The 56,800-nt window shown below is 63.1% G+C and carries 52 protein-coding genes, 1 pseudogene and 1 riboswitch (2 of these 54 running past the window's edge); of the genes and pseudogenes, 39 read left to right on the forward strand and 14 right to left on the reverse strand.

The window, feature by feature from the left end; all coding sequences use genetic code 11:
- Positions 1-756: the 3' portion of a LysR family transcriptional regulator gene (locus FJ954_RS00535; protein ID WP_140615052.1), read on the forward strand. Its footprint begins 165 nt before the window's first position; 756 of the gene's 921 nt are visible here — the last part of the coding sequence; its start codon lies beyond the left edge, outside the window; the stop codon is at positions 754-756.
- A 450-nt stretch (positions 757-1,206) separates the two neighbouring features.
- On the opposite strand, the gene xdhC is transcribed toward FJ954_RS00535, so the two are convergent.
- The 4 genes from xdhC to uraH all read right to left on the reverse strand — a co-directional run bounded on the left by xdhC (position 1,207) and on the right by uraH (position 6,497).
- A complete protein-coding gene (gene xdhC / locus FJ954_RS00545) occupies positions 1,207-2,211 on the reverse strand; it encodes a xanthine dehydrogenase accessory protein XdhC (RefSeq protein ID WP_140660077.1) in 1,005 nt (334 codons plus the stop codon).
- 63 nt (positions 2,212-2,274) lie between these two features.
- Entirely contained in the window at positions 2,275-4,638 is a 2,364-nt protein-coding gene (xdhB, locus tag FJ954_RS00550) for a xanthine dehydrogenase molybdopterin binding subunit (RefSeq protein ID WP_140660078.1), read from the reverse strand.
- Positions 4,638-6,119, reverse strand: a complete 1,482-nt coding sequence (gene xdhA, locus FJ954_RS00555; protein ID WP_140660079.1) for a xanthine dehydrogenase small subunit — start codon at positions 6,117-6,119, stop codon at positions 4,638-4,640. The genes xdhB and xdhA overlap by 1 nt, the downstream gene beginning before the upstream one ends.
- Positions 6,120-6,122: 3 nt before the next feature.
- On the reverse strand, positions 6,123-6,497 hold the full coding sequence (gene uraH / locus FJ954_RS00560; protein ID WP_140615060.1) for a hydroxyisourate hydrolase: 375 nt from the start codon (positions 6,495-6,497) through the stop codon (positions 6,123-6,125).
- 204 nt (positions 6,498-6,701) lie between these two features.
- On the opposite strand from uraH, the gene puuE reads away from it, so the two are divergent.
- The 16 genes and pseudogenes from puuE to FJ954_RS00640 all read left to right on the forward strand — a co-directional run bounded on the left by puuE (position 6,702) and on the right by FJ954_RS00640 (position 23,716).
- Positions 6,702-8,120 (forward strand): allantoinase PuuE, encoded by a 1,419-nt coding sequence (puuE, locus tag FJ954_RS00565; protein ID WP_140660080.1) that lies wholly within the window; start codon positions 6,702-6,704, stop codon positions 8,118-8,120.
- Between the two features lie 10 nt (positions 8,121-8,130).
- Positions 8,131-8,994 carry a bifunctional allantoicase/(S)-ureidoglycine aminohydrolase gene (locus tag FJ954_RS00570; protein WP_140615064.1) on the forward strand — a complete coding sequence of 288 codons (864 nt, stop codon included), beginning with the start codon at positions 8,131-8,133 and terminating at the stop codon, positions 8,992-8,994.
- On the forward strand, positions 8,991-9,494 hold the full coding sequence (locus FJ954_RS00575) for an ureidoglycolate lyase (RefSeq protein WP_015314321.1): 504 nt from the start codon (positions 8,991-8,993) through the stop codon (positions 9,492-9,494). Before FJ954_RS00570 ends, FJ954_RS00575 begins: the two co-directional genes overlap by 4 nt.
- Positions 9,494-10,087, forward strand: a complete 594-nt coding sequence (locus FJ954_RS00580) for a nucleoside deaminase (RefSeq protein WP_140660081.1) — start codon at positions 9,494-9,496, stop codon at positions 10,085-10,087. Before FJ954_RS00575 ends, FJ954_RS00580 begins: the two co-directional genes overlap by 1 nt.
- Positions 10,088-10,171: 84 nt before the next feature.
- Positions 10,172-10,450: pseudogene (locus FJ954_RS00585) on the forward strand (type II toxin-antitoxin system MqsR family toxin); the annotation flags it as partial.
- A gap of 65 nt (positions 10,451-10,515) precedes the next feature.
- A complete protein-coding gene (locus FJ954_RS00590; RefSeq protein WP_246677675.1) occupies positions 10,516-10,872 on the forward strand; it encodes a type II toxin-antitoxin system MqsA family antitoxin in 357 nt (118 codons plus the stop codon).
- 79 nt (positions 10,873-10,951) lie between these two features.
- The gene (locus FJ954_RS00595; protein ID WP_140660083.1) at positions 10,952-12,937 is read left to right on the forward strand and encodes a CocE/NonD family hydrolase; all 1,986 of its coding nucleotides are present in this window, start codon (positions 10,952-10,954) and stop codon (positions 12,935-12,937) included.
- A 154-nt stretch (positions 12,938-13,091) separates the two neighbouring features.
- Positions 13,092-14,678, forward strand: a complete 1,587-nt coding sequence (locus tag FJ954_RS00600; protein WP_015314325.1) for an ABC transporter substrate-binding protein — start codon at positions 13,092-13,094, stop codon at positions 14,676-14,678.
- Positions 14,679-14,694: 16 nt separating this feature from the next.
- Positions 14,695-15,654, forward strand: a complete 960-nt coding sequence (locus FJ954_RS00605) for an ABC transporter permease (RefSeq protein ID WP_015314326.1) — start codon at positions 14,695-14,697, stop codon at positions 15,652-15,654.
- 10 nt (positions 15,655-15,664) lie between these two features.
- Entirely contained in the window at positions 15,665-16,489 is an 825-nt protein-coding gene (locus FJ954_RS00610) for an ABC transporter permease (RefSeq protein WP_015314327.1), read from the forward strand.
- The gene (locus tag FJ954_RS00615; RefSeq protein WP_140615074.1) at positions 16,486-18,144 is read left to right on the forward strand and encodes an ABC transporter ATP-binding protein; all 1,659 of its coding nucleotides are present in this window, start codon (positions 16,486-16,488) and stop codon (positions 18,142-18,144) included. Before FJ954_RS00610 ends, FJ954_RS00615 begins: the two co-directional genes overlap by 4 nt.
- Positions 18,145-18,365: 221 nt before the next feature.
- Positions 18,366-19,952, forward strand: coding sequence for an ABC transporter substrate-binding protein (locus tag FJ954_RS00620; protein ID WP_140660084.1), 1,587 nt, complete (start codon positions 18,366-18,368; stop codon positions 19,950-19,952).
- A gap of 83 nt (positions 19,953-20,035) precedes the next feature.
- Positions 20,036-20,875, forward strand: coding sequence for an alkaline phosphatase family protein (locus FJ954_RS00625; RefSeq protein WP_140660085.1), 840 nt, complete (start codon positions 20,036-20,038; stop codon positions 20,873-20,875).
- A gap of 180 nt (positions 20,876-21,055) precedes the next feature.
- Entirely contained in the window at positions 21,056-21,622 is a 567-nt protein-coding gene (locus FJ954_RS00630; RefSeq protein WP_140660086.1) for a sigma-70 family RNA polymerase sigma factor, read from the forward strand.
- Entirely contained in the window at positions 21,619-22,287 is a 669-nt protein-coding gene (locus FJ954_RS00635; RefSeq protein ID WP_140660087.1) for an anti-sigma factor, read from the forward strand. Before FJ954_RS00630 ends, FJ954_RS00635 begins: the two co-directional genes overlap by 4 nt.
- A complete protein-coding gene (locus FJ954_RS00640; protein ID WP_140660088.1) occupies positions 22,277-23,716 on the forward strand; it encodes a S8 family serine peptidase in 1,440 nt (479 codons plus the stop codon). Before FJ954_RS00635 ends, FJ954_RS00640 begins: the two co-directional genes overlap by 11 nt.
- On the opposite strand, the gene FJ954_RS00645 is transcribed toward FJ954_RS00640, so the two are convergent.
- Positions 23,688-24,221, reverse strand: a complete 534-nt coding sequence (locus FJ954_RS00645; RefSeq protein ID WP_140660089.1) for a hypothetical protein — start codon at positions 24,219-24,221, stop codon at positions 23,688-23,690. The two genes, FJ954_RS00640 and FJ954_RS00645, sit on opposite strands and share 29 nt — an antisense overlap.
- A 98-nt stretch (positions 24,222-24,319) precedes the next feature.
- Between FJ954_RS00645 and FJ954_RS00650 the strand changes: the two genes are divergently transcribed.
- Positions 24,320-25,228, forward strand: coding sequence for a LysR family transcriptional regulator (locus FJ954_RS00650; RefSeq protein WP_140660090.1), 909 nt, complete (start codon positions 24,320-24,322; stop codon positions 25,226-25,228).
- Between the two features lie 58 nt (positions 25,229-25,286).
- On the opposite strand, the gene FJ954_RS00655 is transcribed toward FJ954_RS00650, so the two are convergent.
- Positions 25,287-26,309, reverse strand: a complete 1,023-nt coding sequence (locus FJ954_RS00655) for a substrate-binding domain-containing protein (protein ID WP_140660091.1) — start codon at positions 26,307-26,309, stop codon at positions 25,287-25,289.
- A 364-nt stretch (positions 26,310-26,673) separates the two neighbouring features.
- Here FJ954_RS00655 and FJ954_RS00660 point away from each other — a divergent pair, with 364 nt between their 5' ends.
- The 5 genes from FJ954_RS00660 to ugpC all read left to right on the forward strand — a co-directional run bounded on the left by FJ954_RS00660 (position 26,674) and on the right by ugpC (position 33,183).
- Positions 26,674-28,029, forward strand: coding sequence for an ABC transporter substrate-binding protein (locus FJ954_RS00660; RefSeq protein ID WP_140615090.1), 1,356 nt, complete (start codon positions 26,674-26,676; stop codon positions 28,027-28,029).
- A gap of 173 nt (positions 28,030-28,202) precedes the next feature.
- Positions 28,203-29,216 (forward strand): sugar ABC transporter permease, encoded by a 1,014-nt coding sequence (locus FJ954_RS00665; RefSeq protein ID WP_140660092.1) that lies wholly within the window; start codon positions 28,203-28,205, stop codon positions 29,214-29,216.
- Between the two features lies 1 nt (position 29,217).
- Complete coding sequence (locus FJ954_RS00670; protein WP_140660093.1) at positions 29,218-30,372, forward strand: carbohydrate ABC transporter permease; 1,155 nt, start codon at positions 29,218-29,220, stop codon at positions 30,370-30,372.
- 4 nt (positions 30,373-30,376) lie between these two features.
- Complete coding sequence (locus FJ954_RS00675; RefSeq protein ID WP_140660094.1) at positions 30,377-32,041, forward strand: alpha-glucosidase; 1,665 nt, start codon at positions 30,377-30,379, stop codon at positions 32,039-32,041.
- Positions 32,042-32,070: 29 nt separating this feature from the next.
- Positions 32,071-33,183: a sn-glycerol-3-phosphate ABC transporter ATP-binding protein UgpC gene (gene ugpC / locus FJ954_RS00680; protein WP_140660095.1), complete on the forward strand. Its 1,113-nt coding sequence runs from the start codon at positions 32,071-32,073 to the stop codon at positions 33,181-33,183.
- A gap of 74 nt (positions 33,184-33,257) precedes the next feature.
- Here the strand turns inward: ugpC and FJ954_RS00685 are convergent, their stop codons facing one another.
- From FJ954_RS00685 to FJ954_RS00695, 3 genes are all read right to left on the reverse strand, one after another.
- Positions 33,258-33,506 (reverse strand): DUF680 domain-containing protein, encoded by a 249-nt coding sequence (locus FJ954_RS00685; protein WP_015314341.1) that lies wholly within the window; start codon positions 33,504-33,506, stop codon positions 33,258-33,260.
- Positions 33,507-33,576: 70 nt separating this feature from the next.
- Positions 33,577-33,783, reverse strand: a complete 207-nt coding sequence (locus tag FJ954_RS00690) for a DUF680 domain-containing protein (RefSeq protein WP_015314342.1) — start codon at positions 33,781-33,783, stop codon at positions 33,577-33,579.
- A gap of 69 nt (positions 33,784-33,852) precedes the next feature.
- Positions 33,853-34,053, reverse strand: coding sequence for a DUF680 domain-containing protein (locus FJ954_RS00695; RefSeq protein WP_015314343.1), 201 nt, complete (start codon positions 34,051-34,053; stop codon positions 33,853-33,855).
- A 492-nt stretch (positions 34,054-34,545) separates the two neighbouring features.
- Positions 34,546-34,748, forward strand: a riboswitch (cobalamin riboswitch).
- A gap of 112 nt (positions 34,749-34,860) precedes the next feature.
- Between FJ954_RS00695 and FJ954_RS00700 the strand changes: the two genes are divergently transcribed.
- The 7 genes from FJ954_RS00700 (at position 34,861) to FJ954_RS00730 (ending at position 41,853) form a co-directional block, all read left to right on the forward strand.
- Positions 34,861-36,108, forward strand: a complete 1,248-nt coding sequence (locus FJ954_RS00700) for an aromatic ring-hydroxylating dioxygenase subunit alpha (protein ID WP_140660096.1) — start codon at positions 34,861-34,863, stop codon at positions 36,106-36,108.
- Between the two features lie 77 nt (positions 36,109-36,185).
- Positions 36,186-37,286, forward strand: a complete 1,101-nt coding sequence (locus FJ954_RS00705; RefSeq protein WP_140660097.1) for a hybrid-cluster NAD(P)-dependent oxidoreductase — start codon at positions 36,186-36,188, stop codon at positions 37,284-37,286.
- A gap of 141 nt (positions 37,287-37,427) precedes the next feature.
- Positions 37,428-37,859 (forward strand): PqqD family peptide modification chaperone, encoded by a 432-nt coding sequence (locus tag FJ954_RS00710; protein ID WP_140615104.1) that lies wholly within the window; start codon positions 37,428-37,430, stop codon positions 37,857-37,859.
- A 32-nt stretch (positions 37,860-37,891) separates the two neighbouring features.
- A complete protein-coding gene (locus FJ954_RS00715) occupies positions 37,892-38,941 on the forward strand; it encodes a serine kinase (RefSeq protein WP_140660098.1) in 1,050 nt (349 codons plus the stop codon).
- Positions 38,938-39,690, forward strand: coding sequence for a glycosyltransferase family A protein (locus tag FJ954_RS00720; RefSeq protein ID WP_015314347.1), 753 nt, complete (start codon positions 38,938-38,940; stop codon positions 39,688-39,690). The genes FJ954_RS00715 and FJ954_RS00720 overlap by 4 nt, the downstream gene beginning before the upstream one ends.
- A 1-nt stretch (position 39,691) precedes the next feature.
- Positions 39,692-40,369: a glycosyltransferase family A protein gene (locus tag FJ954_RS00725; protein ID WP_140660099.1), complete on the forward strand. Its 678-nt coding sequence runs from the start codon at positions 39,692-39,694 to the stop codon at positions 40,367-40,369.
- Positions 40,369-41,853 carry a nucleotidyltransferase family protein gene (locus tag FJ954_RS00730; protein WP_140660100.1) on the forward strand — a complete coding sequence of 495 codons (1,485 nt, stop codon included), beginning with the start codon at positions 40,369-40,371 and terminating at the stop codon, positions 41,851-41,853. Before FJ954_RS00725 ends, FJ954_RS00730 begins: the two co-directional genes overlap by 1 nt.
- 54 nt (positions 41,854-41,907) lie before the next feature.
- Here FJ954_RS00730 and FJ954_RS00735 read toward each other — a convergent pair whose 3' ends face one another.
- Complete coding sequence (locus tag FJ954_RS00735) at positions 41,908-42,537, reverse strand: alpha-ketoglutarate-dependent dioxygenase AlkB (protein WP_015314350.1); 630 nt, start codon at positions 42,535-42,537, stop codon at positions 41,908-41,910.
- Positions 42,538-42,774: 237 nt separating this feature from the next.
- On the opposite strand from FJ954_RS00735, the gene FJ954_RS00740 reads away from it, so the two are divergent.
- Entirely contained in the window at positions 42,775-44,973 is a 2,199-nt protein-coding gene (locus tag FJ954_RS00740; protein ID WP_140660101.1) for a TonB-dependent siderophore receptor, read from the forward strand.
- A gap of 70 nt (positions 44,974-45,043) precedes the next feature.
- Here FJ954_RS00740 and lysM read toward each other — a convergent pair whose 3' ends face one another.
- From lysM to FJ954_RS00755, 3 genes are all read right to left on the reverse strand, one after another.
- Positions 45,044-45,514 (reverse strand): peptidoglycan-binding protein LysM, encoded by a 471-nt coding sequence (gene lysM / locus FJ954_RS00745; protein WP_140660102.1) that lies wholly within the window; start codon positions 45,512-45,514, stop codon positions 45,044-45,046.
- A gap of 91 nt (positions 45,515-45,605) precedes the next feature.
- Entirely contained in the window at positions 45,606-46,043 is a 438-nt protein-coding gene (gene arfB / locus FJ954_RS00750) for an alternative ribosome rescue aminoacyl-tRNA hydrolase ArfB (RefSeq protein ID WP_015314353.1), read from the reverse strand.
- A gap of 80 nt (positions 46,044-46,123) precedes the next feature.
- Positions 46,124-47,050, reverse strand: a complete 927-nt coding sequence (locus tag FJ954_RS00755) for an AraC family transcriptional regulator (RefSeq protein WP_140660103.1) — start codon at positions 47,048-47,050, stop codon at positions 46,124-46,126.
- Positions 47,051-47,130: 80 nt separating this feature from the next.
- Between FJ954_RS00755 and FJ954_RS00760 the strand changes: the two genes are divergently transcribed.
- Positions 47,131-47,958 carry an oxidoreductase gene (locus FJ954_RS00760; RefSeq protein WP_140660104.1) on the forward strand — a complete coding sequence of 276 codons (828 nt, stop codon included), beginning with the start codon at positions 47,131-47,133 and terminating at the stop codon, positions 47,956-47,958.
- 23 nt (positions 47,959-47,981) lie between these two features.
- Here FJ954_RS00760 and FJ954_RS00765 read toward each other — a convergent pair whose 3' ends face one another.
- Entirely contained in the window at positions 47,982-49,592 is a 1,611-nt protein-coding gene (locus FJ954_RS00765) for a phosphoenolpyruvate carboxykinase (RefSeq protein WP_140660105.1), read from the reverse strand.
- A 344-nt stretch (positions 49,593-49,936) separates the two neighbouring features.
- Here FJ954_RS00765 and FJ954_RS00770 point away from each other — a divergent pair, with 344 nt between their 5' ends.
- The 7 genes from FJ954_RS00770 to FJ954_RS00805 form a co-directional block, all read left to right on the forward strand.
- Positions 49,937-50,638 carry a response regulator transcription factor gene (locus tag FJ954_RS00770; protein WP_010912942.1) on the forward strand — a complete coding sequence of 234 codons (702 nt, stop codon included), beginning with the start codon at positions 49,937-49,939 and terminating at the stop codon, positions 50,636-50,638.
- Between the two features lie 83 nt (positions 50,639-50,721).
- A complete protein-coding gene (locus FJ954_RS00775) occupies positions 50,722-52,506 on the forward strand; it encodes a sensor histidine kinase (RefSeq protein ID WP_015314357.1) in 1,785 nt (594 codons plus the stop codon).
- Between the two features lie 24 nt (positions 52,507-52,530).
- The gene (locus tag FJ954_RS00780) at positions 52,531-52,977 is read left to right on the forward strand and encodes an HPr kinase/phosphorylase (protein ID WP_140660106.1); all 447 of its coding nucleotides are present in this window, start codon (positions 52,531-52,533) and stop codon (positions 52,975-52,977) included.
- A gap of 164 nt (positions 52,978-53,141) precedes the next feature.
- On the forward strand, positions 53,142-53,543 hold the full coding sequence (locus FJ954_RS00790; RefSeq protein ID WP_010912939.1) for a PTS sugar transporter subunit IIA: 402 nt from the start codon (positions 53,142-53,144) through the stop codon (positions 53,541-53,543).
- Positions 53,540-53,836 (forward strand): HPr family phosphocarrier protein, encoded by a 297-nt coding sequence (locus tag FJ954_RS00795; RefSeq protein ID WP_015314359.1) that lies wholly within the window; start codon positions 53,540-53,542, stop codon positions 53,834-53,836. Before FJ954_RS00790 ends, FJ954_RS00795 begins: the two co-directional genes overlap by 4 nt.
- Before the next feature lie 192 nt (positions 53,837-54,028).
- Complete coding sequence (ahcY, locus tag FJ954_RS00800; RefSeq protein ID WP_140660107.1) at positions 54,029-55,429, forward strand: adenosylhomocysteinase; 1,401 nt, start codon at positions 54,029-54,031, stop codon at positions 55,427-55,429.
- Positions 55,430-55,617: 188 nt separating this feature from the next.
- Positions 55,618-56,800, forward strand: partial view of a PAS domain-containing sensor histidine kinase gene (locus tag FJ954_RS00805; RefSeq protein WP_140660108.1) — the start only. Its footprint extends 1,358 nt past the window's final position; the window shows 1,183 of its 2,541 coding nt (coding positions 1-1,183); its start codon is at positions 55,618-55,620; its stop codon lies off the right edge, out of view.

Consider the following 56,800-nt stretch of genomic DNA (forward strand, 5'->3'; position numbering starts at 1 on the left):
TTGATGCCGACCGAGCACGGCACCGTGTTCTACTCGGGCGCGAAGCAGGTTCTGGAGGCGATCACTGAAGCGGAGGCGGCCGTCTCGGCACTGTCCGGCCAGCCGCGCGGCACCATCAAGGTGACGGCGCCGCTTGGGCTCGGCCGGCGGCTGGTGGCCTCGGGCATTCCCGATTTTCACGACAAATACCCTGATATCGAGGTGCGGCTCAGGCTCTCGGACCACAATGTCGACATCATGAAAGAGGGCATCGATGTCGCCTTCCGGCTCGGCATCATCGAGGACTCCAGCCTTCGGATGCGCGGCATCATGGAATGCGAACGTGTGTTGGTCGCCGCACCCAAATATCTTGAGGCACGCGGCGAGCCCATGGATCCGCAGGAATTGATCGGCAGGAGACATGACTGCCTGATGCTGCGCTATTCCGGCGCACGCGAATATGTCTGGACCTTGCAAACGCCGGCCGGCCAGCAAAAATTCGAAGTGCACGGGCCCTACGACACCGATGACGGCGACGTGCTGACCGGTTGGGCTCTGTCGGGACGCGGTATCATCAACAAGCCGCGCTTCGAGGTCGAGCCGTTCATCCGCGACCGGCGGCTGAAGGTCATTCTCGCCAGCACCCCGCCTACGCCGGTGCAGTTCGCTGCCGTATATCCGCACAAGAAGCTGCAGGATCCCAAGGTGCGCCTGCTGCTCGACTTCATGGCGGAGCGCTGCCAGCGGCTGATCAAGGACATCCTGGCTGGGCGGTAGAACAGGCCGGCAAGTGACCGCCGGCTGGTCCATTCGCCGGGCTTGTCTTGCTGCAGGACGAGCTTAGTTTCGTCCTGCGCGGTTTTGACCGGGCAATCCGCACCCTGGTCGAGGTACGAGCAAAGCCGATGGGTCATCGTTGCCGATTCCGGGGCGCCTCGACCCTCGCGCATCAGCCTATAATCTGGCGCGTCGCTTCGCGTCCCCTCGACGTCATCAGCCACGGCCGTGCCGGCTGGAACGCATCGCTGACCCAACCCGCGCGAGGCCACCAACGTCAGCAGGCCCGAAGGATTTTCGGACACGGTTTTTTCGACGCTGCGCGGAGGAATTCACAGGCATCGTGCAGGGCCTGTGGCAGGACGCGGATGCTCTACTGTTCGACGAGAGCGGCGGTCACGCTGCCTGAACATCTCGGCTTGAAACGGCCGGCTTAGCGGCAGCGCAAGTCTAACTCGCCATCACCCTGTCATGGGGACGGTCGGAACTTGAGGCCGCCCCGTGCACGACTAGAGCCGTCATGATCTCGGCGGCCGCCAGTGCGGCGATCACCTGCGGGCGCTTGTCCTTGACGGCGTCGCCACCGATCGGCGAGACGAGCCGGCCAAATTCAGCCTCCGTGCCGTCCGCCGATTTCAGGAACCAGTTTCTGAATGTCGCCTTCTTGGTCTTCGAACCGATCATGCCGACATAGGCAGCGTCGCCGCGTCTCAGCGCCTCTGCGACGATCAGGAAATCGAGCGCGTGGTCATGGGTGAGGATGGCGAAGGCGGTGCCGGCCGGGGCGGCGCGAACCTCGGCTTCCGGCATCGGCGTCAGCCGCGTCTCGACGGTTTCCGGCATGCCTTCCAGCGCCTCGGCCCGCGTCTCGATGACGACACCGTGCACGGGAAGAAGCGCTACCGTAGACGCGAGCGCCTGGCCGACATGGCCGCCGCCGAAGATGTAGACGTGCGGCAGATGGGCTTCCTCGGCTTCCGCCGCCGCAACCAGTTCGGCGGCCAGCGCTGCATCGACCAGCCGGATCAGCACCTCGACGCGCCCGCCACAGCACTGGCCGATCTCCGGCCCAAGCGGCACATCGAGCGTGGCGCAGATTTCGTCGACTTCGATGCGGGTTCCCCTCCCCCTCGAGGGGAGGGTGGCGGCGAAGCCGCCGGGTGGGGTCGTTGCGGCAGTGCTCGACCCCCTTGCGGTGCCTCCTGCGAGGACCCCCTCTGGCCGCTTCGCGGCCATCTCCCCCTCGAGGGGGGAGATGAGCATCTGCCTGGCTCTGTCGATCGCCATGTATTCGAGCTGACCACCGCCGATCGTGCCAAAGATCGCCGCAGGCGAAACAAGCATGAAAGCGCCCTTCTCACGCGGCGTCGAGCCCTTGGTACCGGCCACTTCGACCAGGGCAAGTCGCGCGGCGCTGCCGAGAAAGGTTTTCAGGCTTTGCACGTTCGAGTTCATGGTTCACGGTTCCCGAATGCAAAATATAGGCTTTTTCGCCTGGGATTGCACGTTTGCCGGCCTTCAGGCGCCAGCCTTGACCTCTTTCTTCAACCGCTCGATCGCCATCAGCACGCGTTCGGGGGTCGCCGGCGCGTCGAGGCGCGGGCAGATCTTGTGGTCGGCGACGCTGGCCACGGCATCCGACAGCGCATGCAGCACTGCCATGCCATGCGGCAGCGGTGGCTCGCCGACCGCCTTGGAGCGATGGATGGTCGGCTCATAGGCCTGCGACCAGTCGGTCAGCGCGACGTTGAAGATCTTCGGCCGGTCCGAGGCCAACGGGATCTTGTAAGTCGAGGGCGCATGGGTGCGCAGCCGGCCCTTGTCGTCCCACCACAGTTCCTCGGTGGTCAGCCAACCCATGCCCTGGATGAAGCCGCCCTCGACCTGGCCGAGGTCGATGGCCCGATTCAGCGAACGGCCACAGTCGTGCAGGATATCGGCGCGCTCGACGACATACTCGCCGGTCAGCGTGTCGACCGACACTTCGGCGCAGGCCGCGCCATAGGCATAGTAGTAGAAGGCGTGGCCCTGGCCCTTGCCGCGGTCCCAGTGAATCTTCGGCGTTTTGTAGAAGCCGGCGGCCGAGAGCTGCACACGCGCGATGTAGGCCTGCTTGACCAAATCGTTGAAGCTGACTTCCTGGTTGCCGACGCGCACCCGGTTGGGCAGGAACACCACCTGGTCGACAGGTATCTGATATCTCTCGGCGGCGAAGTCGGTCAGCCGCTGGCGGATCTGGCGCGCCGCGTTCTGCGCCGCCATGCCGTTGAGGTCGGCGCCCGAGGACGCCGCCGTCGGCGCGGTGTTGGGCACCTTGGCGGTTGTGGTGGCGGTGATCTTCACGCGGTCGAGGTCGATCTGGAACTCCTCGGCCACGACCTGCGCCACCTTGAGGTGCAGGCCCTGCCCCATTTCGGTGCCGCCATGGTTCATGTGCACCGAACCATCGGCATAGACATGGACCAGCGCCCCGGCCTGGTTGGACTCGGTCTTGGTGAAGGAGATGCCAAACTTGACCGGCGTCAGCGCCAGGCCGCGCTTGACGAAGCGGCTGTTGGCGTTGAACGCGGAAATCTCGCGGCGGCGGCGCGCATAGCTGGCGCTCTCTTCCAGTTCCGCCACGATGCGCTGGATGATGCAGTCCTCGACCTTCTGGTGATAGGGCGTGACGCAGCGCGCGCCGATCGCCTCCATCGAGTCATAGAAATTCAGCTTGCGGATTTCGAGCGAATCCTTGCCGACCGCGAAGGCGACCTCGTCGATGACCCGCTCGGCGCCGATCATGCCTTGCGGGCCGCCGAAGCCGCGGAAGGCGGTGTTGGAGACGGTGTTGGTGTAGAGCGGCGCCGACTTGGCCAACACCGCGGGATAGAAATACGCGTTGTCGCAGTGGAACAGCGCGCGGTCGCCGACCGGGCCGGACAGGTCGGCGGAAAAGCCGCAGCGCAAGGCATAGGTGAAATCGACGCCGAGGATGTTGCCCTCGTCGTCGAAGCCGACCTCGTAGTCGATGGCGAAATCGTGCCGCTTGCCGGTGGCGGTCATGTCCTCGTCGCGGTCGAGCCGGACCTTGACCGCCCGCTTCAGCTTCTTGGCGGCGATGGCGGCAATCGCGGCGCACTGGTTGGCCTGCGTTTCCTTGCCGCCGAAGCCGCCGCCCATGCGGCGCACCTCCACCGTCACCGCGTTGCTCGGCACGCCGAGCGTGTGGGCGACCAGATGCTGCGTCTCGCTCGGCCCTTGCGTCGAACAGTAGACGGTCACCTCGTCGTCCTCGCCGGGGATGGCGAGCGACACCTGGCCTTCGAGATAGAAATGGTCCTGGCCGCCAAGCCACATGCGGTTCTTGACGCGGCGAGGGGCGGCCTCGATTGCGGCGGCCGCGTCGCCACGCTTCAGGATCAGCGGCGTGGTGACCTGCTTGTCCTTGGTCGGATCGAGGTCCCATATGTCGACGACGGCGGGAAGCTCGTCATACTCGATCCCAGCCAGGCGCACGGCGCGACGCGCCGCCTCGCGCGTCTCGGCAATGACCGCGAAGATCGGCTGGCCGAAGAACTGCACCTTGCCTTCCGCCAGCACCGGATCGTCATGCATGTTGCTGGGCGAGACATCGTTCTCGCCCGGCACGTCGGCATAGGTCAGCACGTCGACGACGCCAGGGGCCGCGCGCACCGCCGAGAGATCGACGCTCTTCAGGACGCCATGCGCCACCTTGGACAGGCCAAGACCGACATGCAGCGTGCCGGCTGGCTCCGGCATGTCGTCGATATAGACCGCGCCGCCGCTGACATGCTTGTGGGCGGAATCGTGCCGCTGGTCGGTGGCGACGCCGCCGACTATCTTCTCGGCCTTGAGGTTTGATGGTGCGTGCTTGTTCATCAGGCCGCCTCGCTGCGTGATACCTGGAACGGCGCCTTGGTGCCGGTGGTTTCCACGTAAAAGCGCAACAGAAGGTTCTTCGCCGCCAAAGCTCGGTATTCGGCGGTTGCGCGCATATCGGTCAGCGGGGTGAAATCGCTGGCATAGCAGGCCATAGCCGCTTCCACCGTCACTTCGGTCCAGGCCTTGCCGAGCAGCGCCTTTTCGACAGAGGACGCCCGCTTCGGCGTTGCCGCCATGCCGCCATAGGCGATGCGGATATCGGCTACCGTGCCGTCCTTGGCCAAGGCCAGATAAAAGGCGCCAAGGGTCGCGCTGATGTCCTCGTCGCGGCGTTTGGTGACCTTGTAGACGGCGAACTTTGTCCCCTTTGCCGGCACCGGCACATGCACGGCCTCGACGAACTCGCCTGGCTGGCGGTCCTGCTTGCCATAGGCGATGAAGAAATCCTGCAACGGGATCGTGCGCCGTGTCTTGCCCCGGCGCAATGTCAGCCGTGCACCGAGCGCGATGAACGGTGGCGGCGTGTCGCCGATCGGCGAGCCGTTGGCGACGTTGCCGCCGATCGTGCCCATGTTGCGGACCTGTTCCCCGCCGATGCGGTCGAACAACGGCCCCAATGCCGGGATGCGTTTCGACAGTGTCGAAAAGGCTTCGGTGTAGGTGACGCCGGCGCCAATCGATATGACACCATTGTCTTCCGTGATGGTGCAAAGCCCCGGCAGATTGCCGATGAAGATCGCCGGCGAGATGTCGCGCATCTGCTTGGTCACCCACAGGCCAACGTCGGTCGAACCGGCTACGACGGTGGCGGTCGGCTCTTTTTCGAAGACAGCCGCGAAATCGTCGGCATCGGCCGGCACTACCAGCCGCGTCCCGCCGGCGCCGATCTCGACCCTGGCGCCATCCTGCAACGCCTGCAGCCGTGTGGTGACGTCCCGGCGCTCCACCGCCAGCACGTCTTTTGCCGCCTTGCCGTAGCTCGATATGGCGTGCGCGGCGCGCATGATCGCCTCATAGCCGGTGCAGCGGCAGAGATTGCCTTGCAAGGCTTTTTCGATGGCCGCGTCCGAAGGGTCCGGTGACTTCATCCACAAGCCGTAGAGCGACATGACGAAACCCGGCGTGCAGAAGCCGCATTGCGAGCCATGGAAATCAACCATAGCCTGCTGGACCGGATGCAACTGGCCAGCTTCGCCGCGCAGGTGCTCGACCGTCACGACATGGGTGCCGTCGAGCGAGCCCAGAAAGCGAATGCAGGCATTGACGCTTTCATAGACCAGTCCGGTGGCCGAAAGTCTGCCGATCAGCACCGTGCAGGCGCCGCAATCGCCCTCGGCGCAGCCTTCCTTGGTGCCGCGCAGCGAACGGTCGAGCCGCAGCCAGTCGAGCAGGGTCGCGTCAGGCGCCACGGATGACAGCGCGACATCCCTGCCATTCAGAATGAAGCGGATTTCGTTGCGGATATTGACTTTGGCCATGCCTCAGCTCCCCCTGTAGGTGGAATAGCCGTATGGCGAGATCAGCAATGGTACATGGTAGTGCAGCGCCTGCGCCATGCCGAAGCGGATCGGCACGCTGTCGAGGAAGGCCGGCTCGGGCAGCTTCGTTCCTTGGCCGCGCAGATAGTCGCCGGCCGCGAACACCAGTTCATATTCGCCGATGCGGAAGTCGGCACCGGCCAGCAGCGGCGCATCGCAGCGGCCGTCGGCATTGGTGACGACCGTCTTCAGAAGCGTGCGGGCCAAACCCTCGATATGGTAGAGCGCGATGGACAATCCCGCCGCCGGCCTGCCGGTCGCGGTATCCAGGACATGGGTCGTCAGACGCCCGCCATCGGCTTTCGATGTCTCTGCCATTGGCCGCCTCCCATTTTCCAATACGAACAAATTGGCCGGTACAATCGAACACTACTGATGAATTGTGCGCCAATTAAAGGCGATGCATAAGTCCCGGTCGAGCGGAGTGCGACAAAAACACTTTCAAAAATTTTGAGGGGAATGCGAGAAGCACCCTTTCGATATCCTGATCATACTTCCGGTGATGCCGGGCGCGGAGGGACGATGCGTTACAGCAGGGACATGCGTGGCTACGGAGCCAATCCGCCGGATCCGAAATGGCCTGGCGGCGCGCATGTCGCCGTGCAGTTCGTCGTCAACTACGAAGAGGGCGGCGAGAACTGCGTGCTCCACGGCGACAAAGCTTCTGAGGCCTTCCTGTCCGAGATCGTCGGCGCGGCGCCCTGGGTGGGCCAGCGCCACTGGAACATGGAATCGATCTACGAGTATGGGGCGCGGGCCGGCTTCTGGCGGCTGCTGCGCCTGTTCAGCGAAGAGCAAGTGCCTGTCACCTGCTATGGCGTCGCCACGGCGCTCGCGCGCTCGCCCGACCAGGTCACGGCGATGCAGGAAGCCGGCTGGGAAATCGCCTCGCACGGGTTGAGATGGATCGACTACCGCGACCACGACGCCGAGGACGAGCGCCGCGACCTCGAAGCGGCGATCAAGCTGCACTACGAGGTGACCGGCCAGCGCCCGACCGGCTGGTATACAGGCCGCACATCGATCAACACGGTGCGGCTGGTGGCAGAGGAAGGCGGCTTCGACTACGTCTCGGACACCTATGACGACGAACTGCCCTACTGGTTCGAGCATGAGGACGGCACGCAGCTCATCATCCCCTATACGCTCGACGCCAACGACATGCGCTTTGCCACACCGCAAGGCTTCAACTCGGGCGACCAGTTCTTTGCGTATTTGAAGGACAGTTTCGATACGCTCTATGCCGAAGGCAAGGCCGGCCGGCCGCGCATGATGAACATCGGCCTGCATTGCCGCCTGGTCGGGCGGCCGGGCCGGGTGGCGGCGCTGAAACGCTTCGTCGACTATGTCAAAGCGCACGACAAGGTCTGGCTGGCGCGGCGCATCGACATTGCTCGGCACTGGCAGGAAAACCACCCCTATCAGCCGGCCGCCCCGCGCCCGTCGAAGATGGAATTCGAGACGTTCGTTCACGCCTTCGGCGGCGTTTTCGAACATTCGCCCTGGATCGCCGAGCGGGCCTACGAGCTGGAGCTCGGCCCGGCGCACGACACGGCGGGCGGCCTCCACAATGCGCTTTGCCGCATCTTCCGTTCCGCCAGTGAGACCGAACGGCTCGGCGTGCTCAACGCCCATCCCGACCTCGCCGGCAAGCTGGCCAAGGCCAGGCGACTGACGGCGGAATCGACCAGGGAACAGGCTTCCGCCGGTCTCGACGCGCTGACAGACAAGGAACGCGAACTGTTCTCCAAGCTCAACGCCGCCTACGTCACCACCTTCGGCTTTCCCTTCATCATCGCGGTGAAAGGCAAGACAAAGGAGGAAATCCTCGCCGAATTCGAAGCCCGCATCGGCAACAGCCGCGGCGTCGAATTCGAAACCGCCTGCAAACAGGTCGAGCGCATCGCGCTGCTGCGCCTCAAGGACATGCTTCCACAATAGGTTTGAACCCATGGATACGATCAGGATGCCCGAGCGAACCTATTATGCCCCAAAGGGCGGCCATTCCGGCCAGAGCGAACTTCTGACCGGCCGCGCCGTCTTTACCGAGGCCTATGCAGTCATCCCCAAGGGCGTGATGCAGGACATCGTCACCAGCGCCCTGCCGTTCTGGGACAAGACCCGTGTCTGGATCCTGTCGCGGCCGCTGTCCGGCTTCGCCGAGACGTTTTCGCAATACATCGTCGAGGTCGCGCCCGGCGGCGGCAGCGAGCGGCCGGAGCCCGATGCCAGCGCCGAAGGCGCCCTGTTCGTGGTCGAGGGCGAACTGACGGTTCTGCTCGACGGCATGAAACATGTGTTGCGCCCCGGCGGTTTTGCCTTCCTGCCGCCGGCCAGCGGCTGGACAGTCCGCAACGAAGGCAAGGCGGCTGTCCGCTTCCACTGGATACGCAAGGCTTATGAGGCGGTCGACGGCCTCGAGATTCCGCAAGCCTTCTTCACCAACGAACAGGAGATCGCGCCGACGCCGATGCCCGGCACCGAGGGCCGCTGGGCAACGACGCGGTTCGTCGATCCCGCCGATCTGCGCCACGACATGCACATGACCATCGTCACGCTCGAGCCGGGCGCGGTCATTCCGTTCGCCGAGACGCATGTCATGGAACACGGGCTCTATGTGCTCGAAGGCAAGGCTGTCTACCGGCTCAACCAGGACTGGGTCGAGGTCGAGGCGGGCGACTATATGTGGCTGCGCGCCTTCTGCCCGCAGGCCTGCTATGCCGGCGGCCCCGGCAAATTCCGCTATCTGCTCTACAAGGACGTCAATCGGCACGCCAAGCTCGGCGGGGCCGGCATCGCGAAGCGGACGTCATGAGCCGCATTGTCGCGCGGCCGCTGACCCGTGGGGCCTTCGCCGAATTCGGCGATGTCATCGACATGGGCGGCGACAACCACTATCCGATCAATGGCGGCAAGGCAGAGCGCTACCATGACCTCGCCACCGCGCAAGCCACGGGGCCGAATGCGCGCGTGCTGATCTCGATGGTGCGCGGCACGCCCTATGACATGCCGCTGAAGCTGACCATGGTGGAGCGCCACCCCTTGGGCAGCCAGGCTTTCATACCGCTGTCGCCGCGTCCGTTCCTGGTCGTCGTCTGCCCTGACGGCAAGGACGGGCCTGGCGAGCCGCATGCCTTCGTCACCGCACCGGGGCAAGGCATCAACTATTTCCGCAATCTCTGGCACGGCGTGCTGACGCCGCTCGGAGAGCCTCAGGACTTTTTGATCGTCGACCGTGGCGGCGACGGCTCCAACCTCGAGGAATTCCATTTCTCGCACGCCTACGAAATCCACCTCCCCGACGAGAGCTTGTGATGACCGACATCTCGCTGATCGACCGCCTGCTCGACGTCATCGAGCACGACATCGTGCCGAAGACGGCAGAAGGCGTCGCCCACGGCAACAAGCTGTTCGGCGCGGCGATCCTGCGCAAGGACAACCATTCGCTGGTACTGGCCGAGACCAACAACGAGATGGAAAACCCGCTCTGGCATGGCGAGGTGCATTGCCTGAAGCGCTTTTACGAGATGCCCAGGGCCGAGCGCGTCGACACCAAGGACGCCATCTTTCTCGCCACACACGAGCCCTGCTCGCTCTGCCTGTCGGCGATCACCTGGGCCGGCTTCGACAATTTCTACCATTTGTTCAGCCACGAGGATTCGCGCGACAGTTTTGCCATCCCGCATGATCTCAAAATTCTGAAAGAGGTCTTCACCCTCGACCCCGGCGGCTACAATGCCGAGAACGCCTATTGGAAAAGTTTTTCGATCCGCAGGTTGGTGAGGGCGCTACCCCGGGCCGAACGCCAGCGGCTGGAGGAGCGGATCGGGAAAATCTCGGCGCGCTACGACGAATTGTCGGGCGACTACCAGGCGAGCAAGGCTGAGAACGACATTCCGCTGAACTGAGCTTCCGTCTCAACAATCGCCGCTTGTGTTACCCCCTTTATGGGGGCATACTGGATTATGGATAAAGGCTGACCCACTTACGATCTTGATGCAATCAAGACGACATTTGGGTCTGTCGACACGCTGGCGATCACAACGTCCGCACTGCGGGATGCTGTTGGGCTGGGCTTCGATCGCGCCGGTTTGATCGAGGTGATCGACAGCGTGACGCGGAAGATGTTTGTAAAGTCGATGACGACTTTCGCGGATCATCGAGTGTGGCAAGACGTCTATCACGTGCCAGCGCGTGACATGCTTCTCTATGTGAAATTCCAGGCGGATGTCGTGACCGAATTCACGATCATGTCATTCAAGGAGAAATGACCATGGCGACAAGGGAGAGCAGTGAAACGAATAGGATGGTCTCCCCCGAAACCGGAGAAACGTTGATGCGCGGAGTCCGTCCATTCACCGTGACCTATAAGGGCGAGAGCATGATCGTCGACCTGCCCGGCTACTATCCTCCATCGGATGGCGAGGGTGTGCATGTCGGCGACGACATGGCCGCCGTTGATGCCGGGTTGCGCGCGCTCAAGGAGAAGATCGACGGCGTGCCGGCCCCGTCAACCATCCGCCGCATGCGCACGAAGCTCAAGCTGTCGCAGCGCGAGGCCGGATCCTTGTTCAAGGTCGGCGAGAACGCCTTCGACAAGTATGAAAGAGGCTTGATCGAACCGAGTGGCCCGACCATTCAATTGATGACACTGCTGGAGAAACATCCCGAACTGCTCGACGAATTGCGATAGCGGCACAGGTCGCATATTTCGCTGCTCCAGTCGCGAATGGCGATTGAAAGTTCTCGTGCCGCGGAGCGTTATGCCTGCCATGAAAATCATCACCGAATTTCCCCGCAAGGTCGTCGAATTTCCCGATATGGGCATCGTCATGCCCGATGGCTGCCGGCTATCGGCTCGGGTGTGGATGCCAGAGGATGCGGGCGACGATCCGGTGCCTGCCATCCTCGAGCACCTGCCCTACCGCAAGCGCGACGGCACGATCTTTCGCGATCAGCTTACCCATCCCTATTTCGCCGGCCACGGCTATGCCTCGATCCGCGTCGACATGCGCGGCAACGGCGATTCCGAAGGGCTGATGGACGACGAATATTCCGAACAGGAACTGCAGGACGCCTGCGATGTCATCGCCTGGGCGGCGGCGCAGCCCTGGTGCAACGGCAATGTCGGCATGATGGGTATTTCCTGGGGCGGCTTCAACTGCCTGCAGGTGGCGGCCAAACAGCCGCCGGCGCTCAAGGCGGTGATCAGCCTGTGCTCGACCGTCGACCGCTATGCCGACGACATCCACTACAAGGGCGGCTGCCTTTTGAACGAAAATTTCGGCTGGGCCTCGACGATGCTCTCCTATTCGTCGCGGCCGCCGGATCCGCTGATTGCCGGCGACGACAGATGGCGCGACCTCTGGATGACCCGGCTGGAGAACCTGGCCTTCATGGCGCCGCTGTGGCTCAGCCACCAGCATCGCGACGGCTATTGGAAGCGCGGTTCGATTTGCGAGGATTTTTCGGCCGTCAAGGCGGCTGTGCTGTCGATCGGCGGCTGGCACGACGGCTACCGCAACACGATCTCGCACCTCGTCACCAACATCGAGGCACCGGTCAAGGGCATCGTCGGACCGTGGATCCACAAATACCCGCACTATGCCGGCCCCAAGCCAGCCATCGGCTTCCTCCAGGAAGCGCTGCGCTGGTGGGACCGCTGGCTGAAGGGCGCCGAGACCGGCGTCGAGGCCGATCCCGACTACCGCGCCTATGTGATGGACAGCGTGCGTCCCGCGCGCTGGCATCCGGAGCGGCCCGGCCGCTGGATAGCCGAGCAGGAGTGGCCATCGTCCAACATAACGATTGAAGCGCTCGAGCTCATGGCTCCGGGTGCAGGGCCTTCAACCGTCGCTTCGCCGCAAACCTGTGGGCTTGCCGGCGGCGAATACTTTCCGTTCACCTTCGGACCGGAACTGCCGGGCGATCAGCGTCTTGATGATGGGCTGTCGGCCTGTTTCGACCAGCCTGAGCTCACCAAGCCGATCGAGATCGTCGGCGCGCCGGAGCTTGAGGTCCAGCTTGCCTCGGATCGGCCCCAGGCCAACATCGCTGTCCGGCTCTGCGACGTGCATCCCGACGGCGCCTCGGAACTGATCTCCTATGGCGTGCTCAATCTGACGCACCGCAGTTCGCATGAATTCCCCGAGGCGCTGGTCCCCGGGGAGACGGTTTCGGTCCGTGTCGTGCTCGATCAATGCGCCTACCGTGTGCCGGCCGGCCATCGTCTGCGCGTCGCCGTTTCGACCGCCTACTGGCCCGCTATCTGGCCCTCGCCCGAGCCGGTACGACTGACCGTGTCGGCGGCCACGCTATCGGTGCCGTTGCGCCTGCTGGCAACAGGCGACGAAGCCGTTTTCGCCGAGCCGGAAGGTGCTACGCCGTGGGCGACCGAGACGGTTCGGCCCGCCAATTCCGAACGCCATGTCGACCGCGACGAAAAGACCGGGATTGTCACGCTGTCGATAACGGACGACTTCGGCGAAGTGCGCGATCTCGACCACGGACTGGTCAACGGCAGCATCGCCCGCGAAACCTGGACCATCCAACCTGACGATCCCCTGTCAGCCTCGGGAAAAACACACTGGACGCAGACCCTGTCGCGAAATGGATGGTCGGTCCGTACCGAGACATGGGCGCAGATGCGGTCGGACACGCAAAACTTCATCGTCAGCGCCCGAATCGAAGCCTATGAGGGCGAAAAACTCGTCTTCGAGCGCGATTTCGACGAAAAGGTCCCGCGTGCGCTTGTTTGAGCGTTGAAATCATTGATCCAAATGCGACGTGCGATTTACGCCACGGCATGTCGCATTCGGTCTTGCTTACCGCTTTCCCTTGCGGTCATTATTCCCTTTAACAAGAAGCAAGAAAATCGACCGCAGAGTCGAACCAACAGAGTGAGGAACTCAAATGTCAAATGAACTAGAATTCCTTAGCCGGCGCGTTGCGTCTGGCAAACTGAGCCGTCGTGATTTTCTCGGCCGGGCGGCAGCGCTCGGCATCGCCGCACCCTTCGCCAACGCGCTGCTTTCGAGCGCGGCGCGCGCAGCGGGTCCGGTCAAGGGCGGTACGCTGAAGGCCGGCCTGGTCGGCGGTGAATCCACCAACAGCCTCGACCCGGCGCTGATGATGACGCAGGTGCCGTTCGCCTTCGGCAAGTGCTGGGGCGAAATGATCGTCGAGCTGTCGCCGGAAGGCAAGCTCGAGAACCGCATCGCTGAAGACATCGGCTCGTCCAAGGACGCCAAGACCTGGACGCTGAAGATCCGCGACGGCGTCGAATTCCACAACGGCAAGACCGTGACCGCGGAGGACGTGGCCGCCACGCTGGAGCGCCATTCGGACGAGAAGTCGAAATCCGGCGCGCTCGGCTACATGAAGGGCATCGACACCATCAAGGCCAGCGGCAAGGAAGTGGTGCTGACGCTGAAGGAGGCCAATGCCGACCTTCCCTATTTGCTCAGCGACTATCACCTGATCGTTCAGCCCAATGGCGGCAAGGACAAGCCAGATGCCGGCATCTCGGCAGGGCCATACGTGGTCAAGACCAACGAGCCTGGCGTGCGCCATGGCGGCGAGCGCTTCGCCAATTACTGGCAGGGCGACAAGATGGGCCATGCCGACCAGATCGAGGTCATCGTCATCAATGACGCGACCGCCCGCACGGCAGCGCTGCAGGGCGGCCAGGTCAACATGATCAACCGCGTCGAGCCGAAGATCGTCGACCTGATCAAGCGCGTGCCGGGCGTGACCATCCGCAACCACGCCGGTCCCGGCCACTACGTGTTCATCATGCATTGCAACACGGCGCCGTTCGACAACAACGACCTCAGGATGGCGCTGAAGCTGGCGATCGACCGCGAGGAGATGCTGACCAAGGTGCTGCGCGGCTACGGCTCGCTCGGCAACGACTTCCCGATCAACGCGTCCTATCCGCTGTTCAGCGAGATCGAGCAGCGCAAGTACGATCCCGACAAGGCCAAGTTCCACTACAAGAAATCAGGCCATGACGGCACCGTGCTGCTCAGGACCTCGGACGTGGCTTTCCCCGGCGCCGTGGATGCGTCCCAGCTGTTCCAGCAGAGCGCGGCCAAGGCCGGCATCAAGATCGAGCTCAAGCGAGAGCCCGGCGACGGCTACTGGAACGAGGTCTGGAACAAGCAGCCCTTCTGCGCCTCCTATTGGGGCGGCCGCTCGACGCAGGACCAGATGTACTCGACCGCCTACCTGTCGACGGCAGACTGGAACGACACGCGTTTCAAGCGCCCGGACTTCGACAAGATGGTGCTGGCGGCGCGCGCCGAACTCGACGAGGCCAAGCGCAAGCAGATGTACCATGACATGGCTGTCATGGTCCGCGACGATGGCGGCCTGATCCTGCCGATGTTCAACCAGTTCATCGACGCCACCGGCGCCAAGGTCGATGGCTGGGTGGATGATCCGCACCAGGAACTGATGAACGGCTACGCCCTGGCGAAGTGCTGGCTGCAGGCCTGAGTCCGGCTTTGCAGAGATGTCTTCACCCATCCTGAAACTCATTGCCCAGCGCATTGCGCTGGGCATCCTCCTTCTGTTGGCCATCTCGGTCCTGATCTTCGCCGGCACGCAGATTCTGCCAGGCGATGTCGCGCAAGCAATTCTGGGACAATCCGCGACGCCGGAATCGCTCGCCAATCTGCGCGAGCAGCTCGGGCTGAACGACCCCGCCTATGTCAGGTATTTCCACTGGCTCGGCGGCGTCTTGACCGGCGACCTCGGCACGGCGATGTCGAGCGGGCAGGATATCGCAACCTCGATCAAGTCGCGCCTGTGGAACACACTGTTCCTCGCCTTCTGGGCGGCGATCGTGGCCGTACCGCTGGCCATCATCCTGGGCCTGATCGCGGTGCGCTACCGCAATGGCTGGGTCGACAAGCTGATCTCCGGGCTGGCACTGGCCTCGACCTCCTTCCCCGAATTCTTCATCGGCTATGTGCTGGTCTATTTCTTCGCCGTGAAGTGGCAGATCTTTCCCGGCATCTCGACTGTCTACGAAGGCATGCCCTTCGGTGAGCGGATGCAGGCGATCGCGCTGCCGGCGACGGCGCTGACGCTGGTGGTGCTCGCCCACATGATGCGCATGACGCGAGCGGCGATCCTCAATGTCATGCAGTCGGCCTATGTCGAGACGGCGGAACTGAAAGGCCTGTCGGCGTTCAACGTCATCCGCAAGCACGCCTTCCCCAATGCCATCGCGCCGATCATCAACGTCGTCATGCTCAACCTCGCCTATCTCATCGTCGGGGTCGTCGTGGTCGAGGTGATTTTCGTCTATCCCGGCATGGGACAATATCTCGTCGATCACGTCACCAAGCGTGACGTACCGGTGGTACAGGCCGTCGGCCTGATCTTCGCCGCCGTCTACATCAGTCTCAACATCATCGCGGACATAGCGGCGATCGTCGCCAATCCGCGTCTCCGCCATCCGAAATAGGGGGGCTGATATGCTCGATATCAAACGCATCCCCATCCCCGCGCTGATCGGCATCGTCCTGACGGCACTGTTCGTGCTGGCGGCGATCTTCGCGCCCTGGATCTCACCGCATGACAACGCCGAAATTGTCGGCGATGTCTGGGAGCCGATATCGGCGGCGCATTGGCTGGGCACCGACAATCTCGGCCGCGATTTGCTGTCCCGGATGATCTATGGCGCCCGCATCACCTTGTTTATCGCGGTGCTGGCCACCGCGCTGTCGTTCTCGCTCGGTGCCATACTTGGCTTTTCGGCGGCCGTGTTCGGCGGCTGGTTCGATACGATCCTGTCGCGCCTCGTCGACCTCCTGATGTCAATCCCGACATTGATCATGGGCCTGGTGGTGCTCTCGGTGCTGCCAACCAACCTGGTGACGCTGATCCTGGTGATGGGCATTCTCGACTCGACGCGCGTCTATCGCCTGTCGCGCGCGGTCGCCGTCGACATCAACGTCATGGACTATGTCGAGGCCGCCAAGCTGCGCGGCGAAGGCAGCGCCTGGATCATTTTCCGCGAAATCCTGCCCAACGCGCTGTCGCCGCTGATCTCCGAGCTCGGCCTGCGCTTCATCTATGCGGTGCTGTTCCTGTCGACGTTGTCCTTTCTCGGCCTCGGCGTGCAGCCGCCGGACGCCGACTGGGGCGGCATGGTGAAGGAGAACAAGGACGGCATCGTGTTCGGCATAGGCGCCGCGCTCATTCCCGCGGCCGCGATCGCAGCACTGGCGATCTCGGTCAATCTTGTGGCCGACTGGGTGCTGAACCGCACGACAAGCCTGAAGGGAGGACGCGGATGACGGCCGACGTGAAGGCAAAGTCCACCCCTCTGCTCGATATCCGCAATTTGCGCATCGAGGCGACGGTCTATCCGCCAGGTGAGGCGCCGAAGAATATCGTGCTCGTGCACGACGTCTCGCTGACGCTGGAGAAGGGCAAGGTGCTCGGCCTGATCGGCGAATCCGGAGCCGGCAAGTCGACCATCGGCCTGTCGTCCATGGGCTATGGCCGTGGCGGCGTGCGCATCACCGGTGGCGAGGTGCTGCTCAACGGCCGCGACATCCTGAAGGGCGGCAAGGAAGGTTTCCGCAAGCTGCGTGGCCGCGAGGTCTGCTATGTCGCGCAGTCGGCGGCGGCCGCTTTCAACCCGGCGCACAGGCTGATGGACCAGGTGGTGGAAGCCACGCTGCTGCACGGGACGGCGACACGGGCGGAGGCCGAGAAACGCGCGATCGCGCTGTTCAAGAAGCTCAGCCTGCCGAACCCGGAAGCCATCGGCGAACGCTTTCCGCACCAGGTGTCAGGCGGCCAGCTGCAGCGCGTCATGACGGCTATGGCGCTGTGCTCGGAGCCTGACCTGATCGTCTTCGACGAACCGACGACGGCACTCGACGTGACGACGCAGATCGACGTGCTGGCGGCGATCAAGGACGCCATCCGCGACACCCATGTGGCGGCGCTCTATATCACGCACGATTTGGCCGTCGTTGCCCAAGTCTCGGACGAGATCATGGTGCTGCGCCACGGCCGGCTGGTCGAATGGGGCGGCACCCGCCAGATCATCAAGGAACCGCGCCAGGAATACACCAACGCCCTGGTTTCGGTGCACGAGATCGAACATGCCGAGCAGAACCCCGGCACCACGCCGTTCCTGTCGGTCAAGAACGTCACCGCTGCCTATGGCGGCGGCCAGGTCAAGGTGCTGAAGAACGTCTCGGTCGATATCTACCCCGGCCAGACATTGGCCGTGGTTGGCGAATCCGGCTCCGGAAAATCGACGCTGGCGCGCGCCATAACCGGACTTTTGCCACCCGAGCAGGGCACCGTCACGTTCGACGGACGCCCGTTGGCCAACCGGCTTGCCGACCGGCCGAAGGAGGATTTGCGCCAGCTGCAGATGATCTATCAGATGGCCGACGTGGCGATGAACCCGCGCCAGACCGTCGGCACCATCATCGGCCGGCCGCTCGAATTCTATTTCGGCATGCGCGGCAAACAGCGCGATGCCCGCGTCGCCGAACTGCTCGACAAGATCGAAATGGGCAAGGGCTTTGTCGACCGTTACCCGGCCGAGCTTTCCGGCGGCCAGAAACAGCGTGTTTGCATCGCCCGCTCGCTCGCGGCAAAACCCAAGCTGATCATTTGTGACGAGGTGACCTCGGCGCTTGACCCCTTGGTGGCGCACGGCATCCTGAAGCTTCTGCTTGAACTGCAGAAGGAGGAGAACGTCGCCTATCTGTTCATCACCCACGATCTGGCGACGGTGAAGTCGATCGCCGATTCGATCGCTGTGATGTATCGCGGCGAGGTGGTGCGCTATGGTTCGAAAAGCAAGGTGCTGACGCCCCCCTTCGACGACTACACCGACCTTCTCTTGTCATCGGTCCCGGAGATGGAGATCGGCTGGCTGGAAAAGGCGATCAAGGGGCGGCGCATGGCCAGCGCGGGGAACTAGCGCAGTTCACCGTTTCACGGAAACGGTGAACTGCTCTATCTCTTTGTTTTTACGCAATTTCGGAAGGAAGACCGTTCATACTTTCCTCGAATTGCTCCCGCCAGCCAGCGATCCGCAAGCCAGGGGAGATGGCGATCGTCATCCGCATGCAACACTAGGGCGCCACACGTCCTTTGGACGGGCGCCACTGGTGGGACGTTGTTTTCAACAAGGGGTAGGACATGAAGACTGAACTCGATCATCTCGCCGATCTCGCTGGCCAGGGCCGGATATCGCGTCGCGACTTTCTTGGCCGCACCGCGGCGCTTGGCGTGTCCGCCGCGCTGGCAACGACGCTGGCGGGGAGGGCCTTCGCGCAGAGTCCGGTCAAGGGCGGCATCATCAAGGCCGGCCTGCAGGGCGGTGAATCGACCAACAGCCTAGACCCTGCCCTGAACCTCAGCCAGGTCACCTACAGTTTCAGCAAGCAGTGGGGCGAGTATCTTGCCCGGCTAAGCCCAGACAACAAGCTGGTAAACCTGATCGCCGAAGACATCGGCGCTTCCAAGGACGCCAAGACGTGGACGATCAAGGTCCGTGACGGCATCGAATTCCACAATGGCAAGACGGTAAACGCCGAAGACGTTGCCGCCACCATCGAGCGCCATGCCGACGAGAAGTCGAAGTCGGGCGCACTCGGCATCCTCAAGAACATCAAGGGCGTCAAGGCGAGCGGCAAGGAAGTGATCGTCACGCTCGGCGATGCAGACGCCGACTTCCCCTATCTGATGGCCGACTACCATCTCGTCATCCAGCCGAATGGCGGCAAGGACAACCCGAATGCCGGCATCAGCGCCGGTCCGTACAAGGTCACCGTCAACCAGCCGGGCGTGCGTCACGGCGGCGAACGCTTTGCCAACTACTGGCAGGGCGACAAGGCCGGCCATGCCGACCAGGTCGAGATCGTCGTCATCAACGACGCGACGGCGCGTCTCGCTGCCCTCCAGGGCGGTCAGGTCCACATGATCAACCGCGTCGAGCCGAAGGTTGTCGATCTGGTCAAGCGCATTGCCGGCGTAAGTATCGAGAACGTGTCTGGCAAGGGCTACTACCCGTTCAACATGTTCTGCGACACCGCACCCTTCGACAGCAACGATCTGCGTATGGCGCTCAAGCTCGCCATGGACCGCGAGGAAATGCTGGAGAAGATTCTGCGCGGCTACGGCTCGGTGGGCAACGACTTCCCCATCAACGAAGCCTACCCGCTGTTTACCGCCATCGAGCAGCGCAAATTCGATCCCGAAAAGGCCGCCGCCCTCTACAAGAAGTCGGGCCATAGCGGCTCGGTCCTGCTGCGTACCTCCGATGTCGCCTTCCCCGGCGCCGTCGACGCCGCCCAGCTCTATCAGCAGAGTGCGGCCAAAGCCGGGATCAAGATCGAGATCAAGCGCGAGCCCGGCGATGGCTACTGGTCCGAGGTGTGGAACAAGAAGCCCTTCTCGCTCTCCTATTGGGGCGGCCGCGCCACGCAGGATCAGATGTATTCCACCGGTTACGTCTCGACAGCCGACTGGAACGACACGCGCTTCAAGCGGCCGGAATTCGACAAGATGCTGTTCACCGCGCGCGGCGAGCTCGACCAGGACAAGCGTAAGGCGATCTACCACGACATGGCGGTCATGATGCGCGACGAAGGCGGCCTGATCGTGCCCTTCTTCAACCAGTTCATCGACGCGGCCGCCACCAACAAGATCAGCGGATGGGTCAAGAACCCGATCGGCGAAATGATGGATGGGTACGCGCTGGGAGAATGCTGGCTGAACGCCTGACATCTGTCTCATATTGAAAAGCGCCGCGTGTCCCAACGACACGCGGCGCACTCGTTTCAACAGACAATCGCGTGGAGTAACCGGTGGCGATCCAATCCAAGCTTCTGCTGATCATCCTCGATGGCGTTCCCTACCGCAACTGGCGCCGGCTGATGGGCAATCTCGAGGGTTGGGTGCAATCGGGCGAGGCGCGGGTGTGGAAGATGCGCTCGGTGCTGCCGTCGACCTCGGCCTGCTGCTATGCCTCGATCCACACCGGCGTTTCGCCGCAGGTGCACGGGATCCTGTCCAACGAAAACCGGTTTCGCGTCGGACAGCCCGATATCTTCTCGGAAGTCAGCAAGGCCGGCGGCAGGACCGGCGCGGTTACCCATTCCTACTGGTCTGAATTCTTCCGTTCCTACCCCTTCGACCTCGTCGAAGACATGGAATATGACAAGCCCGGCGGACCGATCACGCATGGCCGCTTCCACACCATGACCGGCTACAATCTCAAGAACCAGATGACGCCGAGCGATGTCGACCTGTTCGCGACGCTGACCATGCTCACCCGGCGCCACGGCATCGACTACGGCATCCTGCACACCTGCACGCTGGACTCGATGGGCCATCGCTTCGGTCACGACTGCCACGAGATGGACCATGCCTGCTACGCCATGGACGGCATGCTGGCGGCCTTCCTGCCGGGCTGGATCGAAGCCGGCTACGAGGTCATGGTCACCGCCGACCATGGCCAGACCGACCGCGGTCACCATGGCGGCCATGACGACGAGATGCAGGATTTCGCACTGTATTATTTCGGACAAGGCAAAGGGCCGGAAGCCGACACGCTGCTCGACCAGTTGCAACTGGCGCCAACGGTGTTGAGCCGGCTGGGCGTGCCGGTGCCGGCGACGATGAAGGCGAAGGCTTTTCTCACCTGATCGGGCGGCTGGCGCCTCCCGCATCCGCCTGCCGGCACCTTCTCCCCCTAAACGGCGCGAAGGGATGCTCTGGCAACCGCCCCGCTCTTCGGTTAGCCTCCCAAAATTCCTTGGCGGAGGATGAACCTTTTTGGACCGATCGGCGACAGAGCAAACAGGAGCCAGGCGGCTCGACCGGCCATGACAGCGGCGACGGAGACCGATCGCGCGCTGGTCGACCGGGTCGCGAAGGGCGACCGGGCCGCCGTGCGGCTCCTGTTCATGCGTCACCACGCGCGGGTCTACCGCTTCGTGGCGCGCCAGACGGGATCGGAAATGATGGCTGACGATATCGCCAACGAGGTGTTTCTCGAACTGTGGCGCCAGGCGCCGGGTTTCGAAGGGCGCTCCGAAGTCTCGACATGGCTGCTCGGCATCGCCCGCTTCAAAGCGCTGTCGCTGCTGCGCAAGAAGAGGGAAGACTGGATCGACGACGAGGCCGCCGCCGCGGTGCCCGACAGCGCCGACACGCCTGAGGTCGTCACCATGAAGGAGGATAAGGCCGCCGCCTTGCGCCGCCTGATTGACGCCCTGCCCGAGGAGCACCGCACGGTGATCGACCTCGCCTATTATCAGGGCCAATCGGTGACCGAGATCGCCGAGGTGCTCGATATTCCGGTCGCGACCGTCAAAACCCGTATGTTCTACGCCCGCAAGAAACTCGGCGAAGCCCTGAAAGCCGCCGGTTACGACAGGGGGTGGCCATGAGCGCCGCTGAAAAGATGTCGCGCCGCGACGAAATGGAAACGCTGCTGCCGTTCTACCTGAACGGCTCGCTCGAAGGTTCGGATCTGGAAGCCGTCGAGGAATGGCTGGCCAACGATCCCTCGGCACTTGCCGCGCTTGGCGAGGCGGAAGCCGAGTTCTCCGGCACGGCGGCGGCCAATGAGGCGATCCGCCCGCCGGCCGATGCGCTCAGCCGCTTCGCCAAGGCGCTGGACGCGGAGGCCGGGCCTGCACGCAGGCCGGCAGGATCGTCCTGGCTGGCGCAGGCGTGGGGCCGTTTCATGGCGGTGCCGGTCGGCGTCGCCTGGGCGGCGGCCGCGGTTCTGCTGGCCTTGATCGCGGTGCAGTCGCTGGTGCAGCCCGGCGGCAGGGGCGGCAATTTCGAGATCGCCGGCGCACAAGACGATCTGGCCAAATTGCCGTTTGCGCTGGTCAAGTTCAAGCCGGACGCCAAGATGGCCGACATTGCCGTCTTCCTCGACGCCAACAAGCTCAAGATCATCGGCGGACCGACCGCCGATGGCATCTTCAGGCTCGCCATTCCGGCGACGACAGCCGCCGACTACGAGAAGGCGCGCAGCCTTATTGCCGCCCAGCCTTTCGCCGAGACTGTGATCGAGGGAAGGAAACCTGTTGATGGCGGCTGAGGCGGTCATTCGATTTGCGGCTGTCCTTGCGGCGGCGATGACAATCGCCGCCGTGCCTGTGTCGGCGCAGACCAACGACGGCAATCCCGAGCGGGCCAAAATCGATTGCAGCAACGAGGCCAATGCAATGGCGGCCGACTGCGTCAAGGACGGCGGCGCCACCAAAGGCGGGTCGGGTGCGGCCCAGGCCAGCGCCGTTTTTCTGCCCGCCTTGATCGTCGACCTTTTCCCCAATCCGGCCGCCCCTCCTGCGCCGGTGCCGGCACCACGGCCGGAGCCCGCGACGTCCCCCGGGGGCAACCAGGCCGGCCCGCCAGCAAGTGGACCGATCGTCTCGCCGACCGATCTCATCACCGTCCAATCGCGGCGCGCCGTGACCGGGGACTTCGTGCCGGACGAGGTGCTGGTGACGGTCGATGGCGATGCCGGCGCCGTGCAGCAAATCGCCGCTTCCTTCGGCCTAGAAGTGCGATCGCAGCGCCAGTCCCGGCTGCTTGACGCCACTTTGGTGCGTTTCGGCATTCCCGATGGCCGCCCTGTCGGCGTGGTGCTGGCGCAGCTTGCCGCCGACGGCCGCACGCGGCGCCGCGAGCCCAACCACATCTACTCGCTGCAGCAGGCGGCCGGCATCGTCAACTATGCCTTCGACCGCATCGCGCTCGACGCCAAACAGGCCAGCGGCGAGAACGTGCGCGTCGCCGTCATCGATACCGGCATCGACGACAGCAATCCGGCGCTTGCCGGCGTCATCGCCGCGCAGTTCGACGCCATGCCCGACGTGCCGATCGAAAAGCGCGACCACGGCACTTCGATCGACGGTCTGATTGCCGGCGTCGGCCCGCTGGAAGGCATGGCGCCGGGCGCCAGGATCTACCATGCGCGCGCCTTCGAGGGCGGCAAGTCGACCATGGACGTCATCCTGTCGGCGCTCGACTGGGCGGCGGACCAGAATGTCAGCATCATCAATATGAGCTTCGTCGGACCGAAAAACGACCTGCTCGGCACCGCCTGCCGCAATGCACGGGCGCTTGCCATGGTGCTGGTGGCGGCGGCCGGCAATAACGGGCCGAAGGCGCCCTACGGCTATCCGGCCGCCTTTGACGGCGTCATCGCCGTGACGGCCACCGACGCCAAGGATGCGCTGATGCCGCAGGCCAATCGCGGCGCCTATGTGTTCATCTCGGCGCCGGGCGTCGACATGGTGGCGCCGAGCGGCGCCGGCTCGGACGTCGTCACGGGCACCTCGTTTGCCGCGGCAATCGTCAGTGGCGCCATCGCCAACCTCATCCATGCCACGCCCGACCGCTCGGCCGACGACATCGAGAAGGCGCTTGCGGCGACCGCGAAGGATCTCGGGCTTAAGGGGCGCGACAATGATTTCGGCTACGGCCTGCTGGACATCAAGGCTGCAGGGACGGCGAAGGAATAGCCAACGACGGCTCAGGCCGCGCTTTGCCGGGACGAAGCAGGAACCAGAACGCGGCGATGTGCGTGATCATCAGCAGCGGCACGTAGACGATGGGAATCGCATAGGTGGCTCCCAACTGCTCCGCATGCTCGGGAAGGTCGGTCTGGATGGCGTGGTAATAGTCGACGACAAGGTCGGCCATTCCGACAACATTGAAGGCGACGACGAATGCCCAGAAGAGCAGGCGAACTCTGACCGTCAGCAATGCCAGCATGGCCAGCACCCCGGTGGCGAAGTCGCCATAGGCGGCGAACATGGCGAAGCCGGCAGGCAGATTGGGGCCGACCACGCCCGGAAGCAGGAACACGAGACCGAAGAAGCGGAAACTGTGCAGCGTGGCAATGGCGCGTTGCGCCGCCATCCGATCCATCGAGTCCAGCCATGGCAGGCCATATGCACCGAAGCAAAGCAGCCATGCGACATAGCCCAGGACGAGTTGGATCTGGAACAGCATCGGCGTTGACATGGGTTTCCTCGCAACAGGGGTCATGCGGTCCCGCGCACTTCGACCGTTAGCTAAGACTGCTTTCATAGTTCGGCCATCCGCTGTAATCAGAACAGCCTATGAAGCAGAGATACACAATCCGGCACGGCGCGTTGGACGGGGTCGAGGTGTTCCTGGCCGTCGCGCGGCATCGTAACTTCCGCCGTGCCGCGGCCGAACTGGCGGTGACGCCGTCCGCGGTGAGCCAGGCGGTGCGCGCGCTGGAAGCCCGCATCGGTGCGGCCCTGTTTGCCCGCACGACCCGAAGCGTCGGCCTGACCGAGGCTGGCCAGCGGTTCCTCGACCGCGCCGGACCTGCCTTCGAGGAGATCATGGCCGCGGGCGAGGTCGCCCGCGATGTCGGCCAGCGGCCGACCGGGCTTTTGCGACTGTCCGTGCCCCGCGCGGTCGTGCCGCTGATCCTGGAGCCGATGATCGCGTCGTTCTGCCGGGCCTATCCCGAGATCGAACTGGAGATCGCCGCCAGCGACGAGATGGTCGATCTCGCCGCCGGCGGATTCGATGCCGGCATCCGGCTGGGCCAGTTCATCGCGCCCGACATGATCGCGGTGCGGCTGACGCCGCCATTCTCCTTCGTGGTCGTGGGCAGCTCGGACTACCTCGAGCGCCACGGCCAGCCCGAACAGATCACCGATCTGCGCCACCACGCCTGCCTGCGCCTGCGCCGCGCGAACGGCGCCGTCGCACCCTGGTCCTTCGCCGACGGCAACGGGGCGATCGAGGCGGTCGTCTCGGGCCCGCTGATCGCGCATGATTATCCAACCTTGCTGGGGGCCGCGATCCAAGGCGTCGGCCTGGCGCAGACGCCTCGGCCTGTCGCCGACGGCGCAATAGAACAGGGAAAACTCAAACCGGTGCTGGAGGACTTTGCCGGCGCGACACCGGGCGTCTTCCTCTATCATCCAGGCAAGCGCCAGGTCCTGCCGAAGCTGCGCGCCTTCATCGATCATCTTAAATCCGCGGGCTGAGACAACGGGCAGAGGCAGCGCAGAAGTCGTTCCAGCAATTGACCCCGCTGGCGAGCGGTCAGGCCGGCGCGCCGGCGACCGATCCCCTGACCACCAGGTCGACCGGCCAGACCTCGCCGCGCGCGCCCTCCTCCAGTCCCGATATCCGCGCCGCCAGCCGCTCGGCGATGCGTGCGCCGGCCAGCCGGATCGACGAGCGCGTCGTGGACAGCGGCACGGAAAAATTCTCCGGCTTCAGCCAGGGAAAAACGTCGTCATGGGCAATCAGCGAGACGTCGCCGGGAATGCTGAGGCCAAGGTCGCGCACCGCGCGCACGACGCCGAGCGCCATGATCAGACTGGAACAGGCGATTGCCGTCGGCGCGTCGTCCTGTTCGAGCAGGCGCCGGGCGGCGCGATAGCCGTTCTCCTCGGTCATGACGAGCGAGCAGACATGGCGATCGTCCAATGCCAGGCCACTCGCGGCCAGCGCCCGGCGCAGGCCGCGCTCGCGGTGGATGGCAAAGGTCTCGCGGTCGTCGCCGTTGATCAGCGCCAGCCGCCGGTGGCCAAGCTGGACGAGCAGCCGCGCGGCTTCGTGGAAGGCGCCTTCATTGTCGATGTCGAGAAAGGGATAGTCGAAATTCAGGCCCTCGCTGCGGCCATGGACGATGAAAGGAATGCCGAGCGTGTTGACCAGCGCCACGCGCCTGTCCTGCGGCCTCGGCGAAGAGATGTAGACGGCATCGACCTGCCGGTTGGCGACGATGCGGCGGTAGGTCGTTTCCTGGTCATCGGCATCGGTCGGTGACAGGACAAGGTCGAGCTCGTGCGAGCGGGCATAGTCGCCAAGACCGGACAGGAATTCGACGAAATGGGGATCGATGTCGACGGCTGCACCCGTCGGCAGGACATAGCCGATCATTCCGGACTTACCCGTGGCCAGCCGGCGCGCACTCGGATTGGGGCGATAGCCGTGGCGCTTGGCTGCGTCCACGACACGCCTGCGGGTTTCCTCGTTGACTTCGGGATAGCCGTTCAGCGCCCGGCTTACCGTGGTCTGGGAAAGCGCCAGCATATGCGCGAGTTGCTTGAGGTTCACGAGAGGCCTCCCTGCCTCAAAGCGCTTTTAAATTGAATCGACCCAAACGCCACAAGGGCGTGGCCAACTCCACATGGACCATAAGCGTGCCGGGGCCCGGTTTGAAACGAAAATTGCTGCTGCAGTGCCGAAAAAGCATGTTGCGGTGCAAATTTTTGGACCCTGGCAGACGGCGACTAAATCGATTAGTTCCTGCTCCCCCTTGACACCCGTCCGATTCAGTGGCGAGATCAACAAAGCCAAAGCGCTTTGGAAGACTGTTCGAAAGGTTGCGGTTCCCTTGCGACTGAGTCACAGTCCTGCGGCGTCGGCGGGCGGAATGGAGGTTCCGTCCGGTGTGTATGACCCACTGGGAGGAATACCGATGAAGAAAATGCTTTTGCTGGGTGTTGCGTCTGCCGCATTCGCCCTGAGCGCGCCCGCGCATGCCGAACTGAAGTTCAAGCCGGGCGAGGACAAGCGCTTCAACTGGGCGAATTACGAGGACCTCAAGAAAGTCGACCTCAAGGGCGAGACCCTGACCATCTTCGGACCGTGGCGTGGCGAGGACGAGACGCTTGTCCGGTCGGTACTTGATTATTTCTCCGAAGCCACCGGCGCAGAGGTCAAATATTCCTCGTCCGAGAACTACGAGCAGCAGATCGTCATCGACACCCAGGCCGGCAGCCCGCCCAACATCGCCGTCCTGCCGCAGCCGGGCCTCATCCAGGACCTCGCTTCCAAGGGCGTGCTGACCCCGCTCGGCGACGACGTCGCAGCCTGGGTCAAGGAGAATTACGCCGCCGGCGACTCCTGGGCCAAGCTCGGAACTTACAACGGCAAGGACGGCAAGCCGGGCTTCTATGCCTTTCCCTACAAGATCGACGTGAAGGGGCTGGTCTGGTACTCGCCCGACAATTTCGAGGAAGCTGGCTACAAGGTGCCGAAGACGCAGGAAGAACTTGCCGAACTCGAGAAGAAGATCATCGCCGATGGCGGCAAGCCGTGGTGTATCGGGCTTGGTTCGGGCGGCGCGACGGGCTGGCCGGCGACCGACTGGGTCGAGGACATCATGCTGCGCACGCAGACTCCCGAAGTCTACGACAAGTGGGTGAAGAACGAGATTCCGTTCAACGACCCGGCCGTGGTCAACGCTATCGACATCTTCGGCAAGATCGCCACCGACGACAAGATGGTCGACGGCGGCGCCAAGGCGGTCGCGGCGACCGACTTCCGCGACAGCCCGAAGGGCCTCTTCACCGTACCGCCGAAGTGCTACATGCACCATCAGGCATCGTTCATCCCCTCCTTCTTCCCGGAAGGCGTGAAGCTTGGCCAGGATGCGGACTTCTTCCCCTACCCGCCCTACGGCTCCAAGCCGGAGCTCGGGACGCCGCTGGAAGTCGCCGGAACGCTGGTGATGATCACCAAGGATTCCAAGGCATCGCGCGAATTCATCAAGTTCCTGCAAATGCCGCTCGCGCATGAATTGTGGATGGCACAGAAGAGCTTCGTCACACCCTTCAAGGGGGCCAACAAGGACGCCTATGGCAGCGATGCGCTGAAGAAGCAGGGCGAGATCCTGGTCGGCGCCACGACGGTGCGCTTCGACGGCTCCGACCTGATGCCCGGCAAGGTCGGCGCCGGCTCGTTCTGGACTGGCATGATCGACCTGGTCGGCGGCAAGTCCGCCCAGGACGTCGCCACCGACATCCAGAAGAGCTGGGACGCCATCAAATAGGCCGCTCCGGCGCGACCTGATCTTTCCTCATCTTGCTACTGGATTCGGGCTACGGCCCGGATCCGACCGGCGGGGCACGCCGGAAGCTTCGCATTTCGATTGTTCCGAATAACTGAAAGTCGGCGCATCGGTCGCCAGCACCGCTGGCCGGTCACGCGCAGGGAGAGGGACCCATGGCGGCTCAGATTTTCTCGGCAATATTCGTCATCATCATCGGCGTCGGCGGCTGCGTCGCCTATTTCTGGGGCGCCAACAAACTGCTTGACCTGATCTTCCCCGCGCGCGGAGTGTCCGGAGCGGCCGCCGTCAACAATCTGCGCCGGCAGGGATTGGTGCGGCCCTGGTTGTTCGTGGGTCCGGCGCTGATCATCCTGACCGTCTACCTGGTCTATCCGGTGATCGCGACGCTGTGGCTGTCCTTCTTCGATCGCGGCGGCACGAGTTTCGTGGGGTTCGCCAACTATGAATGGGCGCTGCGCGATCCGGATCTGCGAAACGCCATCCGCAACAACATATTGTGGCTGGCGGTGGTGCCGGCGGCCTGCACCTTCCTCGGCCTGATCATCGCCGTGCTCACCGACAAGATATGGTGGGGAACGATTGCCAAAAGCCTGATCTTCCTGCCGCTGGCCATCTCCTTCGTCGGCGCCAGCGTGATCTGGAAGTTCATCTACGAATATCGTGGCCAGGGCCAGATCCAGATCGGCCTGCTCAACGCCATCATCCAGTATTTCGGCGGCCAGCCGCAGGTCTGGATATCGCTGCCGTTCTGGAACAACTTCTTCCTGATGGTCATCCTGATCTGGATCCAGACCGGCTTTGCCATGGTCATCCTGTCCTCGGCGCTGCGCGGCATCCCCGAAGAAACACTGGAAGCCGCGGTCATAGACGGCGCCAACCCGTTCCAGATCTTCTGGAAGATCATGGTGCCGCAGATCTGGGGCACCATCGCGGTGGTATGGACCACCATCACCATCCTGGTGCTGAAAGTGTTCGACATCGTTCTGACCATGACCAACGGTCAATGGAACAGCCAGGTGCTGGCCAATCTGATGTTCGACTGGATGTTCCGCGGCGGCGGCGATTTCGGCCGCGGCGCGACCATAGCCATCATCATCATGATTGCCGTCATTCCGATCATGGTCTGGAACATCCGCCAGGCCAACAAAGAGACGGGAGGGCACTGAGATGGCCGTCGCGACCGGAAATTCCTTCGCCAGCCGTTTCGGCGTCCATATCGCGGTGCTCGTCTTCGTGGTGATCTGGACCATCCCGACGCTCGGCATCCTCGTTTCGTCGCTGCGCGACAAGGACCAGATCATCGCCTCGGGTTGGTGGAATTCCTTCGCCAGTTCCAGCCAGACAGAAGCCGGCCGACTACCGGCCGCCTCCACACAAATAGAAAAGGACGGCAAGTTCGTTCTCCAGGGCAACATCTTCGGCGACGGGGCCAAGCGCGCGATAAGCGCCTTCGGCGTCAGGGCGGCGGCACCGACGCAGTATCCTGCCGGCACATCAGCCGATCTCGGTGACGGCGTGACCCTGCAACTCAACGCCGACGGCAGCTTCGTCATGGCCTCGCCAAAGGCGTTCGAGGGCGACCGGGGCCAGCGCGTCTACTATGCTTCGTCGGCGCCGCCGAAATTCACCACCGACAATTATCAGACCGTGCTGTTTTCCGAAGGCATCGGCCGCTCCTTCATGAATTCGCTAACGGTCACCATCCCGGCGACCGTCATCCCGATCCTGATCGCGGCCTTTGCGGCTTACGCACTGGCCTGGATGCGCTTTCCAGGCCGCGCGCTACTGATCGCCGTCGTCATCGGCCTGCTGGTGGTGCCGCTGCAGATGTCGCTCATTCCACTTCTGAAGCTCTACAATGGCGTCGGCACGTTCTTCGGCGTGCCGTCCAAGACCTATCTCGGCATCTGGCTGGCGCATACCGGCTTCGGACTGCCCTTCGCCATCTACCTCTTGCGAAGCTATATTGCCGGCCTGCCGCGCGAGATCATGGAATCGGCGCGCATCGACGGCGCCAGCGATTTCGAGATCTTCGTCAAGATCGTGCTGCCGCTGTCCTTCCCGGTGCTTGCCTCCTTCGCCATCTTCCAATTCCTGTGGGTATGGAACGATCTCCTGGTGGCAATGGTTTTCCTCGGAACGGCGCCCGATCAGATCGTGCTGACGGCCAAGCTCAATGCTCTGCTTGGCTCGCGTGGCGGTAACTGGGAGATCCTGACGACATCGGCCTTCATCACCATCATCGTGCCGCTGATCGTCTTCTTCTCGCTGCAGCGTTATTTCGTCCGCGGGCTGCTGGCCGGCTCGGTGAAAGGAGGTTGAGACCATGCAATCGGCTTTGAAGGCGACTTCGAAACCAGACCCCGCCATCGACCGCGACTGGTGGCGGGGCGCGGTGATCTACCAGATCTATCCGCGCAGCTATCAGGATTCCAATGGCGACGGCATCGGCGACCTCAAGGGCATCATCGGCAGGCTGCCCTACATTGCCGCCCTTGGCGCGGACGCCATCTGGATCTCGCCTTTCTTCAAATCGCCAATGAAGGATTTCGGCTATGACGTCTCGGATTATTGTGACGTCGACCCGATGTTCGGTACGCTGGCGGATTTCGATGCGCTGACGGCGGAGGCGCACCGACTGGGCCTCAAGGTGATGATCGACGAGGTGCTGTCGCATACCGCCGACATCCACCCCTGGTTCAAGGAAAGCCGCTCAAGCCGCACCAATCCCAAGGCCGACTGGTATGTCTGGGCGGATGCAAGACCCGACGGCACGCCGCCCAACAACTGGCTGTCGATCTTTGGCGGCTCGGCCTGGCAATGGGACACCAGCCGCCAGCAATACTACCTGCACAATTTCCTGGCCGAGCAGCCGGACCTCAACTTCCATAATCGCCAGGTCCAGGATGCGCTGCTCGACGTCACCCGCTTCTGGCTGGAACGCGGCGTCGACGGCTTTCGCCTCGACACCATCAATTTTTACTTCCACAGCCAGGGGCTGGAAAACAACCCGCCGCTGCCGCCGGAACAGCGCAACGACCAGACCGCGCCGGCGGTCAATCCCTACAACTACCAGGATCATATCTACGACAAGAGCCGTCCGGAGAACCTCGCCTTTCTCGAGCGCTTCCGCGCGCTGCTCGACGAGTACACGGCGACCGCAGCGGTCGGCGAAGTCGGCGATTCGCAGCGCGGGCTGGACGTGGTCGCCGCCTATACCGCCGGCGGCAAGCGCGTACACATGTGCTATTCCTTCGACTTCCTGGCGCCGGAAAAGATCAGTGCCGCCAAGGTCCGCTCTGTGCTGGAAGCTTTTGGCCGGGTGGCCAGCGACGGCTGGTCGTGCTGGGCATTTTCCAACCATGACGTGATGCGGCCGGCCTCGCGCTGGGCCGCCGACGAGGCCGACCCATCGGCCTATCTCAAGGTCATCTCGGCATTGCTGATGTCGCTGCGCGGTTCGGTCTGCATCTACCAGGGCGAAGAACTCGGCCTCGGCGAGGCCGACCTGCGCTTCGAGGATCTGCAGGATCCCTACGGCATCCGTTTCTGGCCTGAATTCAAGGGCCGCGACGGCTGCCGCACGCCCATGGTGTGGGATGGCAATGCCAGGAATGGCGGCTTCTCCCAGGCAAAACCCTGGTTGCCGGTGCCGGCCGAGCATCTGCCGCAGGCGGTCAACGTGCAGCAAGGCGACGAAACCTCCCTGCTTGAGCATTACCGGCGCTTTCTTGCCTTCCGCCGCGCTCATCCGGCACTGGCCAAGGGGGACATCGCCTTCATCGAAAGCCAGGGCGACACCGTCGCCTTCACCCGCCGGGCAGGCAATGAGGAGATCGTCTGCGTCTTCAATCTGGGCGCAACGCCGGCGAAGGTTGACCTCGGCAACCGAACCCTGCAACCTTTGCCGGGACACGGGTTCTCCAGGCAGGCGAGCACCGGGTCGGTCGAGCTCGGCGGCTACGGCGCCTGGTTCGGACGCATAGGCTGAAACATCCGAGGAATCACTGGAGGAAACCAATGGCCGATGTCAATTTGAGACAAGTGAAGAAGTCCTATGGCAATCTTAACATTCTCCACGGCATCGACCTCGACATCAAATCGGGCGAGTTCATCGTCTTCGTCGGCCCGTCGGGCTGCGGCAAGTCGACTTTGCTGCGCTCGATCGCCGGGCTCGAGGAAATCACGTCGGGTGAACTCAAGATCGACGGCCACGTGGTCAACGACGTGCCACCCTCGAAGCGCGGCATCGCCATGGTGTTCCAGTCCTATGCCCTCTACCCGCACATGACCGTCTACGACAACATGGCCTTCTCGATGAAGATCGGTGGGGAAAGCAAGGCCGAGATCGACAAAAGGGTTCGGCAAGCCGCCGAGATCCTGCAGCTGACCAAATATCTCGACCGTCTGCCCAAGGCGATGTCGGGCGGCCAGCGGCAGCGCGTCGCCATCGGCCGCGCCATCGTGCGCAATCCGAAGGTGTTCCTGTTCGACGAACCGCTGTCGAACCTTGACGCCGCATTGCGCGTCGCGACGCGCATCGAGATCGCCAAGCTCAAGGAATCGATGCCCAACACGACCATGATCTACGTCACGCACGACCAGGTCGAGGCGATGACGCTGGCCGACCGCATCGTCGTGCTGAAGGACGGGCACATCGAGCAGGTCGGCACGCCCATGGAACTCTACAAGAACCCCGGCAACCTCTTCGTCGCCCAGTTCATCGGCTCGCCGGCCATGAACATCCTGCCGGCGACGGTCGACAAGACGGGCAGTCCGACCATCGTCAGCCATGTCGGCGGCCGCAAGGCGACGGTGCCGATCGCGACACCTGCTTCGGCAAAGGGAGCGGCGGTCAGCTTCGGCGTACGGCCGGAAGATCTCGCGATCGCCAGCGGTGCGGATTATCTGTTCGAGGGGACCGTCGATTATCTCGAACAGCTTGGCGAGGTCCAGCTGGTCTATGTCGATATCGGCCGGGCCGACCTGCCGCTGGTGACCAAGCTGCCGGGCAATGTCGAGGTCAAGCGCGGCTCGACGCTGCGGCTGACCGCCAATGCCGGCGATCTCCATATCTTCGATGCCGATGGTCGCTCCTTTGCCCTCCACGAAGCGGAAGCAAAGGCGGCCTGAAGACGGCCGTCCGGTAATGCAAAGAACAAAAGCGGCGGGCCTGGCCCGCCGCTCTTCTTGTCTGCACAGGCTGGTTAGTTGTTGCCGAAGAGATTGCGATCGGCACCCTGATGGGCCGGCTTCTGCACGTCGCCGGACGAGTTGAGCAGCTTGTAGACAGGCGAATCGCTGTTGCGGATCGCACCTGTATGCGACGTATCGACATTGACAGTCGACGAAGCAGTGGGCTGGTTGACGCCGTTGGAGCCATAATTGTCGCTGCCGGCGAAGGCGCTGCCGGAGACGGCCAGAACGGCGGCGGCGGCAATGAGGATCTTGTTCATTTTAGGTACTCCTGAATTTTGGAAGTCTCGCAGACCGGCGGACAAAAGCCTACCGGCCGTGGGATGGCCGTTAGTGGCCGAAGAGGTTGCGGTCGCTGCCCTGCTGGACAGGCGCCGAGGTGGCCGGAGCCGACTTGCCGATCGACGCGGTGTTCGAATTGTCGGTCGAAGCGGCAGCAGCCTGGTTGGCGCCGTTGGAGCCATAGTTGTCGCTGCCGGCGAAAGCGCTGCCGGAGAGAGCCAGAACGGCAGCGGCAGCAATGAGGATCTTGTTCATTTTAATACTCCTGAATTTGTAGGGTCCACCAGCGCGGCAGGGTCACCCGCCGCGTGCCGGGGATGGCTATTAATTGTTGCCGAAGAGGTTGTGGTCGGCGCCCGTCACAGGCGTCTGGGCAGCCGGCTCCGACTTCTTGGTCGAAGCGGTGTAGGAGCTGTCGACAGTAGCCGTGGGGGTCGCGGCGTTCGAACCATAATGGTCGCTGCTAGCGAAGGCGCTGCCGGAAATAGCCAGAAGGGCGGCGGCAGTGAGAATGATCTTTTTCATTTTTGTACTCCAGTATTTTTCCCGTCCGTCTAGCGGCGTGTCTTGGGATTAAATCGCGTCGTTCGGACAGCCCCGATGTGGGAGAGCCCCCTTGCCGTTTCCAATCACGAAGTTGTTCAGCGTGGACCATGACTCCACCACTTGAAATTGTACCAACGCCTTCTACATGTCTCATTTTTCCATTTGATATCAAATAGTTGTCTAAGATCACGACCCGATCACCAACTGTGTCGGAAGGCTGGGCGTTCACACCATCCTGCACGCACCGTCAACAGAAACGAACCGTTCGGTTCGATTTTAGACTCTGCTAATAGTCACTTTTCGAAACCATTAACCCTTTTCCGGCCCGGCTGAGGGTCGAAAACGGTGCCCGCGCGCCTGGCGAGAAAAGGCGATTCCCCCGCTGCAACTGCGCCGGGACGATCCCGCGTATGTGTCGCGCCGCATGGATGCGATGTCGCTTTCGTGCCGATGTCGCAAACCCTGTCGTGATTAGATCGAGCGATCTCAGGTGCCGCTGCGTGACGACGGAGCGGAGAATTGGGAAGCCGGTCAGATTCCGGCGCTGCCCCCGCAACGGTGGTGGAGTTCAAGTCGCAACGGGAGACCACTGGGCGAAAGCTTGGGAAGGTGTCGCGATGGTCCGCCAGGACAACTCCAGAGCCCGGAAACCAGCCCGAGATCGCTAGAACTCGACTGATCGCGGTGGGCGGTCAAGGGGCGGATGGTGTTGTCCGGCTTTCGCCGGCTTGCGCCCAGTCCTTCCTCCATCACCACCAGTTCAGTCCTTGAAAATGAGGACAGGACATGGACGCGCGCAACGACATGCTGAGGCTTTTAAACGGCCGCAGACAGGGCCTTTCGCTGGAACAGCCCTTCTATACCGACCCGGACTACTTCAAGCTTGACATGGAACTGATCTGGTATCGCGACTGGCTGTTCATCGGCCATGATTGCGAGTTGCCCAAGCCGGGCAGCTTCATCACCGTGCAGATCGGCGACTATCCGGTCGTGCTGGTGCGCGATCAGCAGGGCAAGATCAACGCTTTCCACAATTCCTGCCGCCATCGCGGCAGCCGCGTCTGCAACACCGAGAAGGGTATGGCCGCCAAACTGGTGTGTCCCTATCACCAGTGGACCTACGAACTCGACGGCCGGCTGCTGTTCGCCCGCCAGATGGCCGATGGGTTCGACAAGAGCCAGTTCGGGCTCAAGCCGGTCGCCTGCGAAAGCGTCGCCGGCTATGTCTTCATCTGCCTGGCCAAGGAGCCCGCCGACTTCGCGCCGATGCGGGCGATGATCGAGCCCTATCTCCAGCCGCACCGGCTGAGCGAGGCCAAGATCGCCTTCGAGAGCACGATCATCGAGAAGGGCAACTGGAAGCTGGTCTGGGAAAACAACCGCGAATGCTACCATTGCGCGGGCAACCATCCTGAGCTGTGCAAGACCTTCCCGGAAGCGCCGACCGTGACCGGCGTGCAAGGCGCCGACAGCGATCCGGAGATGCTGGCCCACTGGGCGAAGTGCGAAGCTGTTGGCCTGCCCAGCAAGTTTCGCATCGACCCGGCCGGACAATACCGCGCCACCCGCGCGCCGCTGCTGCGCGATGCCCAGAGCTACACGATGACCGGCAAGCGGGCGGTGAAGAAGAACCTGTCCGACAGCGTCTCGGCCGACCGGATCGGCACGCTGATGCACTATCACTACCCGACAACCTGGAACCATATCCTCGTGGATCATGCGGTGACGTTCCGCGTGCTGCCGGTCAGCGCCACGGAAACAGCGGTTACGACCAAATGGCTGGTCCACAAGGATGCCGTGGAAGGCGTCGACTACGATCTCGCCGAACTCACCCATGTCTGGACCGAGACCAACGACCAGGACCGCCGCATCGTCGAGGAAAATGCCTTCGGCATCCTGTCGCCGGCCTACGAGCCCGGTCCCTATTCGGAGCTGCACGAGGGCGGCGTCATCCAGTTCGTCGACTGGTACGCGCGCTTTATCGGCCCACGGCTTTCCGAAGACGGCCGGCCTGCTCTGCGCAGTGTCGCCTAGCGCATGTCGGCCAAAACTGTGCAGCGGCTTTGGGATCACGACACGCCCAAAATGAAAGGTATGCAGGGATGAACGCCATGACTGATCTTGGCCTCTATCGCCACCTCGACCAGATGGCGCCGTGGAACGACAGGCTGCAGGTGCTGGAAGTAACCGGCGTCAGCGACGAGGCGCCCGACGTCAAGACCTTCACCTTCCGCTCCGACAACCAGACCTGGTTCCGCTACAAGCCGGGCCAGTTCGTGACGCTGGAATTGCCGACACCGGACGGCCCGCTGATGCGCACCTACACGCTGTCATCATCGCCGTCACGGCCATTCTCGATCGCGGTGACGGTGAAGGCGCAGGCGGGCAGCGTCGGCACACGCTGGATGTTCGATCACCTGACGCCCGGCTCGCACGTCAAGGCCTATGGACCGGGCGGCGACTTTTCGCTGCACAGCCCCCCGGCGGCGAAATACCTGTTCATCTCGGCCGGTTCGGGCGTGACGCCGATGATGTCGATGCTGCGCTGGCTGAACGACTGCGCGCCATGGACCGATGTCGGCTTCGTCAATTGCGCGCGGCGCCCGGAAGAGATCATCTTTCGCAAGGAACTCGAACTGCTCGGCGGCCATATGCCGGGCCTGTCGCTCGGCTTCATGATCGAGGAGCGGTCGAGCCGCGAGGGCTGGTACGGCCATATGGGCCGCATCGACGCCATCCGGCTGCCGCTCCTGGCGCCCGATTTCCGCGAACGCGAAATCTTCTGCTGCGGCCCCGACCCTTTCATGCGCGCCGTGCGCGGCATGCTGGAGGCCGCCGGGTTCGACATGGCAAAATACCATCAGGAGAGCTTTGCCGCGCCGGCGATGGAGGAAATCCCAGCGCCGTTTGCCTCGCCGGCTGAAGACGGCGCGGCGATTTGCGTCGAAGCCGCGACGCCGATCCGCTTCGCGCTTTCGGATGTCGACGCCGACTGTGTCGCCGGCCAGACGGTGCTGCAGACGGCGCGCGCCTGGGGTGTGCGAATACCGGCCGCCTGCGAATTCGGCCTGTGCGGAACTTGCAAAGTGAAGAAAGTCTCCGGCAGCGTCGAGATGAGCCACAATGGCGGCATCCTCGATCATGAGATCGATGATGGCTTCATCCTGGCCTGTTGTTCCAAGCCATTGTCGCCGCTTGAAATCGAGGCTTGATCCGCCCGGCTTTCGACTGAACCCGGAAATGGTCCCGCGTTGCCGGCAAAGGTTACCTTGCCAAGGAAGACCTGAAAGTTTACAGGCGTTGTTGGTGGAAGCGGTCCTGCTGGCGGGCAGGAAATGCAGGACGGGGCAACAATGACGCATGACTCCCACGCCTATGCGGTAGCGAGCCGGGATATCGTTTTCGAATCTTTCGATGGCGAGGCCGTGGTGCTCAATCTTGCCAATGGCAAATATTTCGGCTTTTCCGATTCCGGCAGCAAGGTATGGCAGGCGCTTTCATCCGGCGCGGACGCCCAGGCTCTGGTCGGGCTGAGCGCCGGCGGCTCGACAATAGGCCAGGCCGAACTCGAACGCTTCATATCGCAATTGCTCGAATTGGGTTTGCTGGTGCGCTTGGACGCGGCGGCGCAGCCTTTGCCGGGCGATTTGCCTGCCGAGCTTGCCGCCACGAACGAGCCGCTCAATGTGAGCATTCACGACGACCTCGCCGACCTGATCGTCGTTGATCCCATCCACGAGGTCGAGGAACCTCTCGGCTGGCCGGCGGTCAAGCAGGCTTCCTGACGGGGCGGCCGCAGCGTGATGGAAGGCGATTGATGCCGCGCGTCACGCTCGAAACCTTGCCGGATTACGCCAGGTATCTCATCGCCGCCGCTGAAGGCGCGGCCGCGCGCTATCCGACCACGCGAAAAGTTCGCCTGCCCTGGCTTGAACTGACCGCGCATCTCGGTCACGGCGTGCTTGCCGATGCATTGGGCCATGCTTTTGTCGAGCCCGGGCATGATCAGCCGGCACCGTCCACGGGTCGCATCTTCATCGCGCATCCCGGCATTGACGGCATCCCGGAGCCGGCGCACTGGGGCGATGCCCATTTCACCGAGCACGGTTTTGCCAAACGGCTCGCCGAAGCCGGTTTGCGCGGGCACCATTTCCACGACCTGGATTTCTGGCAGGTCTACGATCCGCACCGCCGCGTCGGCGTGCAGCTGATGGCCTCGGCCGATGCCTTTCCGCCCTGGGAGCCGGGAGCACCGCTGCGCGCCTTCCTGCACTGGGAATATGCCGCGCGCGGCATGCGGCTGACGCATGCCGGCACGCTTGGCATCGACGGCAACGGTATTCTGCTTGCCGGCTCGGGCGGGGCCGGGAAATCGGGGACCGTCGCCGCCGGCCTGCTTAACGGGCTCGACAGTGTCGGCGACGACTATGTGCTGATCGATCTCACCGACGGCGTGACCGCGCGCCCCCTTTTTTCGACGTTGAAGCAGGACACGGAAGGTTTCGCCCGGCTGGGCCTGCGGCAGCGGCTAACGGCGCAAGGCCCGCTGAACTGGCAAGGCAAGCACACGTTCCATATTCATGATATCGCGCCTCGGCCGGTGCCCGCCATGCTGGACATCGTCGCGCTGGTGGTGCCACATATCAGCGGAGGCGGAGCAAGTTCGATTATGCCGGTGTCGCGCAGGGATGCCATGATTGCCTTGGCGCCGTCCGGCATCGCCCAGATGCCGGGCGAGCGCGAAAGCGGCTTTCGCTTCTTCAGCGAATTGACGCGCCACCTGCCGTGCTTCCGTTTGTCCCTCGGCATCGACCCGGCAGAGATCGCCCGCACGATCGAGGATTTCCTGACACGAGGCGCCCGGTGAAGCTCAGCGTGATCATGCCTGTGTACAATCGCGAGCGCTATGTCGTCTCGGCGCTGCGCTCGCTCGTGCGGCAGCAAGATGCCGCCGATCTCGACATCATCGTGATCGACGACGGCTCGACCGACGGGTCGCCGGAGGCCGTGCGTTCGATGATGGCCGAGAACCCCTGCATTCGTCTTTTCCGGCAAGAGAACATGGGCGTGACCCGGGCTCGCAACGCTGGTCTCAGACTGCTCACGCCGGAAACGGAGCTCGTGTCGTTCCTCGATTCGGATGATGTCTCGCCTGCGGGACGATTCAAGGCCGATATCGCATGCTTTGACGCCGACCCCGCTCTGGAGCTTACCTATTCCCTGATGATGATGGTCGAACACATCGACGACGATCTGCTGGAACCCTGCCCCGGCAGCCATTTCATGACCGTGCGGGGAATTCATCTGTCGTCAGGCATTTTCTCGCGTAAGCTCATCGAACGGATCGGCGGCTTCGACGAGGCCTTCGGCCAGGCCGAAGACACAGACTACCTGCTGCGCACCTTTGAAAGCGGCCCCAGATTCGTCCTGCCGGATACCGTATCGCTTTACTACCGACGTCATCCCGGCAACATGACGAAGCAGGTCGACACATCCCTTCGGGAATTCTTGCGGGCCATCCACAAATCGATGAAACGGCGCAAGGCCGACCCTTCACTGCGCGGGATCGAAGGCATCTTCGATGTCAAAGAACTCGCCAACTGGCGCTTCATGTAGCATGCGGAGCTATGGCGTCGTCATACCGGCCTTCAACGCCAGCGGCACCATCGCCGAGACGCTGCGATCGGTCGCGGCGCAGACAGTGCGGCCTGAGCTGGTGGTGATCGTCGACGATGGATCCAGCGACGATCTCGCGGCGGCGATCGGCGGAACGGACCTGCCGCTGCAATTGCTGCGCCAGGCAAATGCCGGACCTGGGAGCGCCACGACAAGGGGCATCGCCGCCTTGTCGACGCCGCTCATTGCAACGCTCGATGCCGACGATCTGTGGCTGCCGAGCAAGGCCGAAACACAGCTCGCGCATCTCGAAAGGCATTCCGCAACGTCGGGCGTTTTTTGCCATTTGCGAAACTTCCGCAATGACCGGCCCGATGCACCCGAGGACGCGATCGTACCCGGTTGGTCGCGGACCACGATGCTGATCCGGCGCGAGGCCGCCGAGACCGTCGGACCAATCGTCGATCCGCCGGGCGGCCGCGGCGAAATGATCGACTGGATCGCGCGGGCACGCGAGGCGGGCCTTGCCCTCGACATGGTGGAAGAGGTGCTGGCGCTGCGCCGCATCAGGCCCGGCAGCCTGTCCTATGGCCGCGATGCGGCGCGCGACCGCGGCTATCTCGAAGTGGCGCGGCTCGCCATGCTGCGACGGGCCCGGAACAAGGCCGGCGCGGGCTGATGGCGGGCATTCGCCGCATCAGCCGACGTTTCCCGGACTATGGCTGGTCCTGGCCGACGGGCGGGCTCGACCAACTGCTCAAGGCCGCCCTTCTTGCCGATCAGGACGCGGCCGCCGGTTGCGCCATGCAGTGGCTAAGCGCGAACGACATCGACCTCGTCTCCTTCAGGGAACACCGGCTGCTGGCCGCGATCTGCGATCGGTTCGGCCGGAAATTGGCCGGCCAATCCGCCTATCCGCGCCTTGTCGGCCTGCAAAAGATGCTGTGGACCAAGTCGCGCATGGCGATGCGCGAGGCCGAACCGGCGCTGCAGGCGATGACGGATTCCGGCTGCCTGGTGATGCTGATCAAGGGTGCCAGCCGCATTGCCTTGAACGCCTCGGCGCAGCGTGGCCGGGTGGCGCACGACATCGACATATTGGTGCGGCCGCAGGACATGCCGGCGGCGTTCGGCGTGCTGCGCGACGGCGACTGGCAGATCGCCACCGGGGTGAGTCCCCAATATCTGAGGACAAGGCTGGCGTCGCTGCGCTCGATGAATTTTTTCAAGGGCAGTTATGGCGATATCGATCTGCACCAGCTTGCCTATGACGGCTCGCAGCAAAGCGACGAGGATGACCAGGCGATCTGGCAGCGCGCGGCGACGGCCGAATTCAGCGGTGTCGGCGTGCTGGTGCCGTCGCCCGCGGATCGCATCGCGCTCGCCATCGCGCATGGCGGGCTCGATGCCCACACCCACAGCGATTGGCTGGTCGATTGCGCGGTGGCCATTCGCACCGGCGGCGTCGACTGGGACGTGTTCCTCGATGTCGTCGCCAGGCGTGGCCTTGCCGTTGCCGCGGCGGTGGCGCTTTCCTACCTTGCGCTCGATGTTGGCGTGACTGTGCCTGACAAGGTGCTGGCGCGCGTGCTGGACATGGCCGACCGCACCGGCCTTGCACGCTGGTCGGCGGTGCTGCAGGCCAAGCCGCGAACCGACTTCGGCAGGCTGACCTGGCTGTCGCGCGGCTTCGCCAAGCAGTTGCGGCTGAGACGCAAGAGCGGTCGGCTGCGGCAGGAGCCGCCCGCCAGGGCATGGCGCGGCAGAGCATGGCGCGGCAGGCAGGCACCTCGCGAGCCGCTGGAAGGACAGTCGCCCCTGGCCTTCTCGCAGACCATACCGTGCCCTGCGACGGCGGGGGAGATGATGCTGGACATCACGATCAGGATCAGCGTCCCGCCGGTCCGGCGCCGCATCGAAATGGAGATCAATGTGGGCGACGACCACGTCGCGCGTCTGCGTGCGATGGCCATCAGCCGGTCTGGTGGAGAGCGGGTGCTGCGCTTTCGCGGCAAGGTGACATTCGATGGCCGACAGCATGCCCTGACGCTGGAAGCGCGGCCGTCCCGGCAGTTCCGCCAATGGGACGATCAGGCGACGGTCGCCGCTTACGGCGCATTGCCTTTCCATCTGGTCTCGGCGATTTTTTCACCGCTGCGCTGAACTATCGCTGGTCGCCCAAAGGTCGGCGGCGCCGTGCGGGGCGCGAACCCTCGCCTATACGGCGCCCTCGTCAGGCTTCGTCACCCGCCGCAACGTCAGGTTGATCCTGCCGCCGTTCTTGAGCAGCGCCGAGGTCGAAGGGTAGATGCGGTCGACGCCATGGAAGGCAAGACGGCCCTCGCCGCCAAGCACGACGACATCGCCGCTTTTGAGCCTGAACGATTTGGTGGCGCCATCGCGGGTTGTCTGGCCGACCCTGAACAGGCAATCGTCACCCAGCGAGACGGAGACGACGGGTGCCGAGAAATCGGCCTCGTCGCGATCCTGATGCAGGCCCATCTTCGCTTCCGGCGTGTAGAAATTGATCAGGCAGGCCTGCGGTGGATTGGGATAGCCCGACACCTGCCGCCATAGATCGAGCAGACTGTCGGGGATAGGCGGCCACGGCTCTCCGGTCAGCGGATGCGTCGGCTGGTAGCGATAGCCGCGTTCCTTGTCGGTGACCCAGCCGAGCGGACCGCAATTGGTCATGCGCACGCTCATCTCCTTGCCGGTCCGAGGCATGGCCGGCACGAACAGCGGCGCCTGCTGGACGATGCTTCTCACCTCCTCGACCAGCGTCTCCTGGACGGCGCGGGACAGATGGGCCGGCATGTGACGGATGCCTTTGGGCAGAACGAGCATGGGTTGGCTCATGTGAATGGTTCGGAGCCTCAGCATGCCACCGCCAGACGAAAACGGCGACCCGAAAGCGGTCGTGGCTTTTAGGAGGGATGGCCGCAGCGAATTCGTCTTGGCCAAATGGCGGTTGACGAACAAAGATGACTAACATAGTCAAGATTTAGAACCGGACCGGTTGACACAAGAATTTTCAGCTTCCGCGTCCAGCGAAGCCGCGGGCAGCCAACGAGAGCGAGGGATATGGAAGTGACATTTCTTCAGGGCTTCAACGCGATCGAACGGGGCTGCATCTGGTCGCGGCGAGGACTGCTTGCCACGACATGCCTGGCGACGCTGGCTGGTGCCTACCAAGCCTCCGCCCAGCAGGCAGGCACCCAGGCATCGGGCGGCGCCACCGTGCTCGAGCCTATTACGGTCAGCGGCGAGGCCGGCGGCGACACGTCCCGTGAGGACGACAAGACGGTGGCTGCCAAGCGCAGCTCCGGTGCGACCAAGACGGACACGCCCCTCATCGAAACGCCCCGCTCCGTCTCGGTGGTGACACGCAAGGAACTCGAGGAGCGCGGCGTGCAGGACATTATCGAGGCGGTGCGCTATTCCTCAGGCGTCAGCACCGGCGCTTACGGATTCGACCCGCGATTCGACCAGATCTATATCAGGGGCTACGACGCAACCACGCTCGGCGACTATAAGGACGGCCTGCGCCAGCCCTATATCAACTACGGCACGTTCCGCACCGACCCCTACTCGCTCGAACGCGTCGAGGTGATCAAGGGACCGGTATCGGTGCTTTACGGCGCGGGAACGCCGGCAGGCATCGTCAACAAGGTGCCCAAGCTGCCGACCAAGGACAGGATCAGGGAAGTCGAACTGCTTTATGGCACGAAGGACAGGGCGCAGGCCGCCTTCGATTTCGGCGGCCCGGTCACCGAGGGCAGTGACGATTTCCTCTACAGGATCGTCGGTCTGGCGCGAAACGGCGACACCAATTTCGACATCGCCGACGACCGCTATTTGCTGCAGCCGTCGTTCACCTGGAATCCGGACGCCGCGACGTCCTTCACCATCTATGGGCTGGTGCAGGCGGACGAAACCGATTCGAATGTCGGCGTGATCACCGATCCGTCGGGAAAGGTCCACACCCTGCGCGAGAGCGACCCCGACTATGACCATCAGAAGATCCGGCAGCAGCAGGTCGGCTACAAGTTCGAGCACGATTTCGGCGGCGGCATCACGGTGCGCCAGAATGTACGATACTCCCATCTCGACCTGAGGTCGCGCTATCTCGCGGTTTCCGGTTGGACAGGTACGGTCGCGCATCGTTATGCGACCTCAATTCGCGACGAAATGAACGTTTTCCAGGCCGACAACCAGGTCGAGGCCAGGTTCGACACCGGGGCGCTCGCCCACACGCTGCTTCTCGGCCTCGACTACACGAACCTGACCTCGTCCTTCGGCTATGGGTTCGATCCGCCCGATCCGGCCTACGATTTCGACATTGCCAACCCGACCTACGGTTTCTCCGGCCCGACCCCGGACACCACGTTCTCTGCGTCCGACGCGGATCTGAGCCAGACCGGCGTCTATGCGCTGGATCAGGTCGAACTGGACAAATGGCGTTTCACGCTCGGTGGCCGCCAGACCCGGGCCGAGCAGACGCGCGACTATTTTGGGGGCGGTTCGGAAGCGGTGGACAAGAACGCCTTCAGCATGCAGGCCGGCGCCCTCTATCTGTTCGATAGCGGCGTCGCGCCCTTCGCCAGCTACGCGACGTCATTCGAACCGATCTCAAACCGCTCGGCCGATGGCGGCGGCATTCTTCAGCCTACGAAGGGCGAACAGTTCGAAGTGGGGGTCAAGTACCAGCCACCGGGAACGGATATCCTGCTGTCCGCCGTCGCCTACCATCTGGTCGAGAAGAACAAGCCGGTAGTCGTCGATCCCAATGCGGGCACCTATCGTTCACTGGGTGAGGTCACCAGCAATGGTTTTGAACTGGAAGCCCGCGCGGCCGTCATGGACGGGCTCGACGTGATCGCGGCCTATAACTACAACCATGCCGAGATCACGGGCGCCGGCCCTGACTCGACGGAGTTGGACAAGGTCCCCGCCGTCACCCCCGAACATGTCGCGAGCCTCTGGGCGAACTACAAATTCGACGAGGGCAGTGCGGCACCCGGCCTTTCGGTGGGAGCCGGCGTGCGGCTGCAGAGCGCGACCTATACCGACACGTCAAACACCGCCAAGAACGATGCCGCCGTCTATCTCGATGCCTCGGCGTCCTACGATTTCGGCGCCATCGACAAGAGGTATGAAGGTGTCTCGGCCGCTTTCGCCGTCCGCAACATTGCCGATGACCGCGCGACGGTGTGCAATTCCGGTTATTGCTACATGGGCCAGGGCCGCAACATCACGGCTTCGCTGAAGCGCCGCTGGTAAAGGCAACGCCGCGCGCCTTTCGGACGCGCGGCGCACTGATTCAGCGTTTTGATACAACCATGCCCGGCGATTAGCCAAGTTCTGGAATACGCAGAACCTGGCCCGGATAGATCTTGTCGGGATGGGTCAGCATCGGCTTGTTCGCCTCGAAGATGACCGTGTTCTTGGCGCCCTGGCCCTTACCATAGCTCTTTTCGGCGATCTTCCAGAGATTGTCGCCCTTCTGGACCGTATAGAAGGTCGGCTCCTTGGCCGCGGTCGCCGTGCCGGAAGCCGGCGCGACCTGCAACTCGTCAGCCTGCACCTTGGAAACGCCCAGCGTGTTGCCGACGGCGATGACCGCCTTTTCGAAGATCGACTGGTCCTTGACGACGCCCTTCAGCACCGCCGTATCGCCCTGGACAACGACCTGCACGCCATCGGTACCGAGCTTGTGTGAATCGAGCTCTTTCTTGAGCGTGTCGGCGGTGGGTGCGGCTTCCTCGTCGCCGCCGATGCCGAGCTTCTTGCCGACGTTCTTGACGAAATCGAACATACCCATCTCTAGGTCTCCCTTGCTGTGGCAACAAGGGAAACCTCGCATCCGCAACGCAAAATTGAAAGTGGTTTTGCGGGCACGATTTGCGTGTTGCTCAATCGTTCTCCACGCGACCGCGCAGCTTCTTGATCGTACCGCGCCCCGCCTTGCTCTTCAGCCGACGCTCGACCGCGCCTTTCGACGGCCGTGTCTTCTTGCGCGGCGGCGGCGGCGGTTCTGCGGCCTTGGCCACCAGTGCCGCCAGCCTGGTCCGTGCGTCGGCGCGGTTTTGCTCCTGTGTGCGAAAGCGTCCGGCCTCGATGACGATGACACCATCCTTGGTGGCGCGCTGGCCGGCAAGTTTTATGGTCCGCTCGCGTACGCGGTCCGACAGGCCCTCGGCGTTCCGCGCGTCGAAGCGAAGCTGCACCGCCGTCGCCACCTTGTTGACGTTCTGGCCGCCGGGACCGGACGAGCGGATGAAATCCTCGTGCAGGTCGCCCGGGTGAATCACGGCTTCGCCCGATATGATGATGTCGTCGTCGATCGGCATGCCGCAGTCATGGCGCGGCGGACCGAAAAAGAAAAGGCCCGATCGAAAGCGCAGCCCCTAACTGACATATACGATCCTGATCACGACGCCCAGGCGAGTTCGCCAAGATGGCGACGAAGCCATTTCGTCTCTTCCGATGCCGTGCGCCCGAAATGCCGTTTGAAGTCGCGGCTGAATTGGGACGGGCTCGCGTAGCCTACCAAAGCCGCGACCTCTGCGATCGTCCTGTTCTGGCGTGCTATCATCAATCGTGCTTCGTGGAGCCGTATCGCCTTCACGTACTGCATTGGACTGTTGCCGGTCAGGCTCTTGAAATGGACATGGTAGGAAGGAACGCTCATGCCCACGTCTTTTGCCAGATCGCCGATCGAAATTTCAGAACCGTAGTTCTCTCGCAACCAGGCCAGGCTCTGGACAATCCTTCCAGACGTGCCTTTCTGCTGCAGCGCCGCGAGCATTGCACCGCCCTGCGGGCCGACCAGCACCCGGTAATGCAGTTCGCGCAGAATGCCGTCACCAAGGACGAGAGCTTCAACGGGGCTGCGAAGTGCCACAAGGAGGCGCAGCAGGACATCCTCTATTTCGGGGGCCATCCTGCTTGACACGAGACCTCGCGGCTTGCCGCGCGCCGGTTCGGCATGCATCTGAGCTTGTATGGCGAGCTCGGCTGCCATCTGCATATCGAACTCAACATAGACCGCAAGCAATGGTCGCTCCGAGCTGGCCATCGATTTCATGCGGAATGGAACGGGCACCGAAACCGCCAGATAGTGCTCCTCGTCGTAGAGGTAGATCTCCCTTTCGAGGATACCCTGCTTGCTTCCCTGTAATACGAACACCGCGCCTGGCTTATAGAGGACCGGGATGTCGTGAAGCACGGCTTCCGTCCGGAGTATGCGGACGCGGCTGAACGCGGTCGGATTGTAGCCGCAAAGAGGGGCGAGAGCTCCGGCCAACTCAACCAGCTTGGATCGTCCGTGTTTGGGAAGAATAGGATTTGGCAACAAATTCAGAGGATCCGCGATCGAAACGCTCGGTTCCTCATAATATTTGTCAACTCATCACCAATCAAGGAAAGCTTGCGATCATGTCACAGAAGACCTTCTTTATCACCGGCGCGAATTCCGGCTTCGGCTTGGCGATAGCTTCCGCGGCTATCCAGATCGGCCATAAGGTGATTGGCGCCGTTCGCTCGGAGACATCACGCGCAGCGCTCGCCGACGTTCTTCCCGCAGCTCGACCGGTACTGTGCGACGTAACGGAATTCGACGCCATACCCGACGTCGTCAGGCAGGCGGAGAACGAACATGGACCGGTTGACGTGCTGATCAACAATGCCGGCTACGGCCACGAGGGAGTGCTTGAAGAGTCGCCGATCGAAGAGATGCGGCGTCAGTTCGACGTGAATGTCTTCGGCGCTGTCGCCGTCGCTAAGGCTTTTCTTCCCCGGTTCCGGGAGCGACGTCGTGGATTCATCGTCAATGTCACCTCGATGGGCGGCATGATTACCATGCCCGGCATTGCTTACTATTGCGGCAGCAAGTTTGCGCTCCAAGGCATATCGGAGGTGATGCGTTCGGAAATGGCCCCGTTCGGTGTCCGCGTGACCGCGGTCTGCCCCGGCTCGTTCCGGACGGATTGGGCTGGACGATCAATGGTCCGCACAGAGAGATCAATCACTGACTACGACGCGCTTTTTGATCCGATACGTGAGGCGCGACAGGTAAAGAGCGGCAAGCAGCTCGGTGATCCCGATAAACTGGCAGCCGCCGTTTTAGGCCTGGTCGAGTCCAGTGATCCGCCGCCGCAGCTTCTGCTTGGCAGCGATGCTCTCAAGCTCGTGTCGGACAGAATCGAACGTCTCCGGCAGGAAATCGAGGTGTGGAAGTCTGTCACTGTCTCGACCGACGGCTGACGGCACCGACGTCCTGCCTGCGCCTATTCCGCCGCTTCCTGCATGTGCGGCGCCGCGCCGAGGACGGAGGCGTCGACATGGCTTTCGAACTTCTCGAAATTGACGGCGAACATGCCGACCAGCCTTGCCGCTTGCCGGTCATAGGCCGATTTGTCGGCCCAGGTCGATCGCGGGTCGAGGATGGCGCCGTCGACGCCCGGGACCGCCACCGGCACCTCGAAGCCGAAATTGGCGTCGGTGCGGAAAACGCCTGCCTTCAGCGAGCCGTCGAGGGCGGCGGCGAGCAAGGCGCGCGTCGCCTTGATCGGCATGCGCTTGCCGGTGCCATGGGCACCGCCGGTCCAGCCGGTGTTGACCAGCCAGCAATCGGCGCCGTGGCGAGCAATGAGCTCGCGCAGAAGATTGCCGTATTCCGACGGATGGCGCGGCATGAACGGCGCGCCGAAACAGGTCGAGAAAGTCGCTTCCGGCTCGGTCACGCCCCTTTCCGTTCCGGCCACCTTGGCCGTGTAGCCGGAAAGGAAATGATACATCGCCTGCGCCGGCGTCAGCCGGGCGATCGGCGGCATCACGCCGAAAGCGTCGGCGGTCAGCATGATGATGTTCTTCGGGTGACTGGCGCGCCCGGTTTTCGAGGCATTGGGGATGAAGTCGAGCGGATAGGCGCAGCGTGTGTTTTCGGTGAGCCGGCCGTCATTGAAATCCGGCATGCCATCGGCGTCGAGTACGACGTTTTCCAGCACGGTGCCGAAGCGCTGCGTGGTGGCGAAGATCTCCGGTTCGGCTTCCGCCGACAGCTTGATCGTCTTGGCGTAGCAGCCGCCTTCGAAATTGAAGATGCCGTGCGGACCCCAGCCGTGCTCGTCATCGCCGATCAAGGTGCGCGACGGATCGGCCGACAGCGTGGTCTTGCCGGTTCCCGACAGGCCGAAGAAAATAGCGGCATCGCCGGCCGGTCCCTCATTGGCCGAACAGTGCATAGGCATCACGCCTTTCTCCGGCAGGAGGTAGTTGAGCATGGTGAACACCGACTTCTTCATCTCGCCGGCATAGGAGGTGCCCCCGATCAGCACGATCTTGCGCGTCAGGTCGACGGCGATCACCGTCTCGGTGCGGCTGCCGTGACGGCCGGGATCGGCGCGGAAGGACGGCAGGTCGATGATCGTCATCCCGGGCACGAAGTGTTCGAGTTCGGCCGCGTCGGGACGGATGAGCAGGTTGCGGATGAACAACGAGTGCCAGGCAAGTTCGGTGATCACCCTGGTGGGCAGCTTTAGCTCCGCGTCGGCACCGCCGACCAGGTCCTGCACATAGAGGTCCTTGTCCCCGGCATGGGCCTGGAAATCGGCGAGCAAGGCGTCGAACTGTGCCGGCGAGATCGCCTTGTTGTTGTCCCACCAGACTTGCGGCTCGGTGGCGGCGTCGCGGACGATGAACTTGTCCTTGGGCGAGCGACCGGTGTGCTGGCCGGTCTCGGCGAGCAGCGCGCCATGCGCGGTCAGCCGGGCTTCACCGCGCCGGATCGCTTCCTCGTAGAGCGCGGCCGCGCCGAAATTGTAGCGCACCGTGCCAGAGGTTTTCAGACCGACACGATCGATCGCGCAGGCAGGATTGCGTTTGCCGACTTCCGACATTGGTGACCCTTCTCAAGATTTGCCGCATCTTTGCCGGCGTATTTCCGGCACACCCACTAAGCAGGCTAGGATGGTCAGAACCAGAAAAGCCAAATGATATCAAATCATTAATCGATTTAAATATTTTGAAAGTTGTTTAAATCGTTTATATATGCGAAAAGTTTCACGGTTGCCCAAAGGATTGGCGAGGTTCGTTCGTCCAATCCATGTCGAGGTCGGATTGTGGCCGGCGGCACCCCGCGCGTGACAGCGGTTAAGGCCTATGCCACATTTTGTACCTAATTTGTCCTGCAAAAGCCCCTTCTCTACGACAGAAGGGACAGCTCATGAGGGAGCCGCTTGAAATGGCAACAATCGCGCTTGTCGATGACGACCGCAACATTCTGACGTCGGTGTCGATCGCCCTCGAATCCGAGGGATATCGTGTCGAGACCTACACGGATGGTGCGTCCGCGCTGGAAGGCCTGGCGGCCAGGCCGCCTAATCTCGCCATCCTCGACATCAAGATGCCGCGCATGGACGGCATGGAGCTGCTGCGCCGGATGCGCCAGAAATCCGACCTGCCGGTGATCTTCCTGACCTCCAAGGACGACGAGATCGATGAATTGTTCGGTCTCAAGATGGGCGCCGACGACTTTATCCGCAAACCGTTCTCGCAGCGCCTGCTGGTCGAGCGGGTGCGCGCCGTGCTGCGCCGTGCCAGTGCCCGCGAGGCCGCGGCAAAAGCGCCGAGTCAGCAGGCCCGCTCGCTCGAACGTGGCCAGCTCGTCATGGACCAGGAACGCCATACCTGCACCTGGAAGGGTGAGCCGGTGACGCTTACCGTCACGGAGTTCCTGATCCTGCATTCGCTGGCGCAGCGTCCCGGCGTGGTAAAAAGCCGTGATGCGCTGATGGATTCGGCCTATGATGAGCAGGTCTATGTCGATGACCGCACGATCGACAGCCACATCAAGCGGCTGCGCAAGAAGTTCAAGGCTGTCGACGACGACTTCGAGATGATCGAAACCCTTTACGGAGTCGGATATCGGTTCCGCGAAGCGTAATTTGATGTATGTCGAGCAGAAGCGGTCCCTAGTGTGGGGCTGCGACATACGTCAAACCTGGGACTAGCGGGAGCTGCTGTTCGATGGCAGTGGAAGCACAGCGAACAAGACCGGCGGGCGCCGCCAGGCGGCCGTCGCGCATCATGCCTTCCTTCGTGTCGAAAATCACGGTGCCGATGCGCCGCTTCCTCGGCCACCATATCTTTTCCAGCCTGACGCGGCGTATTCTTTTCCTCAATCTCGCCGGGCTGGCGGTGCTCGTCACCGGCATCCTCTATCTCAACACCTTCCGCGACGGGCTGATCGACGCGCGCGTCGAAAGCCTGATGACGCAGGGCGAAATCATCGCCGGCGCGATTGCGGCGTCGGCGACGGTCGAGACGGATTCGATCAGCATCGACCCGGAAAAACTGCTTGAGCTGCAGGCCGGCGAAAGCCTGGGGCCTGGCTCGGACCAACTCGACAATCTGGATTTTCCGATCAATCCCGAGCGCGTGGCGCCGGTCCTGCGGCGGCTGATCTCGCCGACCCGCACCCGAGCCCGCATCTATGACCGCGACGCCAATTTGCTGCTCGATTCGCGCCATCTCTATTCGCGCGGTCAGATCCTGCGCTACGACCTGCCGCCGGTCGAGGAGGAGGAGCCCGACCTTGTCGAGCGCGTCCAGAAATTCATCTTCGACTTCTTCCGCAACACCGACCTGCCGGTCTATCACGAACAGCCCGGCGGCAACGGCGCCGCCTTCCCGGAAGTGGTCAAGGCATTGACGGGCAGTCCGTCGACCATCGTGCGCGTCTCGGAACAGGGCGAGCAGATCGTCTCGGTGGCGGTGCCGATCCAGCGTTTTCGCGCCGTGCTCGGCGTGCTGATGCTGTCGACCGAAGGCGGTGATATCGACAAGATCGTCGCCGCCGAACGCAAGGCGATCCTGCGCGTCTTCGGCATCGCGGCGCTCGTCACAGCCATCCTGTCGATGCTTTTGGCGTCCACCATCGCCAACCCGCTGCGCCGGCTGTCGGCGGCGGCCGTACGGGTGCGTCGCGGCGTCAAGAGCCGCGAGGAAATCCCAGACTTTTCCGACCGCCAGGACGAGATCGGCAATCTGTCGATTGCGGTGCGCGACATGACCAACGCACTCTATGCGCGCATCGAGGCGATCGAAAGCTTCGCGGCCGATGTCTCCCATGAGTTGAAGAACCCGCTGACGTCGTTGCGCAGTGCTGTCGAAACATTGCCGCTGGCGAAGAATGACACCTCCCGTGCGCGCCTGATGGAGATCATCCAGCATGACGTGAAACGGCTGGACCGCCTCATCACCGACATTTCCGACGCCTCGCGCCTCGATGCGGAATTGGCGCGCGAAGATGCCGGCACCGTCGACCTGAAGAAATTCGTCACCGACCTCGTCGCTGTTTCGCGTGAAACCACGCGCAACAAGAAGGCGGTCGAGATCGAGCTCAAGGTCGCCAAGCTGCCGCAGGGCGCCAAGGGCTATGTCGTCGTCGGTCACGATCTGCGCATCGGCCAGGTCATCACCAATCTGATCGAGAACGCCCGTTCCTTCGTCCCCGAGGACCATGGCCACATCAGCCTGTCGCTGGCGCGCGCCGGCAAGTTCAACATCCTGACCGTCGACGACAACGGTCCCGGCATCCGCGCCGACGCCATCGACCGCATCTTCGAACGTTTTTACACCGACCGGCCCGCCGGCGAGGCGTTCGGCCAGAATTCCGGCCTTGGCCTGTCCATCTCCAGGCAGATCGTCGAGGCCCATGGCGGTACGCTGACCGCCGAAAACATACCAGGCACCAAGCCCGGCGAGATCAAGGGCGCACGCTTCGTCGTGACGCTCCCGGCCGAGGGATGACCGCCAATCGCCAGGGATCGCGACGTGCGGTCTGACAACATACACGCCACGGCGCTGCTGATCGGCGAGAGCGGCATTCTCATCAGCGGCTCATCCGGGTCGGGCAAGACAACGCTGGCGCTGACGCTGATCAGCCATTGCCTGAAACGCGGATTGTTCTCGCGGCTGGTCGGCGACGATCAGCTCTTCGTCGAAGCCCATGCCGGGCGGCTGGTGTGCCGTGCGCCCGCCACCATCGAGGGCCTTGCCGAGGTGCCGGGACATGGGCCACGGTCCCTGCCGTTCGAACCGGCCTGCGTCGTCGATCTGCATGTGCGCCTGTTGCCGGCCGGCGAAATCGCACGCTTCCAGGAGGATGCAAGCGACGACATCGCCGGCTGCGCGGTGGCGCGCATCGATCTGGCCGAGCGCAATGTCGCGGCCGCCTTGCTCGCCGTGATGGCGCGGCTGTCGATCCCGCCTTTTCTATGATCCGCGCTGGGTTTTTTGCTGCAATGCGTCAAAATGGCGTGGGCCGGCGCAATTTTGGGCTTGTCAACGGGCCGCGCGTCGACAAGATAGCGCTCCCGCCGCCTGGATTGGCTGGCGAGCATAAAATGCGCCTGTGAAGCGGCGATGACGGGAGCCACCAAAGAATGATCGGACTCGTGCTTGTAACGCACGGTCAACTGGCCACCGAGTTCAGACATGCCGTCGAACATGTCGTCGGGCCACAAGACAATTTCGAAACCGTGGCGATCGGTGCCGACGACGATATGGAACAGCGTCGCCGCGACATCGTCGACGCCGTCGCCCGTGTCGATACAGGGGCGGGTGTAATCGTGCTGACCGACATGTTCGGCGGCACGCCGTCCAACCTTGCCATCTCGGTAATGGAGTCCGGCCGCACCGAGGTGATCGCCGGCATGAACCTGCCGATGCTGATCAAGCTGTCGTCGATCCGCAAGGGCGACAACATGGCGGCCGCGCTCGATGAAGCGCAAGCCGCGGGGCGCAAATATATCAACGTCGCCAGCCAGCTTTTGAGCAGCAAATGAGTACGCTGTCGCCTGACAAGGACCAGATCGTCAGGGAGTTTCCGATCGTCAACCAGCGCGGCCTGCATGCGCGCGCCTCGGCGAAATTCGTCCAGCTTGCCAGCGGTTTCAACGCTTCGGTCCATGTCGAGAAGGACGGCGTCAAGGTCGGCGGCACCTCGATCATGGGCCTGATGATGCTGGCGGCCAGCCCTGGATACTCGATCCGCGTCACCGCCAGCGGCCCGGAGGCGCTCGAGGTCATGGACGCGCTGGAGCAGCTCGTCGCCTCCCGTTTCGGCGAGGAGTGCTGACCCGGAAGTCAGCCATCCGAGACATGCACGAATAAAGATTTCTTTATATCCCATTGTCGTGCGAAGCCCGATCTGCTAGTCAGGCCGGCAATTCGCGCCCTTCGACGCGCCGACCGGCGCGGGCGCATCCGCAACCAATTCGCAAGCCAAACGATCAATTCACAGCAAGACAATTCGCATCGGAGCACTGCCATGACGGATAGCAAGGACTATGTGGTCGCCGACATCTCTCTTGCCGGCTGGGGCCGCAAGGAACTCGATATCGCCGAAACCGAAATGCCGGGCCTGATGGCCTGCCGCGAGGAATTCGGCGCCAAGAAGCCGCTCAAGGGCGCGCGCATCACCGGCTCGCTGCACATGACGATCCAGACGGCGGTGCTGATCGAGACGCTGAAGGCGCTCGGCGCCGACATCCGCTGGGCTTCCTGCAACATCTTCTCGACCCAGGACCACGCCGCCGCGGCCATCGCCGAGACCGGCATTCCGGTCTTCGCCGTCAAGGGCGAGAGCCTCGAACAGTACTGGGACTACACCGACAGGATCTTCCAGTGGGCCGATGGCGGCCTCTCCAACATGATCCTCGATGATGGCGGCGACGCCACCATGTACATCTTGATCGGCGCCCGTGCCGAAGCCGGCGAGGACGTGCTGTCCAATCCGCAGAGCGAGGAAGAGGAATATTTCTACGCCCAGGTCAAGAAGCGCCTGAAGGCTTCGCCGGGCTTCTTCACCAAGCAGAAGGAAGCGATCCGCGGCGTCACCGAAGAGACGACGACCGGCGTCAACCGGCTCTACCAGTTGCAGAAGAAGGGCCTGCTGCCCTTCCCGGCCATCAACGTCAACGATTCGGTCACCAAGTCGAAATTCGACAACAAATACGGCTGCAAGGAATCGCTGGTCGACGGTATCCGCCGCGGCACCGACACGATGATGGCCGGCAAGGTCGCGGTCGTCTGCGGTTATGGCGACGTCGGCAAGGGCTCGTCGGCCTCGCTCAAGGGCGCGGGCGCCCGCGTCAAGGTCACCGAGGTCGATCCGATCTGCGCGCTGCAGGCGGCGATGGACGGCTTTGAAGTGGTCACGCTGGAAGATGCGGCACCGACCGCCGACATCGTCATCACCACCACCGGCAACAAGGATGTGGTTACCCTCGACCACATGCGCTCGATGAAGGACATGGTGATCGTCGGCAACATCGGCCATTTCGACAACGAGATCCAGGTTGCGTCGCTGCGCAATCTGAAGTGGACCAATGTCAAGCCGCAGGTCGACATGATCACCTTCCCGGACGGCAAGCGCATGATCCTCCTGTCGGAAGGTCGCCTGCTCAATCTCGGCAACGCCACCGGCCACCCGAGCTTCGTCATGTCGGCCTCCTTCACCAACCAGGTGCTGGCGCAGATCGAGTTGTTCACCAAGGGCGAGCAGTACCAGAACCAGGTCTATGTGCTGCCCAAGCATCTCGACGAGAAGGTCGCACGCCTGCATCTCGACAAGCTAGGCGCCCGCCTGACCGAGCTGTCGGGCGAGCAGGCCGCCTATATCGGCGTCACGCCGCAGGGGCCATTCAAGCCGGAACACTACCGCTATTAACCAAAGCCGAATTTGCTACAAGATATTGATGCCGGGCGATTGACTTTTCGCCCGGCATTATTTTTGCGCCGAATGATTCTTCACGCCGATTCCAGCAGGCGCTATTGTTGTGATTCGCGGGTCCAGGGGCGAGGACCGGCGCACGCGTCAGGGCGGTCTTGCATTCAGGCGGCGAAGAGGACCAAGACATGCCGGGGGAAAACCCGCTTCACGCGGGACAGGCCGTTTCCGGCGGCCATCAGGATTCGGAGACCACTGGCTCGCGGCGCCCTTCGTGGCGTGGCCGCGCGGGGCTGCTGCTTGCCGGCTCCACACTTGCCGGTCCGCTGCTTGGTGGGGTTGCATGCGCCCAAGGCGCCGAAGTGGCGGCCAGCCTTTCGGTCAGCACGATCGAGGTCATGCAGCTAGCCGTCTTTGCCGGAGTGATGGGAGCGGCATTCCTGTCGGCCATCGTTCTCATTCGCGAACGCGCGCGCACCTCGGCGGAAAATGTCGAGCTGAGAAGCCGCGTCGCCGATATCAGCGCAGCGTTGCGACGTTCGGAAGCGCTGCTCAATCTGCGCGACCAGCGTGTGGTCGTCTGGGCCTCGGAAAACAAGAAACCCGAGCTCATCGGCACATTGCCGACCGAAAGCGGAGCGCCGGAGGAACGGGCCGCATTCCTCGCCTTTGGGCGCTGGCTGATGCCGCGCTCGGCGGCGGCACTCGAACATGCCGTGACGGGTTTGCGGGAAAAAGGCAGACCGTTCGACCTGGTGGTGGAATCGCAGGCCGGCGCTCCGTTGGAAGTGCATGGCCGAAAGAGCGCGGCCCATGTGCTGGTGCGGTTTGTCTCGCTGTCCGAGACACAGCGCAGCCAGGCCCGGCTCAAGATCGACAACCAGCGGCTGGCCGCCGACCATGACACGATGATCGGCCTGCTCGAGGCGCTGAAGATGCCGGCATGGCTGCGTGACGAGCATGGCCGGCTGAAATGGGTCAACCGGGCCTATGCCGACGCGGTCGAAGCCGAGAACGCTGAAGCCGCCGTGCGTGACGCCCAGGAATTCCTCGGCGGCCAGGCCCGCGAGGCCATCGCCGCCCAGCACAAATCGCATCCGGTGTTCGAGCAATCGCTTTCGACGGTGATCGAAGGCGACCGCCGCGTGTTTGCCGTGACCGACTTTGCCGGCGCCGACGGTTCGGCCGGCCTTGCCTGCGACACCAGCGCCATCGAGGCCATCCGCGGCGAATATGAGCGGACCGTGCGCAGCCATGCCGATACGCTCGATCAGCTCAACACGGCAGTCGCCATCTTCGACACGAACGAGAAGCTGCGCTTCTTCAACCAGGCTTTCCAGAAACTGTGGGGGCTCGACAGCGGCTTCCTGC

The sequence above is a fragment of the Mesorhizobium sp. B2-3-15 genome (genome assembly GCF_006442875.1).
GTDB classification, from domain to species: domain Bacteria; phylum Pseudomonadota; class Alphaproteobacteria; order Rhizobiales; family Rhizobiaceae; genus Mesorhizobium; species Mesorhizobium australicum.

What these genes read in the sequence shown, in the direction of transcription:
- FJ954_RS00600 (WP_015314325.1), top strand. Translation starts at nt 13,092, where the DNA reads ATGTCAAATGAACTAGAATTCCTTAGCCGGCGCGTTGCGTCTGGCAAA.
- FJ954_RS00710 (WP_140615104.1), top strand. Translation starts at nt 37,428, where the DNA reads ATGACGCATGACTCCCACGCCTATGCGGTAGCGAGCCGGGATATCGTT.
- FJ954_RS00725 (WP_140660099.1), top strand. Translation starts at nt 39,692, where the DNA reads ATGCGGAGCTATGGCGTCGTCATACCGGCCTTCAACGCCAGCGGCACC.
- FJ954_RS00645 (WP_140660089.1), bottom strand. Translation starts at nt 24,221, where the DNA reads ATGTCAACGCCGATGCTGTTCCAGATCCAACTCGTCCTGGGCTATGTC.
- FJ954_RS00665 (WP_140660092.1), top strand. Translation starts at nt 28,203, where the DNA reads ATGGCGGCTCAGATTTTCTCGGCAATATTCGTCATCATCATCGGCGTC.
- FJ954_RS00605 (WP_015314326.1), top strand. Translation starts at nt 14,695, where the DNA reads ATGTCTTCACCCATCCTGAAACTCATTGCCCAGCGCATTGCGCTGGGC.
- FJ954_RS00595 (WP_140660083.1), top strand. Translation starts at nt 10,952, where the DNA reads ATGAAAATCATCACCGAATTTCCCCGCAAGGTCGTCGAATTTCCCGAT.
- FJ954_RS00675 (WP_140660094.1), top strand. Translation starts at nt 30,377, where the DNA reads ATGCAATCGGCTTTGAAGGCGACTTCGAAACCAGACCCCGCCATCGAC.
- FJ954_RS00685 (WP_015314341.1), bottom strand. Translation starts at nt 33,506, where the DNA reads ATGAACAAGATCCTCATTGCCGCCGCCGCCGTTCTGGCCGTCTCCGGC.
- FJ954_RS00695 (WP_015314343.1), bottom strand. Translation starts at nt 34,053, where the DNA reads ATGAAAAAGATCATTCTCACTGCCGCCGCCCTTCTGGCTATTTCCGGC.
- FJ954_RS00765 (WP_140660105.1), bottom strand. Translation starts at nt 49,592, where the DNA reads ATGTCGGAAGTCGGCAAACGCAATCCTGCCTGCGCGATCGATCGTGTC.
- FJ954_RS00640 (WP_140660088.1), top strand. Translation starts at nt 22,277, where the DNA reads ATGGCGGCTGAGGCGGTCATTCGATTTGCGGCTGTCCTTGCGGCGGCG.
- FJ954_RS00670 (WP_140660093.1), top strand. Translation starts at nt 29,218, where the DNA reads ATGGCCGTCGCGACCGGAAATTCCTTCGCCAGCCGTTTCGGCGTCCAT.
- FJ954_RS00770 (WP_010912942.1), top strand. Translation starts at nt 49,937, where the DNA reads ATGGCAACAATCGCGCTTGTCGATGACGACCGCAACATTCTGACGTCG.
- FJ954_RS00790 (WP_010912939.1), top strand. Translation starts at nt 53,142, where the DNA reads ATGATCGGACTCGTGCTTGTAACGCACGGTCAACTGGCCACCGAGTTC.
- FJ954_RS00570 (WP_140615064.1), top strand. Translation starts at nt 8,131, where the DNA reads ATGGATACGATCAGGATGCCCGAGCGAACCTATTATGCCCCAAAGGGC.
- FJ954_RS00700 (WP_140660096.1), top strand. Translation starts at nt 34,861, where the DNA reads ATGGACGCGCGCAACGACATGCTGAGGCTTTTAAACGGCCGCAGACAG.
- FJ954_RS00740 (WP_140660101.1), top strand. Translation starts at nt 42,775, where the DNA reads ATGGAAGTGACATTTCTTCAGGGCTTCAACGCGATCGAACGGGGCTGC.
- FJ954_RS00775 (WP_015314357.1), top strand. Translation starts at nt 50,722, where the DNA reads ATGGCAGTGGAAGCACAGCGAACAAGACCGGCGGGCGCCGCCAGGCGG.
- FJ954_RS00590 (WP_246677675.1), top strand. Translation starts at nt 10,516, where the DNA reads ATGCGCGGAGTCCGTCCATTCACCGTGACCTATAAGGGCGAGAGCATG.
- FJ954_RS00615 (WP_140615074.1), top strand. Translation starts at nt 16,486, where the DNA reads ATGACGGCCGACGTGAAGGCAAAGTCCACCCCTCTGCTCGATATCCGC.
- FJ954_RS00580 (WP_140660081.1), top strand. Translation starts at nt 9,494, where the DNA reads ATGACCGACATCTCGCTGATCGACCGCCTGCTCGACGTCATCGAGCAC.
- xdhA (WP_140660079.1), bottom strand. Translation starts at nt 6,119, where the DNA reads ATGGCCAAAGTCAATATCCGCAACGAAATCCGCTTCATTCTGAATGGC.
- puuE (WP_140660080.1), top strand. Translation starts at nt 6,702, where the DNA reads ATGCGTTACAGCAGGGACATGCGTGGCTACGGAGCCAATCCGCCGGAT.
- FJ954_RS00635 (WP_140660087.1), top strand. Translation starts at nt 21,619, where the DNA reads ATGAGCGCCGCTGAAAAGATGTCGCGCCGCGACGAAATGGAAACGCTG.
- FJ954_RS00760 (WP_140660104.1), top strand. Translation starts at nt 47,131, where the DNA reads ATGTCACAGAAGACCTTCTTTATCACCGGCGCGAATTCCGGCTTCGGC.
- arfB (WP_015314353.1), bottom strand. Translation starts at nt 46,043, where the DNA reads ATGCCGATCGACGACGACATCATCATATCGGGCGAAGCCGTGATTCAC.
- FJ954_RS00650 (WP_140660090.1), top strand. Translation starts at nt 24,320, where the DNA reads ATGAAGCAGAGATACACAATCCGGCACGGCGCGTTGGACGGGGTCGAG.
- FJ954_RS00610 (WP_015314327.1), top strand. Translation starts at nt 15,665, where the DNA reads ATGCTCGATATCAAACGCATCCCCATCCCCGCGCTGATCGGCATCGTC.
- FJ954_RS00690 (WP_015314342.1), bottom strand. Translation starts at nt 33,783, where the DNA reads ATGAACAAGATCCTCATTGCTGCCGCTGCCGTTCTGGCTCTCTCCGGC.
- xdhC (WP_140660077.1), bottom strand. Translation starts at nt 2,211, where the DNA reads ATGAACTCGAACGTGCAAAGCCTGAAAACCTTTCTCGGCAGCGCCGCG.
- lysM (WP_140660102.1), bottom strand. Translation starts at nt 45,514, where the DNA reads ATGGGTATGTTCGATTTCGTCAAGAACGTCGGCAAGAAGCTCGGCATC.
- FJ954_RS00715 (WP_140660098.1), top strand. Translation starts at nt 37,892, where the DNA reads ATGCCGCGCGTCACGCTCGAAACCTTGCCGGATTACGCCAGGTATCTC.
- FJ954_RS00735 (WP_015314350.1), bottom strand. Translation starts at nt 42,537, where the DNA reads ATGCTCGTTCTGCCCAAAGGCATCCGTCACATGCCGGCCCATCTGTCC.
- uraH (WP_140615060.1), bottom strand. Translation starts at nt 6,497, where the DNA reads ATGGCAGAGACATCGAAAGCCGATGGCGGGCGTCTGACGACCCATGTC.
- FJ954_RS00730 (WP_140660100.1), top strand. Translation starts at nt 40,369, where the DNA reads ATGGCGGGCATTCGCCGCATCAGCCGACGTTTCCCGGACTATGGCTGG.
- FJ954_RS00705 (WP_140660097.1), top strand. Translation starts at nt 36,186, where the DNA reads ATGACTGATCTTGGCCTCTATCGCCACCTCGACCAGATGGCGCCGTGG.
- FJ954_RS00630 (WP_140660086.1), top strand. Translation starts at nt 21,056, where the DNA reads ATGACAGCGGCGACGGAGACCGATCGCGCGCTGGTCGACCGGGTCGCG.
- FJ954_RS00795 (WP_015314359.1), top strand. Translation starts at nt 53,540, where the DNA reads ATGAGTACGCTGTCGCCTGACAAGGACCAGATCGTCAGGGAGTTTCCG.
- xdhB (WP_140660078.1), bottom strand. Translation starts at nt 4,638, where the DNA reads ATGAACAAGCACGCACCATCAAACCTCAAGGCCGAGAAGATAGTCGGC.
- ugpC (WP_140660095.1), top strand. Translation starts at nt 32,071, where the DNA reads ATGGCCGATGTCAATTTGAGACAAGTGAAGAAGTCCTATGGCAATCTT.
- FJ954_RS00620 (WP_140660084.1), top strand. Translation starts at nt 18,366, where the DNA reads ATGAAGACTGAACTCGATCATCTCGCCGATCTCGCTGGCCAGGGCCGG.
- FJ954_RS00660 (WP_140615090.1), top strand. Translation starts at nt 26,674, where the DNA reads ATGAAGAAAATGCTTTTGCTGGGTGTTGCGTCTGCCGCATTCGCCCTG.
- FJ954_RS00575 (WP_015314321.1), top strand. Translation starts at nt 8,991, where the DNA reads ATGAGCCGCATTGTCGCGCGGCCGCTGACCCGTGGGGCCTTCGCCGAA.
- ahcY (WP_140660107.1), top strand. Translation starts at nt 54,029, where the DNA reads ATGACGGATAGCAAGGACTATGTGGTCGCCGACATCTCTCTTGCCGGC.